The following is a 55,715-nucleotide window of genomic DNA, read 5'->3' as shown; positions in this document are numbered from 1 at the left end:
AATGTATAAGTAAAACTAATGCTTTCGCCATAATGACTTGGCGACAAGCCAGGTTTTTCTAAGATGCTTGCATGGTCTCAGCTAAATTTCGTTCACGAACAAAAGGTTACTTATACAAAAAAAGTTGCCCTAAGTCAAAAAAGTCGTTAGAATGAATCTAAGATAGCGAAGAGAGAGGAGGAACAGATGATGGGGGAAGGTTTATTGCTGGCGTTCTCATTGACTCTGATGGCAGGGCTTGCCACAGGGATCGGCAGCATCTTGGCGTTTTTTACGAAGACCACCAATACCAGGTTTCTATCATTTGCATTAGGTTTTTCAGCCGGCGTCATGATTTACGTATCGATGGTGGAGATTTTCTTCAAGGCACAGGACGCCCTAAGAAACGCCCTTGGGACGCAGGCGGGAAGCTGGGCAACAGTTGGAGCATTCTTTGGAGGCATGATTTTCATTGCCTTAATCGATAAATTTATTCCGAAGAAAACGAATCCTCATGAAGTTAAAAAAGTAGAAGATATGAATAAGAGCAATAATGGGGTAAAAGATCCTGAACTTTTGAAAATGGGAACATTCGCAGCACTGGCGATTGCGATCCATAACTTTCCTGAAGGAATAGCAACATTCACTTCGGCATTACAGGATCCAAGCCTTGGAATTGCGATCGCCGTAGCAATCGCGATCCATAACATTCCAGAAGGTATAGCGGTGTCTGTTCCAGTATATTTTGCAACAGGAGACCGTAAAAAAGCTTTCAAGCTTTCATTTTTATCCGGTCTGTCGGAACCGATTGGCGCTTTTGTAGCATATCTTATCTTAATGCCATTTCTGAATGACATCATGTTCGGGGTGATTTTTGCAGCTGTTGCCGGCATCATGGTATTCATTTCTCTTGATGAGTTGCTGCCAGCATCGAAAAAATATGATGAAGCGCACCTTTCCATATACGGGGTCATCAGCGGCATGATGATCATGGCGTTGAGCCTGTTGTTATTCATCTGATATATGTGTTTAAGGGCTGTCGAGATAGTCTTCTCGGCAGTCTATTTATTTTTTAAATTAGCTGCTGAAAAGAAAAAGTCCGATAACCGAGCATTATCGTACTGACGGATGAGAATATGAAAAGCTGACCCTTTCCTTGCCGGATTCAATTAGTGGAAGGCTTTTTTCGATTACAGGAGGGCGAGTACTGCGTAAGCCAAAAGAATTGATTGTTGCGTAAAAAAGAAGAATAATAAGTGGTATATAACGCTTTTTATAAATCGAGTAAAAACCTATGGTAAATAATACGTTAAGAAATCAGGAAAAGGTGATATTTTATGAAAGCGGTACAAGTAACAGGATATGGGGAAGTAGATAAGTTAAAGGTTGTCGACATACCGATACCTGAACCAAAAGAAAATGAAGTTCTTGTGAAAGTAAAGGCTTGTGCCATCAATAATACGGAAATCTGGATGAGAGAAGGTGCCTATGGTACTGGTGCTAAGTCTGGCTGGCGACCAGAAGGGGTGCAATTCCCACGTATACCTGGATCAGATATAACTGGAAAAATTGTTAAAGTTGGTGGTCAGGTAGATGAAGGCATGGTAGATAAAAATGTAGTTTTATTTCCTTTTACTTCTAGTGGAGAAGAGGGGAGCGAACATATCTCTGAGGATATGTCCTTTATAGGCTCGGAATACGATGGAGGTTATGCTGAATATGTGGTGTGGCCTGCTGACCTATGTTTTGATATGCCTCTTCCCACTTATTCAAAAAGTGCTGTTTTTTCAGTAAGCGGGTTAACAGCTTGGCATATGGTCAATCAAGTTCAGGTTCAACCCGGAGAGACTGTTATGGTAACAGGGGCAAATGGAGGAGTTGGATCATTAAATGTGCAAATTGCCTCTAAAGTGTTTGGTGCTAAAGTCATTGCGATAATTGGTGATTTAAATGCTGAGGAGGTAATGAAGGAATTAGGAGCCACACATGTATTATCCTATAAATCCGATAATCTTGAAGAAGAGATTTTAAAGGTGAATGGAGGACCGATCGATACCGTTTTAGACGTTGTAGGGGATGCTTTGTTTCCCACATCTCTTCACGTATTGAAAAAAGGTGGAAAGTTCTGTATCTCAGGTTCTGCTGGAGGCCAAATGACGAATCTTGATTTTAGAACATTGTATCTAAAACATATTACAATGTATGGATCCGTGTTAGGGACAAGATCAGAGTTTAAAGATATGCTTCAGGCGATATCTGAAGGGAAAATAAATCCAGTCATAGACAAAAGCTTTCCCTTAGAAAAGACCAAAGAAGCTCAATTGTATTTCAAGAATAAAGGGAAATTAGGAAAAGTCTTATTACTACCTGAAGAATAATTCCATTTGTTTAAATGTAAAAAAACGTTCAGGAGAGGTATCTTGGTTTTGAGTCTTACTGATTTAGGGGCAATTCTTCTACAGAATTGTTCTCTATTTTATTTACAAAATTCACATAATATTAAAAATAATCCAACGTTATAAATATGAGCTTCGTTATCATCAAAGGGGGAGAATGATGGATACTGCCATTGTTGGTGCAAGATTTAATGATTTTGCGATTTTAGAATGTGAAGGATCCAGTGAACTTTATAAAAGTCTGTCATTAAGTATTGCAACAGACAAAGAATTATTGAAATTATGTCTTAATGCTCGAGAAGGACAGCCTATTCCAAATTTGCTCTTCGGTGCGGTACATTATTTACTTCTCCAGGGTACTGATCACCAACTCAAAGAATACTATCCCAGTTTAGTCGATAAACCCAAGAAAAATAGCCATCTGTTCGAGGCATTTAAAGATTTCTGCCTGGAGAACGGAAAGGAAATAAAGTCTATTCTGAAAAATAAGCTTGTGCAAACAAATGAAGTCCGTCGTTGTGCTTATTTATACCCTGTATTTTGCTACATCTATCAACAAACCAATAAGCCGCTTTCTCTTATAGAAATCGGAACAAGTGCAGGTCTCCAACTACTATGGGATCATTATTCCTATTCATACGGAACAGAAAATATTTATGGCAAAAATGATTCTTTTGTTCATTTAACCTCGAATGTGCGTGAAGGAGAACTACCTCATCATTTATTATCCCTAAATCCACCTGTTAATGATCGACGCGGTTTTGACTTACATGTTAGTGACCTTACCAAAAAGGAAGATTTCTTATGGCTAAAAGCCCTTATATGGCCAGAACATAAGGACCGTCTTGTAAACTTTGAAGACTCCGTTAAGCAACTGAGGTTAAATCCTCCTCACCTCATTGAAGGGGATGGGGTGGCTCTATTAACAGAAGCAGCAGAAGAAATATCTGCTGATACAACGCTTTGCATATTCCATACTCATGTAGCTAATCAGATGCCAAATAGTCTTAAAGAAATTTTGCTGCAAAGAGTACATGAAATAGGGAAACAAAGGGACCTTTTTCACATTTACAATAATATGGAGGACAGAATGCTGCATGCAGATTCGATTTTAAACGGAAAAGCTAAGCATAGAACTATAGGGGAAACAGACGGTCATGGCCGCTGGTTTGATTGGAAATTAACCAGTGAGGTTTTGACTTAGTTGTTATCGGTATAGCTTCGGGAATAGAAAAAACGGAACTGTGGAAAGGCAGTAGTTAATATTCAACTTTAAGCTAGTTTTACTTTGTGAAAGGATTAAAGTATAAGTTAGGCTATTGTCATAAGGACTTGCCGACAAGCCAGGTTTTCTTAATAAACTGTTAAAAAACACTATCTTTAAACGATCCCCCTCATTCATTGTTTATTGACACTTGATCCAGCTTGAGGCAGGGGTGATGAATAATAAACAGACTATATGGTTTCACGATTAAGGAGAATTATATGCGAAGAATTGGAAAGTCTTTTCTAATCTATTTTTTGGGGATTTCCGTACTGACTTTAGGAATTGCTCTCACCATTCAATCCCGATTAGGCACTTCGCCTTTTGATGCATTACTCGTTGGTTTATATCGCACATTTGGATTGACTATAGGAAGTTGGGAAATAGTTGTTGGTTCAGCTATGGTTTTGCTTAATGCGGCAGCATTAAAAGCGAGACCAGAATTTTCGGCTATATTAACTTCCATTATTACAGGGATCGGGATTGATTTATGGCTATTCTTATTAGGAGACTGGTTAATACCTAATCATTTATTAGGACAAACTTTATTAGTATTGCTCGGCATTTTTCTAGGCGGAACGGGAATTGCGATTTATTTAGAATCAAACTTTGCACCTAATCCAATGGACCGGTCAATGGTTATTTTAACAGATAAAACGAATTGGTCTTTCAGTAAGTCACGGGCCATCATTAGTATAGTATTAGTAATTATTGCTTTCTTTTTCAATGGAGCCATTGGTGTTGGAACGTTGCTAAATGCATTAATCACAGGGGTTATAATCCAGTGGGTCCGTCCATATGTTCTGGCAATTCTTTATAAACGTCCTATGCAGGTAGCGAATAATATTCAATAATCAAGTTGAATAAATTCATCTAATCCTCCATGTATATCAAAAAAATACGTACCCTCCATTTAGCTGGAGGATGTTTATGATTCCAATCTCGCATTAGGAGGCTGGGACATAACTAAAACAATGGTACGGAAACGAACATTTAAAAACGTAAAAAAATGAAAGATTCGGAAGGGGAGGACAGAATGAAGCGGAATTTTTTAGATCAATTCTATACTATTGATAGAAATACAGGCGAATACATTATTGAAATTGGCCTGAATTCTTATGATGATATTTTCAATAGCTGGGATTCATCGGTTTACAACCTTCGAGATCTGGACTCGAGCCTGAAATCTTTTCTTGAAGAGTGTTCGTATGACATTGATTTACATAATGACATTGTTTTAAGGTTTCATATGCAGAATGAAAAGGGAGATCCAAAGGTTGAGAATACAGTGATAACGAGTTTGCGCAACTTTTTTAACTATCGACTGCATTTTATTAAAAAGGAAATGGACCATGACCTAAAGAAAGTAGTGGTGTATGTTGCAGTTTCTCTGGTGTTGACGTTTTTCTCTCTTTATTTACCTGAAGTATTGGATGTAGAAATCGTGTTCAAAATCATTTTACAAGCTGTTCAGTTAGGTGGATGGGTATTTTTATGGGAGGCATTTACGCTTGTCTTTTTACAAGGAAGAGCACCTCGTAAGCTAAGAAAAGAGTACAGAAGGCTGCTGCATGCACCAATTCGATTTCAATATAATGAGTAAAATGGTTAGAGGATAGAAAGTCTCTTATAATAAATAGGTTAGAAAAAGCTTTTTTCAGTAACCTCCAGGAAGCATGATGTTTTTCTGCAGGCTGCATGGAGAAACTTCTTTATATTCGTATGTATTAGATCCGTAAGAAGGTGATGGAGGTTGCATATGTTAACTGTTTAAATAGTATAAATTGGTGGTATCGTACGATAATCACTTCAAAGGAAAAAGGGAGAAATGTATGGGAGAAAAAACGGTGCTTATCACTGGGGCTTCCAATGGAATCGGCTTTTTAACGGCTGTGAAATGTGCAGAAAAAGGTTTCCGGGTCATTGCAACCATGAGAAACATCGATAAAGCACAGAAACTTGATGTACAAATAAAAGATAAAGCGGCAAGGGATAGAATAATCATCCGGCAGCTGGATGTTACAGATGAAACATCGATCGCTTCTTTTAAAACCTGGCTGTCTAAAGGAGAACGTGTAGACATCCTGATCAACAACGCCGGGATGGCAGTAGGCGGCTTTGTGGAAGAGCTGCCACTTGATGCCTATCGTCAACAATTGGAAACAAACTTTTTCGGACTCGTTGCGGTCACGCAGGCCGTGTTACCTCTTATGCGCAGGCAGGGTGCAGGTAAAATCTTGAACATTAGCAGTGTAAGTGGAGTGATTGGGTTTCCTGGTCTGTCCCCGTACGCAGCATCCAAACATGCAGTGGAAGGTTTTACGGAAAGCCTGCGGCTGGAGGTCGTGCCATTTGGTATCGATGTCGCCCTGATTGAGCCAGGTTCTTTTCAAACGGATATTTGGACCACAGGGACAACCATTCCTGAGCAGGCAGCAAGAAATAATTCTCCATATAAACGGTACATGGAACGGATGAAGGAGAAGATGGCAGCCAGTCGGCCGAATTACGAAGATCCTGTTCATATTGCCGATCAATTGGTTCGGTTTTCAGACAAAGAAAAACTGTCGGCTCTGCGTTATCCAGTTGGAAAAGGGGTCAGGACGATGCTCCTTTTTAAAAAGCTGGTCCCTTGGAAGTTGTGGGAGCGAATGGTACATAAACAGTTGAAGATTTCCAGTATGAAGGAGGAATAATAGATGGATAAAGCAACGATAATCGAAGGCGCTGAACCGCTGTATAAGCATGGGAATGAGGTTGGTATACTCGTCCTTCATGGCTTTACCGGCACAACGCAAAGTGTCCGTCCGCTAGCTGAGGTATATGATAAAGCAGGTTATTCTGTCGCAATGCCGTGTTTGGAGGGGCACGGAACCCATTTTGAAGAAATGGAAAAAAAGACTTATCAGGATTGGATTGCTTCTGCAGAGGAAGCATTGGAGTGGCTTCGGAAAAAAGATTGCAAAGTCCTGTTCATTATCGGCTTGTCGATGGGTGGGACGCTTGCCTTGCATCTTGCTGAACGTAACAGGGATGTGACGGGAATTGCGTTAATTAATGCAGCAATTGAACTTCCTGACTTTGAAAAATTGGAAGGGGACGACCAGCCTAGGTTCCTTGATGCAATTCACTCAGATATCAAGCGGCAGGGAGTGAGTGAACTGGCATATGATCAGGTTCCGTTAGTTTCTGTCCAGGAATTACTCAAGTTAATGAATGAAGTGCGGCCTGCTCTGGATAATATCCATTGCCCAGCACTGTTATTTGTTTCCGATGAAGACCACGTAGTACCACCGGATAATTCCGAATTTATTTTTGAAACGGTATTTTCCGAGCATAAGGAACTGGTACATCTGGAAAACAGTTACCATGTTGCCACTTTGGATCATGATATCGATCTGATTGTGGAGCGGACATTGGAATTTTTCCAACAATATACAGAAGTAAAAGGATAAGAAGCCCCCTATGCCTGGCAAGCTAAGAAAAGCTTCGCCAGGCATGAATGCTTTTAACTGGTATAGACGACTATATAAATAAACCGTATAATGGAGAAAGAGATAATTAGCATACAAGGTGGGAAGACAGTGATTATTAAAAATATTGAAATCATCACGGAAAACTATGAGCACGTACGCGGATCACTGCGAATAGAGAACGATACAATAGCAGAAATCAGCACTGGTGATCTTCATACTAAACAAACTATACCAGTTATTGATGGGCAAGGATTGATGGCTATTCCTGGTTTTATCGATGTCCATATCCATGGAGCGGATGGACATGACACAATGGATGCGAGCAGAAAGGCTTTGAATGGAATTGCCACTGTGCTTCCGCGTGAAGGGACGACAAGCTTTTTGCCAACCACAATGACTCAGCACCCCGATGCGATTACGGCTGCACTTGAAAATATAGCCGACTATATGAAGGAAAACCAAGCTGGAAACGGCGCAGAGGTGCTTGGGATCCACTTGGAGGGGCCATTTATTTCCCGGGAAAAAGCGGGCGCCCAGCCGGAGGAATTTATCCGTAAACCAGATATATCGCTGTTTGAGAAATGGCAAGCTGCAAGTAACAACAACATAAGGCTGGTGACGCTTGCCCCTGAAGAAACTGGGGCGCTTGCATTGATCGCTTATCTGGATAAACATGGTGTCGTAGCTTCGATCGGTCATACGAATGCCACTTATCAAGAAGCCATGGAAGCTGTAAACCATGGGGCCAAACATGTTACTCATCTGTTCAACCAAATGAGCGGGCTTCATCACCGGGAACCAGGAGTGGCAGGAGCAGCACTGATCCGCGATGAGCTGTCCCTGGAAGTGATTGCCGACAACGTGCATGTTCACCCGGAAGCGGTCCATCTCGCATATAGATCGAAGGGTGCGGGTAAGCTGATGTTGATTACCGACGCCATGCGCGCTAAGTGCCTTCCAAATGGAAGCTATGAACTGGGCGGCCAGGCGGTAGAGGTTACCGGCAATGAAGTACGCCTGCCTGATGGGACGCTTGCCGGAAGCATCCTTACACTCCAGGAGGCAGCAAAGAATATGACAGAAATAGCGGATATCTCCATCGCGGAGCTGATCAAAATGACTTCTGAAAATGCTGCCAGGCAATTAGGCATTTTCGACCGGAAAGGAAGCATTCGCATAGGCAAGGATGCGGACCTCGTCCTAATTGACAAGAACCGGGATGTCGTCATGACGATTTGCCGTGGTGAGATTGCATTTGAAAAGGAGGACTGGCAAGCATGAAGGTGAGAGTGACAGAGAATTATCAGCATATGAGTGCAACAGCAGCAGACATGATCGCCGCCCAAATTATGGATAAACCGGATGCTGTGCTTGGACTTGCTACAGGGAGCACGCCGCTTGGCACGTATAACGAATTGATTCGTGCCTACAACAAAAGCAGATTGAGCTTTTCCGGTGTACGAACCTTGAATCTGGATGAGTACGTTGGTCTTCCACAGTCCCACCCACAAAGCTACCATACGTTCATGGAAGAAAATTTGTTCAAGCGTATTGATATTAACCCCGATCAGACGTTTATTCCAAATGGTATGGCAGAAGACAGGAATAAGGAATGCCGCCGTTATGAAAACCTGATCGATGAGATCGGCCCTCCTGATTTGCAGGTACTAGGTATCGGAAGGAATGGTCATATCGGTTTCAACGAGCCAGGTACATCGTTTGCATCCACGACGCATCTAGTCAAGCTTGCTGATTCTACCCGGGAAGCAAATGCACGCTTTTTTCAAAGTAAAGAAAAAGTTCCTACACATGCGATCACGATGGGAATCACATCTATTCTAAAAAGCAAAAAAATTATCCTTCTTGCGTCAGGAGAAGAAAAGATGCCGGCCATCAAACATTTATTAACTGGGGATATCGGTGAGAAGTTTCCTGCCTCAGCCTTGTTGAATCATCCTGATGTAACACTGATTGTTGACGAGCTAGCATATCCGGCCACAGAGGAGGAAAACGATGCTGAATAAAAACTCTCCCCTGCCGATGTATTATCAGATCGAGGAAGATATAAAAAGAAGGATCAATACAGGTGAATTCAAGGCCGGTGAGGTGATTCCTTCCGAGCGCGCTCTTACGGATATGTATGATGTCAGCCGGATGACCGTACGTCAGGCCGTGAACAATTTAGTCCAGGAAGGAATTCTATATCGAGAGAAAGGGAAAGGCACTTACGTGACCGAGGAAAAAATCGAGCAGCAGTTAGCAGGGCTGACAAGCTTTTCGGAAGAAATGCGCAAACGAGGGCTCACACCCGCTACGAAAGTAGTCCGCTTTGAACAAACGAATGCAGGTACACAAGCGGCGAAAAAGTTACAGGTCAACCCTGATACTGCGGTCTTTAAGGTCAGCAGGATCCGATTAGCAGATGAGCTGCCGATGGCTTTTGAACAAGGCTACTTTCCGTGCGAACTCACCCCTGGGCTGACAGAGTCCATCGTACAGAAATCCCTCTACCAGTATGTCGAAAAGGAGCTCGGTAACAAAATTGTCCGTGCGGAACAGGAAATCGAAGCAGTTACGGCAGAAGAACAGACCGCTTCTTGGCTGGAAGTCGAACCTGGTTCTGCACTTCTTAGGTTTGAACGGGTAGCTTACCTTGCTGATGGACGGCCCCTCGAATACGTCCACACATCTTACCGCGGCGACAGGTATCGTTTCAAGACGGAAGTTTTCCGGGGAAATTAGATAGTTCACTCTTTTTTGACACCTTTCACGCCTGGGTTATCGAATATAGGAGTGAAAGGAGTGGCTGCAAGTGAAACCGCTAATCAAAAAGATGATGTTACCGAAAGGGCATCCCTGTCGTCCCGGGTATGACATGGTACCGCTGTATTTAACGATTCATACGACAGGAAATGACAAGAAAGGCGCTAATGCCTTCATGCATGGCCGCTATTTACAAAGCCTTGATGGCACCAGAAAGGTAAGCTGGCATTATACTGTCGATGAAGAGCTAATCGTCCAGCACATCCCTGACAACGAAAGTGCCTGGCATGCTGGTGATGGAAATGGACCAGGAAACAGGAGCTCGATCGGCATTGAAATTTGTGAAAATCGTGACGGCGATTTTAAGAAGGCTGTGAGCAGGGCAATTACACTTATTCGCTATCTGCAGGATTGTTATGATATTCCTTCCTACAATGTGTCTCCTCACCAGCGATGGAATGGCAAACAGTGTCCGAAGAAGCTCTTACCAAGGTGGAAGGATTTTATCCGGCATACGGAAAGGAGAGCGAGCCCCTTGGCTGGCATATTGGGAAGGCGTGTGGAATCGGTACACCACGGGCATCTGCGGTTTTACGACAAGCCTTCCTGGGAGGATAAGGACGTGGCCGGAGTCATTCCAAATGGATATGGTTTTCCGGACATTCTGGAAAAAGTCACGGTCGGAAGCGGTCACCAATACAAGGTTGCTAATAGTAAAGGGGATATTTACTATATCACCGCCAGTCCAAAGTATGTCAGAGTCATATAAATCTACTATCCTGGAGCACATGTGGTATATTAAGAATAGTTGGACAGAGAAAGGAGTTGGAGATAGACATCCGACTCCTTCCTTTGCATATCATCTGATAGGAAAGACTTTTTGGAGGAGGATATGATGAAAAAATACATAAGCACCCTGGTTTTGCTGCTTCTATTCATGCTTAGCGCATGCCAGCAGGAAAACGAGCCAACAGCAGAAGAACGGTTTGCCGACTATACAAAGCTATGGGAAGAAAAGAAATTTGAACAGATGTATGCCATGCTGGCTGAGCCTTCGAAGGAAGAGTTCGGGAAGGAAGAAGCGGTACAGCGCTTCAAGAATATTTATGATGACCTTGGAATCGAAAATGTAAAAGTATCTTTTGCTAAAAAAGAGGAAGAAGAGAAGAATCAGAATAAGAAAGAAACGACTATTCCATTTAAAGTGACCATGGATTCCATCGCAGGGGAAATATCCTTTAATTATGAAGCAAAATTACTAAAGGAAGAAAGAGAGGAAGAAGGCGCGAACTGGTATGTGGATTGGAACCAGGGTTTTATTTTTCCACAGATTAAGGATGGGCAGGGAATCGGTGTCGCGACGACAAAACCGGAAAGAGGCGAAATTTTTGACCGTAATGGCAAAGGACTCGCAATCAATGCAGAGTTCCGGGAAATTGGTGTCGTGCCCCAAGGATTCGGTGAAAAAGAAGCCGAAACGAAAAAACAGATCGCCGAGCTCCTTAACATGACCGTCGAGCAAATCGACAATGCATTAAGCGCCGGCTGGGTCAAGCCGGATTCCTATGTTCCTTTAAAGAAGATCCCTGCGAAAGAGGAAGAAAAGATCAGCAAACTGACATCGCTTCCTCCTGTGACGACCAAGGAGACTACAGGAAGGTACTACCCTTATGGAAAAGCGGCAGCCCACTTAACAGGACATATAGATAAAATTACTGCAGAAGACTTAGAGGAAATGGATGCAGAGAAATATAATGCGAATAGTATGATCGGGAGGAAAGGGCTGGAACTGGTATTTGAGAAAAAGCTTAGCGGAACGCCTGGGGCGAAAATCTATGCAAAAAATGAGAATGGAGAAAATACGCTGATAGCCCAAAAAGAAGTCGTACATGGTGAAGATGTAAACTTGACCATTGACGCCGAGCTTCAAAAAAAGCTTCACGAAAGCTATCAGAAGAAAGCCGGTACAGCTACAGCAATAAACCCGAAAACCGGTGAGGCACTGGCGCTTGTCAGTTACCCGGCCTATGACCCCAACAATTACACTTATGGATTCGACCCTGAGCTTCATAAGAAGTTACAGGAGAACACATTGCAGCCACTATTGAACAGGTTCAGTAAAACGTATGCACCGGGATCAGTCATCAAACCGGTCACTGCAGGCATTTTGTTGACGTCAGGAACCATCGATCCACAGGAAACAATGAAAATCGATGGCCTGCAATGGGCGAAGGAAGATGGTTCGTGGGGCAATTATAAAATCACTCGTGTCAGTGAATCAGAAGGTCCTGTTGATATAACGAATGCCATGATCCGGTCCGATAATATCTTTTTTGCCCGTGCAGCGATCCGTATGAAACCAGAGGAATTCAGAAACGGATTGGCGAACTTCGGTTTCAGCCAGGAAATTCCGTTTGAATATCCAATTCAAGCGTCCCAAATCTCCAATGAAGATACCTTCAGGGATGACCTTTTGGTCGCGAACACTGCCTATGGGCAGGGCGAGCTGGAAATGTCGCTGCTTCATCTGGCAATCAGCTACACCCCCCTTTTCAATGAAGGAAACCTGCTTGACCCAAGCCTGGTCAAGACAGAAGAGGCGAAGGCAGTCTGGAAAGAAAATGCGACCGATCCGCAATATAATGATTTGATCAAAAATGCCCTTCGGGAAGTTGTTGTGAACCCTAAAGGAACAGCCCGTGCAGCGGATATCGACGACGTAAAACTTTCCGGAAAAACGGGAACAGCTGAGTTGAAACGGACCCTGGATGAAAAAGGGGAAGAAAACGGCTGGTTCGTCACTTATCCAACAGACAATCCTGAGCTTCTGGTAGCCATGATGGTCGAAAATGTGGAAGAAGGAAGCAGCGAAGTCGTCGAACAGGCGGCAGGGGTATTTCAGGATATCCGTTAAAGGCTTTCCGCTTCTTGTCGCGAAAAGTTGATAAATAGAGAAACTTTTTTTATAATTGAATTGACGAAAAAAGCATAGATGTAAAAGCCTTCCAAGGGGAGCCGAATGCTGGCTGAGAGTGGGCAATGCCCTTACCCTTTGAACCTGTTAGTTAGTACTAGCGTAGGAATGGTGGCTTTTTTGATGGCAATGCAAGACGGAAAACCCGTCCATCAGGAAGCTTCCCCTTGGCATTGCTTTTTTTGTTGCCAAAAATAAGGGGAGTGAACAAACATGAGAAATAAAAAAGTATTATTCATGGTCGAAGTTGCTATTTTTGCCGCGCTTGCAACCTTGCTGGACTTCATCCCGGCGTTCAAACTGCCACAGGGAGGTTCCGTTTCTCTGGCGATGATTCCAGTTTTCCTGATCGCATTCCGCTGGGGACTGAAAGGCGGCCTGGCTGCTGGATTTCTGTACGGTGTTTTTCAAATCCTGACTGGGATGGCTATTATAGCGACACCAGTGCAAGCACTTATCGACTATGGAATTGCCTTTACGGTTCTTGGCTTTACCGGTATATTCGCCGTAGCTGTTAAACGTGCGCTGGCCAATGATAATAAGAAAAAATTTGCTTTGTACGTGGCGTTTGGTGTGCTGCTTGGCAGTGGCCTTAGGTTTTTTGCACACGTTTTAGCAGGTGTGTTCTTCTTTGCGGAGTATGCAGGCGATCAGAACGTGTGGATATATTCAATCATTTATAATGCATCTTATATGGTGCCGGCAGCGATCATTTCCATGGCTGGACTGGGTTTCCTATTTTATAAACAGCCACGCATTCTTCTGAATAACGATGAAGGAAAAACCTATAAACAGGCAAAAGCCTACTAAAATCAGAAATTTTATCATAACTAAAGAGTCCGTCCTGACGGTTAATGAGAAAACCACGAAGAAACATCAAATTCTTTGTGGTTTTTTCGTATGCACATGTTACCTGCATCCATATTAAAGGTTCCCTTCTTCCTCATTCGATGTTCATTTGCCAGACTTAATCAAAACCAAGCAATAATTTACAGTCTGCTAAAGAAGTGTAAAATGAAAGTATAGTAAAGGTTATAAGTTATTGACAAAAAGGGTAGGAGGTTTTTTCATGCGCGAATTGGTCGGTACATGCACGGTCTGCGGAAAAGAAATTTATTGTGAAGATGGTTTTTTGAATGGGGAGCATCTGGATAATGAATTATACTGTTTCGATTGCGCTGCCGAAAAGGAATAAATACCCATGTTTAAAGTCCTTCGCATTAGTGTAAATATTGTTATATTGCACAAACGGAGGAAGGAACATGGGTAAAAAGAAAATATCAAACAAAACACCGCTTCATAAAAAGAAACGAATCTGGACAATTGCTGTTCTATTTATCATCATTACAGTCATGACCGCTTATCACACTTCCTGGAAAGCACTTCCGGAAGGTATATCGTATCAAGGAGATGTTCATCAAGTCAGTGATATCGGTTTTTACCACGATTTGACTTATACAAATAAACAGGGAAAAACGGTCCACGAAAGAGAAATCTTCCAGGAGTACTATCGCTTGATTAGCGAGGCGGATGAATTCATTGTCGCTGATATGTTCCTGTTTAACGGATATACGGATGGGAAACGTGAATTTCCTCCTATATCCTGGAAGTTAGTCGATGCCATCATCGATCAAAAGAAAAAGCATCCTGATTTGAAAGCAGTGTTTATCACCGATCAAATCAATACGGCTTATAATTCTTACCAAGCCGGCACTATTGAACGACTTCGGGCTAATGGTGTCGATGTTGTGATAACAAGTTTGCAGGAGCTTCGCGATTCGAATCCCCTATATTCCTCGCTGTGGCGCACCTTTGTCCAATGGTTCGGCCAAAAAGGGAATGGCTGGATTCCAAACCCGTTGGCCGCTGAGGCTCCTGAAGTAACACTCCGTTCTTATTTGAAAATGCTGAATATCAAAGCCAATCACCGAAAATTATTGGTTACAGAGGACGCTGCCATGGTGGCAACAGCTAATCCTCATGATGCTAGTGGTTTTCATGAAAATGTCGCATTCAAATTAACTGGGGCCATCCAGAAGGATATTTTGGAAGCGGAAAAAGCAGTCATCGATTATTCTACAGAGGACGAGATCGCTTATCCCAATCTAGATAACTATGACTTTGAAAATAATAAAGGCAAGTTGACTGCGCAATTTCTGACAGAAGGAAAGATTTACAAGGCAATTCTATCTGATCTGGAAAATGTGAAAGCTGATGATACCATTTGGATGGGAATGTATTACTTAGCTGACCGAAAAATTTTAGAGAGAATCAAGGAAGCAGCTAAAAGTGGAACCACCGTCAATATCGTCCTTGATCCTAATAAAACGGCATTCGGAACCAAAAAAACCGGGCTGCCGAATCTCCCTGTTGCGGCTGAATTAGTGGAGTTCGGAAGTGAAAATATCACTATCCGCTGGTATGACGTAAACAAGGAGCAGTTTCATACGAAGCTATTATTCATTGATAAAGCGCAGAAAAAAGATATCATCATCGGAGGCTCGGCCAACTACACACGCCGGAATCTGGCAAACCTTAATCTGGAGGCTGATGTACGAATCACAGGAAGTAAGGAAGAGAAGGTCATCAAGGAAGTCAGGGGCTATTTTGAGCGTATCTGGAATAACCGGGACGGTAAGTATACGGTGAACTACGAAGAATACGAGAGTGAACTGGACTTTTTGTTATACCTCACGTACAGATTACAGAAAATATTATGGTTTACAACTTATTAACATGGAAGAAACTGCCTGGGCCATCGGCTGCTTTTAGATACTATAGAAGCTTCTAAAAAATGGGCTGTCCCACAAGTCTTTAATAGACTGATTGGGGCAGTCTTTTCTGTATTGTTGATACCGGAACAGTGGGGCAGGGAAACGTTTCCCTGCCCAAATTGACAATCAACCATGCAAAACTCTTCTTTTTACATATTAGAAAAACTTGGCTTGTCGCCGAGTCCTGCTGGCGAAAGCCTTAGTTTTACTTATACTTTAATCCTTTAACAAAGGTTAATCTTTCTTAAAGTACGAAAAAACCACGAAGAAAAGTCAACTTCTTCGTGGTTTTCCTTTCAAAGAGACCTTTTTGGGACAGCCTCTTTCCAAATAGTAATTTATGCAAGCAGCTGCTCGACGTTTTGAGTTTCTGTTACAATCAGCAGCACTTTTCCTTCGTCCATATCTTCTTCATATTCGTCGGCTTCACCTTCAGAAAATCCCATTTCCTGCAGCTTGGTACGGAGTTCGTCGCCTTTTTTGTTGAACATATTACCGACTGCGCTCTTAAAATCCTGTTCAGAGAAACCTATCGTATTGGCGTGGGCATTTCCTGCCAGACGATCCGTCCGATCGTCATCATGGGAAAGTAAGTAGACGTTGTCGCCGTCAACTCCTTCGTCTTTCAGTTTTTTCACATCATCAATCAGTTTTTCATCATTGGTATATTCTTTAATAAATGGTTTCAAGCTTACACACTCCTTTTAAGAATTCTCTAATCCTTTACCCGATATACGGACGGGAAAACCTTACAATGTGTTGACTACTTAACGCGATTAGCATATCATCTAATTAGATGTATATCTAATTAATTGCTGAGGAGGTACGCACATGCAGTTAGACAAACTTGTCCATTTTCATAAAGCGTTGGGAGATGCGACAAGAATCCGAATCATCATTTTACTGAAAAATGGCCCACTGCACGGCCTGGCGATTGCTGACCGCCTGGGACTCCGGCCACCAACGATTACCCACCATATCAGTAAATTAAGGGATACAGGGATGGTGTATGCAAGAAGAGAGAAAAATACCATTTATTTTCATTTGGACGAACGGAAGCTATCGTTTATGGCTTCTGCGATTATGCGTTTAGGGGAGGTAAGTGAAATGACGGAGAAAGAATTCAGTCTTACTGAAAAGGAAAAACAGACGATCGTCAATAATTTTGTGGCAAAAGACGGGAAATTGAAACAAATTCCGAGTCAATTAAAGAAAAAGCTGGTCATCCTGGCTTATTTTGTCCGAAATTTTGAAATCGGGAAGGTATATGACGAAAAAGAAGTGAATGAATATATTAAGTCGTTTCATGAAGATTATGCGACCATTCGCCGCGAGTGGATCATGCAGCAATTCATGTACAGGGAAAATAACCGCTATGAATTGAATCCTGTCGAAATGTGGCCAGTCACTTTTAATGAATGACCTGTTGAACTGGTAAGGAAAAAATCTAGCAATATATGTTTGAATCATCTGATAATAGGAAAGAAGTCTATATAATAAAGCTTTTTAGTAGAAAAGAGGGGGGAAAGATGGAAAGAGGTACAGAAAAACGTAAAGTGATGCGCTATCAGGGGCATTTGTTTACGTATGAGGATGATGATGTCGCTGAAGAGTTTCCGCTTACCATCGTTGTCAATGGTGAAGAAATCGCGACGATGGTATGCAGTCCCATTGATATGAGGGAACTTGTCGTTGGCTTTTTAGCGACGGAAGGCATCATTTTCAAATACGAAGACATCCATTCCATCACCATGGATGAGGAGTGTGGCTTTGCCTATGTGGAGCTGCACAGGAATTTACCGGACGCGAGAAATACGGATAAAAGGTGGCTTGGATCCTGCTGCGGGAAAAGTCGGGCTTTTTATTTTCAAAGCGATGCCAAAACCGCCAGGACAGTGACCAGCACCCACAAAATCGCCGTGAAGGAATGTCTGGATTTGATGGAGGAATTCCAGTCAACAGCGGATATGTTTCATCAGACAGGTGGGGTGCACCAGGCTGCGTTAGCGACCGCGCAGGGTGTACAGCTTTCGTATGCCGATATTGGAAGGCATAACGCCCTTGATAAAATTTACGGAAAAATTTTAATAGATAAAATTTCATTGAAGGATAAGCTGATCATTTTCAGTGGAAGAATTTCTTCTGAAGTCTTACTTAAAGTATCAAAAATGAATATAGGCATTCTATTGTCTAAATCTGCTCCTACCAATCTGGCATTGGATTTGGCGGAGGACTTGAATATTACTGCTATCGGATTTATCCGTAACGGCAGGATGAATGTCTATACGCATGAATCAAGAGTGCATTCGCAAGATTTGCATAAACGAGAATCTTAGAAGAAGGAGGAATTCATTTTGCTAGAGCGCCAACATACAGTAGTGACCATAAACGGACAGGAATATTTAGCTGACCCTGGTCAGAACTTACTGGACTTAATCAATACAACCGGTGAAAATGTCCCGCAGATTTGTTATAACGAATCCTTGGGACCGTTGGAAACGTGTGATACTTGTGTCGTTCAGGTAGACGGGGAATTGAAGCGGGCTTGTGGGATGAAGGTGGAGCCGGGCATGAGCGTGATGACCAATCGACCCGAAGTACATATGGCCCAGAAGGACGCGCTCGATTCCATTTTGGAAAAACATGAGCTTTACTGCACCGTCTGTGATTACAATAATGGTGATTGCGAAATCCATAATGCTGTGGCTGATTTTGGTCTCGAGCACCAGTCCCGGGAATTCAAGCCATCGACGTACGAAGTCGACCGCAGCGGATCCTTTTACCGATATGACCCGAACCAGTGTATTTTGTGCGGGCGCTGTGTGGAAGCGTGTCAGGATGTGGTGGTCAATGAAACGCTGACCATCGACTGGGATCGAAAAGAGCCGCGCGTTATCTGGGATAATGATGTCGGCATTGACCAATCTTCCTGTGTCAATTGCGGTCTTTGTGTCACTGCCTGCCCGTGTAACGCCTTACTGGAAAAAGGCATGGAGGGAGAAGCAGGCTATATGACGGATCAGGAGCCAGGTTTGCTCCGCTCCATGATTGACCTGACGAAAAAAGCCGAAGCAGGGTATGGGCCGTTATTCGCGGTTTCTGATACTGAAGCAAAATTACGGGAGGACCGAATCAAGAAGACGAAAACCGTTTGTACGTATTGCGGGGTCGGCTGCAGCTTTGATGTCTGGACGAAGGATCGTCAGGTGCTGAAAGTGGAGCCTCACGCCCAATCGCCGGCAAATGGAATCGCTACTTGTGTCAAAGGCAGGTTCGGCTGGGATTACGTCAACAGTGATAAGCGCCTGACCAGACCATTGATCCGCCGCGGAGAATCCTTTGAAGAAGTAGAATGGGACGAAGCGATTGCTTATGTCGCAAAACGTTTTACGGAAATCAAAGATGAACACGGTCCGGAAGCGCTTGGATTTATCGCCTCTTCCAAAGCGACTAACGAAGAGTCCTATCTGATGCAGAAATTTTCCCGTCAGGTGATCGGTACGAATAACGTGGACAATTGCTCCAGGTATTGCCAGTCTCCTGCTACGAAAGGGCTGTTCCGAACCGTTGGTCATGGAGGGGATTCCGGTTCCATCGAAGATATCGCAAAAGCGGATATGGTGATTACGATTGGCTCCAACACCGCAGAGTCCCACCCTGTTCTCGCCTCCAGAATAAAACGTGCTCATAAATTGAACGGGCAGAAGCTATATGTGTTTGATTTGCGCAAGCACGAAATGGCAGAACGTGCGGATAAATTTTTCCAGCCAAAATCAGGGACAGACCTCGTCTGGCTTTCCGCTGTGACTAAATATATCCTGGATCAAGGATGGGAAAATAAAGAGTTTCTCGATGAGTGGGTCAATGGCCTGGAAGAATATAAGAAGTGCCTTGATAAGTTCACATTAGAATATGCCGAAGAAATGACCGGTATCCCGCAGCAAGATTTGAAAGACCTGGCGAAAGAAATTGTAAGCAAGGATAAAGTGGCGATCTGCTGGGCAATGGGTGTGACACAGCATTCCCTTGGAAGCGATACGAGTACTACAATTTCCAATCTGCTGCTTGTAACAGGGAACTATCGCCGTCCTGGCACTGGGGCGTACCCGCTCCGCGGGCACAATAACGTGCAGGGCTGCAGTGATTTCGGAAGTATGCCTAACTTCATGCCAGGCTATGAATCCCCGCACGAGGAAGAAGTGCGCGAGCGTTATGAAAAAGCCTGGGACTGCAAAATGCCGGAAGATGACGGCATGGACAACCATGAACAGATCAAAGCCATGCATGAAGGGAAGTTAAAATCCTTTTATGTAAAAGGGGAAGACACGAGCATTGTTGATGCGAATATCAACTATGTCACCTCTGCCTTTGAAAAATTGGAATTCATGGTAGTCCAGGACTTGTTCCTGACCAAAACGGCAGAATACGCGGATGTCGTATTCCCTGCAGTTGCAAGTCTTGAAAAAGATGGAACCTTCGTGAATACCGAACGCAGAATCCAGCGCCTGTACAAGGCAATGGAACCATTGGAAGGTACGAAACCGGACTGGGAAATCATTACACTACTGGCGAAAGAATTAGGTTTCGACTGGGGCTACACCCATCCACAGGAAATCATGGCCGAAGCAGCAAGCCTGTCACCACTCTTCGCCGGCGTCACGTATGAACGCCTCGAGGGGTACAATTCCCTGCAATGGCCAGTGCATGAGGATGGCAGCGATGAGCCGCTGCTTTATCAGGAAGGTTTTCCATTTGATGATGGGAAAGCACGCTTATTCCCGATTGATTTTGAAAAACAATACGACGTGACCGAAGAATACGACCTTCATATCAATAATGGCCGTCTCCTCGAGCATTTCCATGAAGGCAACATGACTTACGAGGTACCTGGCATTGTAAGGAAGACACCGAATGCCTTTGTAGAAGTTTCACCAGAACTCGCCGAGGAACGCGGATTGAAGGAAGGAGCAGAAATTAAGCTGATCTCTGATGCTGGTGAAGCTACCGGTATTGTCACCATTACCGATCGCGTAAAAGGAAAAGAGTTGTTCATCCCAATGAGCGCAAATGGAAAATCCGCCGTCAACTTCCTGACTGATAACAGCGTGGACAAGGATACAGATACACCAGCCTATAAAGAGATAGCTGCGCGCATGGAAATTGTCAGGAAGAAGGGAGAAAAATCTCCTATCCCACCGAACAACCACAGGCGTGGTAACCGCCAGCCACAGGTTAGTGTCAAGGTGGAAGAGAAGTGGCAGCGGGATGATTACGAATTTCCAGGAACGAAGGTGAAGCATAATGGCTAAATCGTTAACAACCGTAAAGAGGATGGAAGTACCCAAGGAAGTCCAGGTTGAAAAAGATGTCGAAGAAGTAAAGGAAGCCATTTCCGAAAACAAAGAAGCGATTTTGAAGGGAATCAAGCTTCTGCGGGCACTCGATGACGCCGATACCCTTCAGGCTTTGACAGCGCTGACCAATCATCGGAAAGACGCCATGGGCTATCTTGTTAAAGAACTGAATAAGCCTCAATACGCAAAACTTCTTGAAAACCTGTCAGGATTTGCATTTCTGCTCGGAGACATTGACGTCGATGCTGTCCGTGATATGACCGGCCGGATCAATCGAGGGCTGGAAGCAGCAGAACAGGAAGATGTTTCTCAGGAAAAAACAAGTTATCTAGACCTGGCAAAAGCACTGAAAGATCCGGATATTAATCGCAGTGTAACGATGATGCTGCAATTCTTTAAAGGTATGGGGAAAGAATCATAAAAAGAAACCCACGGTTTACGAACCGTGGGATTTTTTTAACGATTATGGACAATACCGCTTACCAGGTTGGAATAGCGCGCGCGTTTTCATGGTCGGAGCACGCGTGTAAGCAGATCTGGTACGCGTTTTTGTAATCGGAGCACGCGTGTAAGCAGGTCTGGTACGCGTTTTTGTAATCGGAGCACGCGTGTAAACAGGTCTGGTACGCGTTTTTGTAATCGGAGCACGCGTGTAAGCAGATCTGGTACGCGTTTTTGTAATCGGAACACGCGTGTAAGCAGATCTGGTACGCGTTTTTGTAATCGGAGCACGCGTGTAAGCAGATCTGGTACGCGTTTTGGTATTCGGAGCACGCGTGTACTCAACTCTGGCACGCTTTTTGACGTCTTAAACACGCGTACACCAAAGTTGTATCCAGAACATGTAAAAAGACTCCTCTCCATCTAGCCGTGATAAGCTAGAAGAAGGGGAGTCTTTTTGCTGTTTATATGACAAGGAAAAACCAGATGATCATAATCAGTTGAATGACAACTTTGGCAACAGAACCGCTTAAAAAGCCGATCAGGGAGCCGATGCTAGCCCGAAACGCTTCTTTTGTCGTCCGCTTTTGAACCATTTCTGTAATCAACACGGCAATGAACGGAAGAATAATGATACCGAATGGCGGAATGATGAACGAGCCGATGATGACGGCTATCCCGGCAATTCGCTCTCCCCATTTACTGCCGCCGTACCGTTTTACGAAGTAACTGTTTGCAATAATATCGGAAACGATGAGCACGATGGTGAGCAGTGCCATGGCTATCCAGAAGAATGCGGACAGATCTGCGCCTTCGATAAAGAAGAAATACAACAGAAATCCTACCCACAGGACGAGCGGGGAAGGGATTACCGGAAAAACAATTCCAACAAAGCTAAGCACGAATAATGCGATAATTATAACCCAAATAGCTATTTCCATAAAAAAACAAAACCTCCAATTAATCAAGCATATGTTTCATTGTAGCTTAATCTGGATGTCGCGGATAGAAAAATGAAATTTTTTCAAGGAAAAGATCTGGGTTCCATGTTCCTCCTGAAATAGAAGCACGCTATGGTATATATGCACCTGACTATTTCATTTATAATAATAATCAGGAATGAACTTTTAGAAGATTCTCTTCATAAGGGAGGTGCTTAGGATAAATATCAAAGGAATAAATCATTTACTCTTCTCGGTATCCGATTTGGATCATTCTATCGCCTTCTATCAAGATGTGTTTGGGGCAAGGCTGCTAATAAAAGGGAAGACTACTGCCTACTTTGATTTAAATGGAATCTGGCTTGCATTAAATGAGGAAGCTGATATTCCCAGGAATGAAATCTCTCATTCTTATACCCATATCGCTTTTTCGATTGACGAAACAGAGATTACCAGTGTGTATAAAAAAATGGAAAGTCTGAATGTTAATATTCTTTCCGGTCGCTCAAGAGACGAACGTGATAAGAAATCTATCTATTTCACTGATCCGGATGGACATAAATTCGAGCTGCATACGGGGACACTACAGGAGCGAATCAATTATTATATGGAAGACAAGCCTCATATGGAATTTTTCGAATGAATACTTAAATGCTGTCCCTGGAGCTTTTAGAAGGAAATTCTACTCTGTGGAAACAACATCGATATGGAGGAATTTTTAAAAGGTGCACTGTCCCTTCAAGGAGTATTAAGGACGCAAAGTTAGTAATAAAAAAGGTCAGGTGTGAAAATCATGGTTGTAGTTCGGCGAATTGAACCAGAAATGACATATCCACTCAGACATCGTATCCTGCGCCCGCACCAGGATTATAAAGCGTGTATCTACAAAACAGATAAAGACGACTTTACTTTCCATATTGGAGCATTTATGCAGGGTAAATTAATAAGCATCGCTTCTTTTTATTTAGAAAATCATACCGATTTCTCAGCTAATAAACAATATCGGTTAAGGGCAATGGCAACAATACCGGAATTTCGTAATAAAGGTGCAGGAAGCCGTGTGATACGATTCGCTGAAAATATAATAATAGACCAGGGTGTTAATCTCTTATGGTGTAAAGGCAGAACCAGTGTCCAGGAATATTACAAGAAGCTTGGCTTCCGTACGCATGGCAACGTTTTTGATTACCCGCCGATAGGACCGCATATTGTTATGTTTAAAAAACTGGTATAAGAAAAGGAGAATCATAGGATGACAACTTTAAATCAATCACCGATTGTTCAGACAGATATGCTTATCCGAAGACCAGTCGGAGAGGTTTTTGAAGCTTTTATCAACCCTGAGATAACCTCAAAATTCTGGTTTACTAGAAGCAGTGGACAACTAGAAGCCGGGAAGACTGTTGAATGGGAGTGGGAAATGTACAGTGTATCTGCCACTGTAGAGGTGAAAGAGGTCGAGAAGAATAAGCGAATCCTTCTTGAATGGGGGGAGGCTGACAATCGTACCACAGTGGAGTGGGTGTTTACCTCCCGAGGAGATAAGGAAACATTTGTCTCTATTATAAATAAAGGATTTAAAGGTGATGAGGAAAGTTTAGTTGACCAGGCAATCGACGCTATGGGGGGATTTACGATGGTATTATGCGCTTTGAAGGCCCTTCTGGAGCATGGAGTGATGCTAAATGTAGTGGAAGACAAGGCCCCTGATTCCAATGTGAAGGATTGGCAAGGACGTTAAAGGTGGCGCGAACTTTTTATGGTATAAGATAAAAACAGGTATGGAAATGGAGGGGATTGTATAAAGTCGTTATTTTTAAGTATATCCCTGATTGTTATGTTTGCTGCTGGAGGCAACGTGTTTGTAGGAGATGCTTTAACGGTATGGTATGCAGGATTAAATAAACCTTGGTACCTGGTACCCCTGTGGTTCTTTATTATGGTTGGTATTCTTTATTACCTGATGAGTGGAGTTATTTTATATAGACAGCTCCGTAGCTTTAAAGAATCGAAGTTTCGTAAAATTGCGCTTGGTCTGATATTGGTGATGCTGGCAGGAAATGAAATGTGGAATTATTTATTTTTTGGATTGGAAAGCATTTTCTTAGGTTTTATAAGTTTAATTCCTTTTTCAATAGTCGTGGGCTTATTAGCATTTGTCTTGAGAAAAGTCGATCGATTATCATATAGAATCCTTTTACCGTACCTTTTTTGGCTGGGGTATGACTTGCTATGGGCATATGGTTTGTATATGCGGAACATGTAATTGGTTCTTGTAGATGAAAATAAGAGGAGCTCGAAGCCCCTCCATTAGTTTTGATTTATAATTTCGTGATTTTTAGTGATAGTGACTCCAAGTGACCGTGCTTCAAGCCTGTTTAGCAATTCCTTTTCATTTGGGTGAATCGTAATGACATCATCCTGAATCAAATGCGGGAGAAAGCTGTATTCCAGCTTCCCGGACTCAAGGATCTTAACTTCCAAAAGCCCGGTCTGCGCTTCTTCTCCATGAACAAAATCAGGGAATAACAAGTTACCAAGCGAATAAGCGATCAATTTCCCCTCGTAATATTCAAAACCTTGCAGCACATGAGGATGGCTTCCGATAATGGCATCTGCTCCAGCATCGATCATCTCATGGGCGTAAGTCTGCTCTGTTTCGTTGAACATCGTATCACCCATTTCTCCCCAGTGGATTTGGACAAAAACATAATCATGCATGGTTTCAGCTTTTCTGATGATTTCTGTCATTCGGTCGAGCTGATAGCCGCTTGCAATGCCAGGCCTGTTTTCAAGTGCATACCATTCCACTTTTGGCAGTACCTTTGAAAAACTCAGGAAAGCAATCTTTTTTCCGTTAAAAGTTTTTGTAAAGGAGCTGTAGGCTTCTTTTTTATTCTTCCCGGCACCGATTGTAGCTAAGCCGGCTTTTTCGACATAGCTGATTGTATCAAGCAAGCCCTGGGTTCCGTAATCAAGCGTATGGTTGTTTCCGAGGGCGAGGCCGTCAATGCCCACACTTTTCAAGGCATCCATCGCTTCAGGTTTAGTCCGGTAATTGTAGATTTTTTCTTCCTTGATGCCCCGCTCTGTGACCGAAGTCTCTAAATTCACGAATGTAAAATCATCGTTTTGGAAATGCTCCTTCACATATTGGAAAGGATAATCAAATCCTTCTTGCTCTGTTGTATGTATCAAAGAATTCGCGAACATGACATCACCCGCAAATGTAAGTTCCACCACATCTTTATTATTAACAGGGGCTTTATTATTTGTTACCCCTTGATTTTTGGATGATGGTGAATCAATTTTCTTGCTGTTTTTTACCATGGAAGCAGCCTGGACAGCTTCCTGCTTAGCACCCGTGCTTGCTTCTTGCTGGCTGCTGTCTGCCGAACACCCGGTAATAAATACAGCTGCAATGCTGAATAAAATAAGTTTGTACAATGCCATTCTCCTTTTACGATGCAAATATGTTTGGAAAAATGCTTATTACTAATAAAAGGAAATAGTAACAAATTAGACCAATTAATAAAGTCTAAGTCATATTAGTATAATTTAAAGAACATAACAACAAAAAATATCTAAATAAGTAAAAGGAATAAAAAAATAGTAAATATTGCTTAAGGAGAATGTAATGTATCAAGCTTTGCAACACATGAATTTTTAGTTGCTGTGCCTTCAATCCATGATAATACTGCTCAAAGAGAGTTCCGGGGAATACTTGCGAAGTTAAAAGTCGAGCAGCATTTTCGGAAGGCGAAAGGGTGAGCGAAACATTTATTTTACGAAAAGTAAAAAGCAGGGAACTAGCGTGGCTCCCTGCTTCGTTTCTATTTCAAATTAAGCTGTTGCCGATCCGGAGGTGCCATAAAGCCAGGTCCGACCGGGTCTTGGATATGCTTTAATAGTATTTCATCTATTTCGTGCATAGTCTTGTCATCGATGTGAAAATCCAAGCCATCAATCGGATCTAATTGCTCGGGCTTTCGGGCGCCCATTAAAGCAATACTTGCGCCTGGCTGCTGAATCACCCATTTCAGTGCCAGGTGGATGACGCGTTTACTGAAACGATCCTGGGCAAGTTCGTCGAGTTCCTTTACAGCCTTTAAATATTGACCGTAACGAGGCTGTTGGAATTTGGGATCGAGCTTGCGTAGATCATCTCCGTTGAATTCCCAATCAGCTGTCATTTTCCCAGAAAGCAGTCCTCGGCATAAAGAACCGTAAGTAAGAGAAGAGAGCTCATGTTTCTGCACATAAGGCAGCAGATCCTTTTCAATCTCTCGCTCGAACAAATTATAAGGGGGCTGTATGGTGTGAAGCGGTGCTGCTTCCCGAAAGATATCCATCTCTTCCGGTGTGAAATTGCTTACGCCGATTGCGCGGATTTTTCCTTGCTTTAAAAGGTAATCCATTGTTTCTGCTGTTTCATAAATGGGAACCTGTGGATCTGGCCAGTGAATTTGAAGAATATCAATGTAATCAGTCTGCATGCGTCTTAGGGAATTATCGATATCCTCCTGGATTTTTTTCCTGCTGCCGTTACGGAAAGGTTCATCATCTATCCAGTCGATTCCTGTCTTCGTCGCAAGCAGGATATCATCTCTTTTACCGTGTTCTTTCATTGCTTTTCCGATGATTTCCTCAGCTTTCCCGAATCCGTAAACAGGCGCGGTATCGATCAGGTTTATGCCTTTATCAAATGCGGTATGAATGGTACGGATTGATTCCTTTTCATCCGTACCACCCCACATCCAGCCTCCAATAGCCCATGTGCCAAGACCGATGCGGCTTGCGTTAATATCAATATTATCAAGTTGGATTTGTTCCATTGATTCACCTCCAAAATAATTCCACATTAAACTTGTTCCCGCTATTTCCGGCAAGTAATCGTCAGCTGATAAAGGGAAGCAAAAAGTCGCCGATTTTAAAATGAAGGAATTAAATGTTGCTTTTATTCCAGCAAAAAAACCTGCCTTGATATGGCAGGCCTTTATTTCTCGATAGCTTTTTTGATTTTTTTAACTGTTTTCGCCAAATCGTCATGGATGACATGGTCGAACAAATAATCCTTTACGGTTGGTTCCCCGTTTATCAATACGCTTTCCACGCCTTTTTGATAACAAGCGTATTCCGGCAGCAGATTAAACGGGGTAACGAACAGGGAAGTGCCCATAACAAGCAGCAGGTCAGCCCTGTCGATGATTGCCTCCGCTTCGTCATGGGCAGAAATCATATCTCCAAACAGCACAACATCTGGCTTCAGGATACCTCCGCACCCATGTTTGCTGCAGTGTGGAATTTCATGGCCCATTACATAATCCAAATCGTAGCTGTTCCCGCAAGACGTGCACGTTGCAGTATTCAGCGTTCCGTGATATTCAAGAACTCTGCTGCTCCCGGCAAGTGTGTGGAGGCCATCGACGTTTTGGGTAATCACTGCCATGTCCTTTCCTTTATCCTCAAGTTCCCTGAAAAAGGAATGTACTGCATTGGGCTGGTAGTTTTTCAACAGCTTCAACCGGAAAATCGCTTTGTATTTTTTCCAGAAATCCTCAGGATCGTGGTAGAAATAATTGCTGGACATGTAATATTCCCGCGAGTGGTCTTCTGTCCATAACCCTTCACTCGAACGGAAATCAGGGATACCGCTTGCAGTAGAAACTCCTGCGCCTGTAAGAACAGCGATCGAGTCCGCTTTTAGGACTGCTCGGGCAATTTGTTCGATAGATTCCATAAATTTCCCTCCCTGCATCAGGTAGCTGACAGATTACTTTTTATTAAAGCCTTTATTCCTGACATGATCGGTGACATCCATACGGATCGTATTCTGAAAACGACGTTTCATCTGGTCAGTCCATGTATCCTGACGGCTGTTTTCAGACCGACGGGCATAATATTCCTGAATTTGATCATCAAATTTATCGAGCACATCTCTGTCCAATTTATATTCGTTCTCCATATAAACAGCATCAAGCGGGAGTCTAGGTTTCTTTTCTGATTTATGGGCAGGATGACCGATTGCCATGCCAAACAGCGGAATGACGTGGCGAGGCAGATTCAACAGCTCATCCACCCGGGCTATTTGATTGCGGATACTTCCGATATAACAAATGCCAAGCCCCATAGACTCTGCAGCGACAGCAGCATTCTGGGCAGCAAGGGAAGCATCGATCGCTGAGACGAGGAAATGCTCACTATTTTCAAGGTTATCGAGCATGTTCTCATATTCTTCCTGGGTAGCTTTTTCTGTGACACGATGGAAATCTGCACAGAAAATCAGAAAGTGCCCGTTTTCTTTTACATAGCTTTGGCCGGTAATCTCACTGAGTTCAGCTTTTTTCTTTTCATCCGTAATGCCAAAGATGGTGTAGGCCATCATATAGCTGGACGTCGCTGCCTGCTGGGCGCTTTGTATGATGGTCTCAATTTCTTCCCTGGTCAATTTTTCAGAAGTGAATTTTCGGATGGAGCGGTGGTTCTGCAACAATTCAATTATAGGGTTCATTATCCATATCTCCTTTAAAATCAATGCTTCAATACATAATATTACCCTACCATATTAGGGACTTTCCATTGAAATAAGAGGCTTGTACATGAAAAAACTAAAGCACCTTGTTCACCCCCGACCAGCTTAAGCCTTGCGTCGTCGTGACGCTTTTTGTCACAGAGAGGTCTGGCTTAAGACATCGAGGGGAGAGGCGCTAGAACTGGATGCGACAGAAGCTAAAAGCACCTCAGCCTTCCATTTTTAATCTCGTTGAAATTAAAAAAGCGCCCATTAGGATGGACGCTTTTGTTTATTACAAGTTTTTCGGGTGATCCGTTTCGTGCTGGGCACCTCGTTCCAGGTAATCCTGTTCCAGGGTTTCTTTGTCCTTTCTGTTCATCGTCGCATCATCCATATCTTTATTGCTTCTTTTCTCTACATATAACGCGATGGCGATGAGGATGGCAAGGGGAACTAAAAAATATAACCAAATCATATCCAACCCTCCTTGCTTTAGTTTGGTATTCAAATTCCCGCTTTATTCAATGGATAATCCTTTGTGACAAAAGAGAGGGAGATGGAAGGGGGTTTAGTGACAAAGACGTGTTCTTTGTTATCCGTCTGTAAACAAGGGTGGGTCAATTTGCCTATGTGTTTTATACCGAATGAGTGATATAATAAACCTTCACCATTTTACTAAATTCTTTGGACTCCAAGACAGGGCATCCTCAATCGGGATGCCCTGTTTTTATTTGCATTGCTGGAAAAGTAATGTTTTTCATGGCAATGACCGATCCGGAGATGAATATATTAGAAAACCGATATAAAGCCTTTATATTGCCGAAAATGTTTCCCCTGAATAACAAACGAATATTATATGCTGCTAATGTATTGCTCTTCATTTAATTACTCCTACTGATTCAGTTATAGGTTAAAACTCTACCTTAACCCTCCTGCTTTTCTTCAGAAAAGTTTTGTGAAAGATTATTAACATCGTGTAACTCCACTTTAGCCGTAGAAAATTCATTATTGCTGATAACAAGCGTGTAAGTGGAAAAAATCCATATCATTGAAAGCGCTTTTTGCTATAATAAGAGTAACTAAAAAGGAGCGTGATGTTTTATGAGCAAATTTCACACAATCAGCAGTCTTGTCAACTTAGTTTTTGGAGAGCATACAGGAGGATATAATAGCTGAATACCTCCTGATGAATTGGAGGAATTTTATTGGAAAATTGGACATGGAACAGCCTGGGCTTGCAGGATTTTTTTGCAAACCAGACAGCCGTAGACGAAATTTACGGTCGGGTGATCAAGGCAGGGAGCGGGCATTATTTGATTCAGACTCCTGAAAAACTGTATGACGGGCAAGTATCTGGAAAGTTTCACTTCCATTCGGCAGACCCCCGGGATTATCCTTGCGTCGGTGACTGGGTAATATTCACACCACTTACAGGAGAAGACAAGGCAGTTATTAACCGAATTCTCGATCGGAAAACGATTCTTATGAGACATGCCGCAGGTGATAATACGAAAGAACAGCTGATGGCTGCCAATGTTGATGTTGTGTTTCTTGTCAACGCACTTGATAAGGATTTCAATTTAAGACGGATGGAACGCTATTTGATGCAAGTTTATGAAAGCGGTGCAAAACCTGTTTTTATCCTTACTAAAGCTGACTTGGCTGAAGAAGTACAGGATAAAGTGAAACTGGTGGAAGCGATAGCGCCAGGGGTAGCCGTATATGCCATCGATTCACTCAGTGGTAGCGGAGTGGATGAAATCAAAAAAGAATTGATAGAAGGACAAACGATTTCCCTGATAGGTTCATCCGGAGCAGGAAAATCAACTCTGATCAATCTTCTTACCGGAAGAGAGCTGCAAAAAACACAGGAAGTCAGGGCGTCCGATCAGAAAGGGAAACATACGACTACCCATCGGGAAATGTTTTTGTTGCCCGAGGGACCAGCTATCATTGATACACCGGGAATGCGTGAATTGCAGCTGTGGGGAGATTCCGATACAGTCGATATGGCTTTTTCTGATATTGATGCTTTAAGCGAAAACTGTAAATTCAGGGACTGTAAGCATGGCAGTGAGCCAGGTTGTGCAGTAAACGAAGCGATTGAAAAAGGGGTACTTACCTCAGAGCGGCTGAAAAATTACCGGAAGATGCTTCGGGAAGTTGAGCGGCTGGACTTAAAAGAAAAATATGGAGCTCATAAAACAAACCGTATGTTGTATGGGCCAAAAGGAATCAGATGAATAACAATAAGACGGGCTGGGGATTATTCCCAGCCCGTCTTATGTTGACTTTTTACAGGAAACCCGGCTAAGCTTCCCATTCCTCCCGTAAAATACCCATGCGGATCGAATCATAATGCTTTCCTTCATAAATCCGGCATTTACGCATTCTGCCTTCAAGCTTCATACCTAATTTTTCCGCAACACGCATCATCCGTTGATTTCTTGACCACGTTGTCAGTCCGACTCTTGCCAGGGGAAGCTGTTGGAATAAATGCGTAATCCATAAGGATAGTGCTTCTGTGCCGTAGCCACCGCTCCAATATTCCGGACGATAGATACCGATGCCTACTTCCAACCATAAAGACGGTTTATGTTCCCAATAGTAACTGACGGTTCCAATGATTACATCGTCCACTTCAATAATCAGGCGAGAGTCCGGTTCATTCTCCGGAAGGCGTTCTATTCTCGCCCGCTCATAACTGCGATAGCTTTCCAGCGTATGGGGTTCTAACGGGTAATAGGGGGCATCCCATTTTTTCCATTCTGGTTCCTGTTCCCCATAAATAAGCTTCCATAAATATGGATGGTCTTCTTCCTTGATACTCCGTAAAATCACTTTTTCCCCGGGTATATAGGTCATCCTGTTCAGTTTTATCACAGTCATCCCCCTTAATATGGTGGTCCTTACTAATATGGTATCACAAAAGGAACTCTAATTACCGGTTGGAGAAGGGGAGTAGTATGTTTTTTGCAGACCGGCTTTGGGTAATATAAAAGAAGTCTTACATAACTAGCGCTCAAAGTAAGGAAGGATAATTATGTACAGGGTCACCGCAGTGACAAAAGCAAATGAAATACTTACAGATATCCCGCTCGAGCAGCTGCAAGCCCACGAAATCCAATGGTATTGGGTGGATTTTGAAAATCCAGATGAAAATGAAATTGATCTGTTGGACAGTTATTTCCAGTTCCATCCGCTTGCAATCGAGGACTGTATCCATGACCTGCAGCGGCCAAAGCTCGATTATTATGAAGATCACACCTTTTTTGTCATCCACTCGATTGATGCAAATACTCTTCACAAGCTGGAAATAGACATTTTTCTCGGTGAGGACTTTATTGTCACCTTTCACAAACAGCAAATGCGTTCGATGGAGCACGTAAGACAACTTCTGAAGCGGAGCAAGGAGCTTAATGCATGGGAAGAATATTACGTCCTTCATCAAATACTGGATTCTGTTGTTGATAACTATTTTCCAATCGTGTATGAAATTGAAGACCATATCAATGAAATTGAGGACAACACACAGAATTTATCGATGGACAGACTGCTTGAGCAATTATTCGACCGCCGGAGCGAACTGCTCCTGATGCGGCAAACCGTCCATCCAATGCGTGATCTGCTGTATCGTATTCTCAATTCTCACCATTTAGATGGAGTGAAGGAGCAGAAAGAGTATTTCGCAGATATTCATGACCATTTGATAAAAGTGGCCGAAATCATTGCCTCTAACCGGGAAATGACCCAGGACATCCGCGACAGTTATATGTCGTTGAATTCACACGAAACGAACCGGACAATGCAGATATTGACAGTCATCTCCGTTATTTTCATGCCTTTAACATTCATTGTCGGCGTGTACGGAATGAATTTTAACTATATGCCCGAACTCGATGAACGTTACGCATATTTCGTAGTTTGGACTGTGATGGTAATTATAGCAGTGTCCATGTTTTTCTGGTTCAAGCGAAAAGGCTGGTTCGATTGATACGTGGCTGTTAGCTGGCAAAAAAAGATATTATGGAACACCTCAAAAACTATAGTAAGACCAGGCTGTCGAGAAAGTCTCGGCAGCTTTTTTATGCTCGTTTCCTCGCACCCTTATTTTTCATCTTGGAGGTCAGCCATTTTTCACTTTATGAAAGTTCAACTTTGTTAAAGGATTAAAGTATAAGAAAAACCAGGGCATTCGCTATAAGAACTTGGCGACAAGCCAAGTTTTTCTAATGGGCGGCCCCCGGCTATCTATAGATGGAGTAACCATTCAGACCAAAGACTGAAGCCTAATCACTCCTATGACTGTTATGGAAAACATGGATTCTTCCTATAATGAAAACATGATAAACAAACGGAGGGAACAAGGATGCTTCGACTTAGAAAATGGCTCGGTCAGCTTAAGGAAAATCCACATCGGAACGCATGGCTTGAAATGCAAAAAAGGTATTACTAAAACCAACGAATCGAGGGTGAATATTCATGGACTTTAACGAATTCGAACAGGCAAAAGAAGTGGAATCCAGACGTCCCAGATAGTAAATAGTGATGGATGCCCATGGCGAAAAGGCCATGGGTATTTTTTTACCTTAAGAAAATTTAAATTTGTTAAAGGATTAAAGTATAAGTAAAACGAAGGCTTTCGCCATAAGGACTTGGCGAAAAGCCAAATTTTTCTAAGGTTCTTCTCCACTTAGGTTAGTATCATTCAGATACCCTGTCGCATAAAATTTCTTAGGGGGGAAAGCCATGAATAGCTGGTTCTATATTGTCATTCTCATCATAATGGTCTTATTCGTCAGTATGTCCATCTCCTTAAGAAAAGCGAACGCTGAAAAGCAGAGCCATGATCTTTCCATGGCAGCAGTGATGCTCGCTTCTCTTTATATAAGCACACTTGTCTACCTGCTTCAGTCTTCTTTGCTATTGAGTGTGCTGGCAGGTCTCATAACTGCTGCTTTGATCAGTGTATTGGTAGGTTTCCGGGATGATCTCCAGTGGCCGGCGATCGTCCATGGGTTGATGGCATCCTTGATGGCAGTCATGATCGTGCCTATGCTTGGGGTGGAGGAAACGGCTCAATTTATGGACGTTTTATCACTCATAACTTTTCTCTGGGTGCTTGGCTGGATATTCTATACGCAGCCGAAACGTAGTCCTTACTATAAAAGGCTGTTTCTATATGCTTTTCTGGTTACATTATTTTATCAATTTCTGACGTATATAACCTGGCCGATGTAAATAAAGGGAAATAGAAAACCCACGGAATATATTTTTCCGTGGGTCTATCATTATTTTTTTAAGATGTCGTGGTCTACATAACGTTTTCCTTCCAATTCACTGATGATATTGATGGCAATGCTTGCGCCATGACCTGCTGTGATGATCGTATGGACACTTACTCCGGCAACGGTTCCGGCAGCCCAGATACTCTTCTTATCTGTACGGCCGTTCTCATCTGTTTCAATCACTTTTGCAACGCGTGGTTCGCTTCCTTCTTTCGTCTTCAGACCGATTTCTTCCGCGAGTTTGACGGACATGCCTGTAGCAAACAGCACGTGTTTTGCCTCAAAGCTGCCATTTTCCGTCTGTAAAACAAAATGATCGCCAGCTTCCTCGATGCTTGTCACTTCCTCGTCCTTTAACTCAGCACCGAAATCGACAGCTTGCTGTTGTCCTTTTTTCAAGAGTTCTGGCCCTTCGATTTCTTTTACACCATAATGATTTTCAACCCATGCCTTTGCCGTGATGCTTTTGCCGTGATCGAACAACAGAGTGCTTTTACCTGCTTTTGCTGCGAATATTCCCGCGCTTGCTCCTGCAGGTCCAGCTCCAATGATCGCAATATCGTACATCAACATCTCTCCTTTATAAAAAATAACTCACTAACAATTATACCCAATCGAGGTACTTAAAGAAAATTATCACGCTTATGAGATTTATAGATTGCAATCTATCAGAAAAAGGAGTACGATTTATTTCGCAAAGCGAAATAGTTAAAGGGGGCGATGTGATGGAAACGGAAGAAAAACAGCTCGAGATCCCGAATCCGAAGGGACTGCTCGCTTCATTGTGTATGGTATTGATGTTTTCCGTCATGAATGGAACGATGTTTAATATCGCTATTCCTGATATAGCGGCGACCTATCAATTGATGCCCTCTGAGGTGAGCTGGGTAATGACCGGCTATATCATGGTATATTCAGTCGGAGCTTTGATGTATGGAAAGCTCGCAGACTATTATCCTTATAAAACGCTCATCACGTTTGGCATGACAATTTTCACATTAGGGTCTTTGTTCGGCTTTTTCGCCCAAAATTATGCAATGGTACTAGTTGCAAGAGTCATTCAGGCGCTCGGCGGATCAATGATTCCTGCGTTAGTTTTCCTGGCACCGATGCGTTATTTTCCGAAAACGAGGGGGAAAGTACTCGGGATCATCTCATCTGTGATGGCTTTCGCCTCCGGAGTCGGTCCAATAGCGGGAGGCTTCATTGCTGGCTTTCTCGATTGGCGTTATCTGTTTCTATCCTCTGCATTGATTATCGTCACACTTCCATTTCTCAGGCATAATCTGCCGCAAGAAACAAAAAGAGAAGGGTATATTGATTATCCAGGTGCCGTATTCATCGCTGGTGTTATTGCAACGCTCCTTCTCGGAATAACCCTCGGTAAACCTTGGCTATTTCTTGTGACAGGTCTGTTTTTGGTTCTTAATTTCTATCGGATGAAAATGGTCGAAAAGCCATTCATTCCACCACACCTTTTCAAAGATAGAAAATATCGGACAACCATCATTACAAGCTTTCTCGGCATTACATGCTTGTTCGGAATGATGTTCATGCTGCCGATCATGCTTCGTGATGTTTATGGGCTAAGCACGATGGCGATTGGATTTGTCCTGTTTCCCGGTGCTCTAAGTGCTGCGATTATCGGCCAGAAAGGCGGATCCCTGGTCGATACAAAAGGGAATGTATTTGTTTTGTATTTGGCGATGGTTTTGCTAGCCGCAGGGTTCTTTTTATTATCAGGTGTCATCGGTACCAGCGTCATCCTATTGAGTGCTGCAGTCATTGTTGCCTATATGAGTTTCCCGCTGGTACAGGCCTCGACAGCGGATATATTGGCAAATCTTCTGGATAACAGCGAGACAGGCGTGGGAATGGGTGTTTTCAATTTGATGAACTTTGTTTCCGGTGCGTTGAGCGGGGCAGTCATCGGTAAGATTCTCGATGTCTATCATCCTGTCCATCCGGTGAATCCAATCGCTTATGAAGGTGAGACATCGGTGTACAGCAATGTTTTTCTCGGTTTCAGCATCATCATTTTGCTCTCTTTTATCCAGTTTCATATATTCTACAAAAAAAGAAGACAAAAAAAGCAGCTTGCCAATCAAATGTATGGATAAAAATAGCGAAACCCGCTCTAATTGATTAGAGCGGGTTTCGCCAGGTAAAGATGGAGAAAAGGATGATTTATATGATAATCCTCCAAAAGAGGAATTATCTTTTTATAATAACGGACCTACAACATAATTAATTAAAAACCATAAAATTCCGAAAAAGATAATCAAATAAGTAATATACTTGATTGCTGCGACCCCAACTTTGCTGGAGTCCGATTTCTTCTCTTTTCTCTCCACTTCGACTTCACGATTGTCTGCCATGTACGCCACCTCCTCCTTTAGACTACGATAGAAATATTATCTTCGTGGGAAGCGGTATATTTAATCCTCTGAGCCGATTGTTCAACTCGCTTGTTCCAGATATGTTCAAGCTTTTGATAGGCGTACTCGACATTTTCTCCGTCTATGATCATTTTCATAGGTTTGGTTGTATCAGCTAATAGAAAAAAGGATAATAGCTTCGGAAGGTTGCTGGAATCAGCAATCAGATGATCTTGATTTAAATAGACCTCGTAATCATTTTTAGAAACAAATTTATTAATAGCGATAATTTCAGAAGTAGTTAATGATTGGTTAAGCTGTATGTGATAAGATGTCAATTCCCTCAAATTCATCACCTCAAAAGTAAGTAGTTGTTGATAAAAAAATACCCCGGCCTCATCTCTATGAAACCTAATTCCTGCTAATTAGTCCAATGTGCCTATGTGAGAGGGTTTCTCTATCCAGGTGATTTATTCCCACACCATCTTTTTTAAAAAGCATAGAATGAAACAAGCAGTCTGCCGGATCATTTTCCTTAAGGGAATTGGTTATTCCTGGTATGAAGGAGGAGGGGGTTTCGGTTGCTGTGATTTGGGCAAAATGGTATATTAGGTGTTAAAAAATCAACGGAGGGAAGCATATGTCAAAGGTAAAATTAGTAGATATATTCAAGCATCGAGTGACACAGAAATATTTACAGCGTTCTGGTGTCAATCATGCTGTTACAGTCGCATATAATGCATTTGACCTTGCCGTTGAGCAGAACGTGGATGTCAATTTAGCAGTCAAGGCGGCATTGCTGCATGATATGGGACATTATGAATGGTACAGGGATGGAAAGTGGGATTATGACGAATATCGTCGTCATGACATCCATGCCATTAAAGGAGCAGAACGTGCGCATAAACTGTTGATCAGGTTGGGAGAAGACCGACTGGCAGCTAAAGAAGTCTCCTTAGCTATTCTGCTTCACACGGACAGTTACCTGCCTTTTGACTTAAAAGGTAAGCGGACAGCGCTCCAGCGAGTTGTTACTGAAGCAGATAATATGGATGAACAGCCGAAAGGTCTTCATCATTATAAAGAAATGGAAAAATCAGAAGCAATTAAACTATTGCGAAAGCTTGATAAAAAAATAGCAGCATTGGATTCAATTGACGAGGATGAAAAAATCAGCAGTTAAGCTACGTAAACACAGGTAAAAAAGCCTGTATATTAATAGCTTAAGAAATTTCTCAAGGGTATTTTATCCTGAAATTCCAAAAAATGCTTTACATTCTGTTCACAATTGGATATACTTTGCTTTGAAAGTAAAATAATTCAGAAAGCGAGGTCGAATAAATATGAAATACGCAATGACTAAAGCCTATCAACTAAATAGCTATAACGATTCGACCTGTGCTTGTGCTGCCAACTAGAGAGTTAATATTCTGACATTTTTCATATTGCGCATATAAACCACAGGTCAATCATAGGATTGATTTGTGGTTTTTTTAATGATTACTTCCATAGCACCACTCGTGTACCCATTAAAGGGAGAGGTATGCCTGTAGGAAGTGAGGAAAAAACCACAGTCAAACACACTGTGGTTTTTTTTCATGCCTGTGAATTTACACAGCCCGTCACGGCGAGGCTTGTCTTAAGCTGGTCGGGGGGTGAACAAGGCGCTTGCGCTTTTGATCATCCAGCTCCAGCGCCTACCCCCTCGAGGTCTTAAGACAATCCTCTCTGTGACACAGCCCGTCACGGCGAGGCTTGTCTTAAGCTGGTCGGGGGTGAACAAGGCGCTTGCGCTTTTGATTTAGGCGGCTGTCTATTTTGTTCGTGTTTAAGAGGATCGTCGTATCCTTTTTGCAAATACATCATACGTTAAGGAGGTGAGCTCATGACGCTGCAGTTTTTTATTTTTACCATCCATATCAGCAGACGCGAAAAGTCAATATCGAATAAAAATCGGAAATACATTCGGACACCAGAGGAAGAGTGGTTCGACCGGAAAATGATGTATCTGTCAAGAATGTAAAAAATGTAAGAAAGGATGAGAGCAGAATGATAATCATTTCTCAGGCAGCGTGGAGAATCACAAAAGAACATTGGATTTGAAACCTTCGTGGGAAGGGGGGAGTTTACATGAAACTGAACATGTTGTTTTTTATTATGACCATTGAAAAGCGGTCACAGAAAGAGCGTAATCAACAATCAAGGAAGTATCGTAAGATAAAACAGCTTATCAATGAATCGAAATGGAAACACCATCAATTATAAATAAGAAAGGATGAGGATCAATGATGATAAAAGCGATGATTGTCGAATGGATGACCGTGGAGAAAGATACCGATTAGCAATGCTCCAAGCAGGAAGGAGGAAGAAAATTGAGACTGAACCTGCTTATTTTTACCATTCATATTGAAAAGCTATCAAGGGAAGAACGTCATAAACAGGCGATGAAGCATAAAGCGATCCAAAAGCGTCTGGAAGAAGTAAAGTTGAAACATATAAATCTTTGATTTTAATAAAAGTATAAGGAAAGGAATGATGGGCAATGTTGAAAATGACAAAATTATTGGCTTGGTTAAATATGGAGAAAGATAGCGCTTAGCGGAATTTTTGGAGCGAAGGAGGATTCTGGGATGAAACTGAATGTACTGTTATTTCATATATCTATCGAAAAACAATCAGAAGAAGTACGCACAAAGCAGTCATTAAAATATCAACAAGTAAAAAAACATATTGAAAGTATACGTTTGAAGCATTCCCAGCTTTAATCGTATAGAATTTGGTGGATTTCATTTATCGCCTCATTCATGGAAAAACACCTTTAAGGAAATTAATTTTCTTAAAGGTGTTTTTTCTTTTTCTCAGAGGAGCAACTTTATATTGATCAATGAGGTTATTTAAATGTGAAAATCTTGAGAAAGCAACCGTGCTTTGCAATAATTGGTCTGTAAGCAAAGCCGACAGTTTATAAAAAGCTGCGATAACATCAATCGGAAATGAATAGGTGATACTTATGAAATTAAAAGGAGTGATTATGGTCTTATTGGGTGCTGCGAGTTTTGGGTTCACACCTATATTCGTAAAAAGCGCTTTTCATTCTGGATATTCACTTGGACAGATTAATATCACTCAAATGCTCATTGCGCTTGTTTTATTAGGGATAATGTACTTAGCGAAAGGGTTACATATAAGGGAATTGACCAAAAGTAATCTTGTCAAGATCATAGCAACAGGTACTACAGTAGGGTTGACGAGCATCTTTTATTACGGTGCCATGCAGTATTTATCAGCTTCCCTGGCAATCATTCTGTTATTTCAATTCGTTTGGATTGGAATGATATATGAATGGATTTTCCATAAAATTCGACCTTCAGGCATAAATATCGTCTCCATGGTAGTAACATTAACAGGGGTTTTGTTTGCATCTAATATTATGGAAGAAAAAATTGTTGATCTTCCTGCCCTAGGGCTCCTGCTTGGGCTGTTAGCTGGTGTAACTTATGCGGGTTTCATATTTTTTAGTGGTCAGGTAGCGGTAACAACCCATCCGATCGTGCGCAGCTTTTGGATGGTATCCGGCTCGTTGGTCCTTGTGCTGATCGTATTCTCGAGAGATGTTCAAACTCTGTTTCCATTTGAACTTTCTCTCTGGTTGTTCGGTGCAAGTCTTGCCCTGGTGGGGGCGGTCATTCCACCATTGTTCTTTGCAATCGGTGCTCCGTTAATCTCGGGGAGACTTGCCAATGTATTAAGTTCGGTTGAATTACCCGTAGCCATCGTATCTGCTATGCTCATTCTTTCTGAATCGGTCACCTTTTTGCAGTGGTTTGGGATTATGTTGATTGTGGCAGCTATCATCATTAATGAGCTGGGAGCCACCGTAATACGCCGCAGTAAAGAATACTAAGTATGTTTCTTCCTGAAAATTAAGATTATTGGCAGCAGAAAAAGACCGGAATCTCCCACGATAGGAAGTTCCGGTCTTTATTTTTTGTGGCTATCTTAAAAAAAGCTCGGTATATCACTTTCAGCTGTGGGATAAGCCCATAAAACCCGTTTCAGGTCGCTTTTAGTCAAGCCATGCTCAATAGCAAGAGTGAACACGTTGACCAGGTGATCCGCTTTACTGGAGATAAAATGCGCGCCGAGAATTTCCTCTGTATATGGTTTAAGTATCAATTTTACGTAAGCGCCAGGTTCCTTTGTCCGTTTGTAAGTGAAGTATTCCGTAATGGATTTTGATGAAGTTTCATAAGGGATTTCCTGGTCCTTTGCCTGCCGCTGGGTCAGACCAACCGATGCCAGCTTCGGATAGGTGAACACGACAGATGGGACAGCTTTACGGAACGGCTCCTGGTTTTTTCCGTGAAGCATATGATCAAGGAGCCGTCCGGCTTCTTCTCCTGCAGTGGGTGTGAGTGCAGGCAGGCCGCTATCGGAACAATCTCCTGCAGCATAAATATGGGGCTGGGAAACGGACTGATGGTTGTCGTTGACACGAACCCCTTTTTTTGAATATTCAATTCCTGCCTCATCAAGCCTTAGTCCTTCCAGGTTAGGAGATCTTCCGGCGCCATGCACGACCATATCTGCTTTCAGTTCGTGGCTATGGTTGAATTTTTTCACATCTATCTTGTAGCCGTTGTCCAATTTTGTTATCTTAGTCACTTCCGTATCGTTATGGATATCGACACCCAGATCTTTAGTGTGCTCAGCAAGCTTGTTGGCCATTTCGTAATCATATCCTTCCAGCACATATCTGCCCCGATGGACAATGATCACTTTTTTACCGAGTCTTGCTGCAAGATGAGCGAATTCGAAGCTGATATACCCTCCGCCTACAAACAAGATCCGATCAGGAAGTTGATATAATTCGAAAAATTGGTCACTTGTTACTAAATGCTCTGCCCCTTCAATAGGAAGGTCAGCGGGTTTGGCACCAGTGGCAATAACGAAATGTCTTGCAGTAATATTTTCTTCTCCAATCTGGAGTGTATGTGGATCAGTGAAAGAAGCTTGTCCATGAAACGTGTGGATGCCTTGATCTCTGAATTTCTTCTCGGTCGCTTCCGGGATGGGGTCAGTAAATGATTTGGTAAATTCCTTCAGATCCGTCCAGCTAAGCATCAAATTTCCATTGATCCCCTGGCCTCTCACTCTTTTGGCATCGTCATAAATAGCACTGATTCCTGTCATGACTTTTTTTGGATCACAGCCACGCTGCGGACAGGTACCGCCAAAGGACCGTTCGTCTACGATGGCTACTTCCAGGCCTTCCTTCTGTGCTTTTGTTGCTACCGTACTTCCGGCTACTCCTGTTCCAATCACTATCAAATCATATGTAGTATTCACTTCTTTTTTGCCTCCTTACATGTATCTTTCCTTCATCATACCCTATCAGCATACTTGAAAAACAGTCATACCGTCCTTAGAACAGCTCGCATTCACTCAGCTTCCTGTGAATGTGTCCTTTGAACTATAAAATTGTTAAATAGCTTATTAGTAAAAATTTTAAACTTAATATGCAAAAAAGTTCACGGATTTGACCCGTATTGGACGTGTCGAACCGTGTATGTTTGTTATAATTCTTGTAGAAGATAGAAAACTTTTACATTAAATAATGACCGATTCTTAAAAACAAATGCAGAAAGGAAGTTGATCGTTGAAATTTGACCGGAAACCAATACCAGTAACCGAAGCAGTCGATAAGGTAATGTCCTGTAAGTACCCAGGCGGGGTAGAGGAGATATCGATTGATGACTGCGAGGAGCGAATATTGGCAGAGAACCTCACAGCATCTCATCCCATTCCTCCCTTTGATAAGTCCCCTTACGATGGATTTGCTTTCAGGTCTCAAGATACGCGGGAGGCTGGAACCGATAATCCTGTCACCTTCCGAGTGATTGAGCAGGTCGGTGCTGGCCATCAGGCAAGTCGGGCTGTCAAAGAGGGGGAAGCGGTCCGGTTGATGACCGGAGCGGAAATCCCTGAAGGTGCCGACTGTGTCGCGATGTTTGAAGTTTGTCAGACTGAAGAGCGTGATGGGGGCGAATGGATGACGATCAAGCGACAGATGAAAGAAGACCAGAATATCATCAAGAAAAGTTCGGAAACTTCCCAAGGTGAAGTCCTGGTTGAAAAAGGAACACCTATCAATCCGGGTGTTAAGGCGTTACTTGCTACTTTCGGCTATCCAACAGTGAAAGTTGGTAAGAAACCGATTATCGGACTGTTTGCAACCGGTACTGAACTCTTGGAAGTCGAGGAAGAGCTGCAGCCGGGTAAAATCCGCAATTCGAATGCTTATATGATTGCGGCCCAGATTAAGCGCGCCGGAGGCATCGTCCGATATTATGGAAAATTGGAAGATGACTTTGATACATGTTATCAGGCAGTCTCAAGTGCCCTGGAAGAAGTCGATGCCTTGATTACTACAGGTGGCGTTTCGGTTGGGGACTTTGACCTTATGCCAGAGATATATGAGAAACTGCAGGCAGAAGTCCTGTTTAATAAAATAGCAATGCGGCCAGGAAGCGTGACAACGGTTGCTGAAAAAGAAGGCAAGCTTTTATTTGGACTATCCGGAAACCCTTCTGCTTGCTATGTCGGCTTTGAATTGTTCGCTTTTCCGATCATTCGCGGATTTTCCGGAGCTGCACACCCTTTCCATAAGAAAATTGATGCCACACTCGGAGCTGATTTTCCTAAACCAAACCCGTTCACCCGGTTTGTTAGAGGTTTTGTCCATTATGGGGATGGGAACGTGTATGTTAGTCCTGCCGGAATGGATAAATCGGCTGTCGTAACCTCTCTTGCTGCGTCAGATGCACTGATCATGCTTCCGGGAGGAACAAGAGGGTTTGAAAAAGGTGACCCGGTCACAGCAATATTGCTTGAAGATCCAAAAGGTCAGGCATTGTTTTAATCGCTCTCTGTGGAGAGTCAAGGAGTTGGTTTTAAATGACAGAAACACAATATATCAAAGATCAGTATAAGCGTCCGATGAAGGATTTACGGATTTCCGTTATCGACCAATGTAATTTCCGCTGTACTTACTGCATGCCGGCAGAGATTTTCGGAGAAGATTATCGTTTTCTTCCATTCAACGAATTATTGAGCTTTGATGAAATTGTCCGCCTGGCAGAAATTTTTGCGAAGCTTGGAACGGAAAAGATTCGAATTACTGGCGGCGAGCCGCTCATGAGGAAAAACCTTGATCAGCTGATCGCCCGCCTTTACGAGATAGATGGTATCAACGATATTGCGATTACAACCAATGGTGTATTTTTAGTGAAACAGGCAAAAAAATTGAAAGCAGCCGGCTTAGATCGTGTTAATTTGAGCCTGGACGCAATTGAAGACGAAGTTTTCAAGGAAATTAACGGCCGAAACGTAAATACAAAGCCGGTATTGAAAGGTATCGAAGCTGCTCTTGATGCCGGTCTTAAAGTGAAGATTAATATGGTTGTCAAAAAAGGAATGAATGACAGTCAGATCCTTCCAATGGCGCGGCATTTCAAAGGGACAGGCGTCATTTTGCGGTTCATTGAGTTCATGGATGTCGGGAACCATAACGGCTGGAACATGGATACCGTCATTTCCAAACAGGAGATTATTGATAGGATTCATGCAGAAATGCCGCTTGAGCCTGCTGACCATAACTATTACGGAGAAGTTGCTGACCGGTTCCGTTACCTGGATGGCGAAGGTGAAATCGGCGTCATTTCTTCCGTGACAGAGTCCTTTTGCAGCAGCTGTACCAGAATCAGGCTGTCAGCCGACGGGAAATTGTATACATGTTTATTTGCCACTTCTGGCTTTGATATTAAAACACACCTGCGCCAGCATGCCAGTGACCATGAACTGACACTGGAACTGATTAAGCTGTGGAGCGGTAGAAAGGACCGTTACTCCGATGAACGGGCAGAGGGTAAGCCGCTGAAGAAAGAAAAAATTGAAATGTCCTATATCGGTGGCTAGTAACGAGCTTTCGAAAAAGACTGTGTGACAGCAAAAAGCCAGGAAGAAATTGATTTTTCTTCCTGGTTTTTATAATCAAATACGTTTTGGGAGCAGTTCCGTTTACTTTTGCCGAAAGAGCAACTCTCCTCTATAATGAACCTATATACATAAGTCGGGAGTGAATGGCATGAAAACGTTCAAACTCGTTTCCTTGGATCTCGTCGAAGAAAAAAAGGAGGACATTACTCAGCGAAGGATAAAACTGATTGATGGCCTGATCATTAATAGGGAAGATGATAAAGGAAGATGGGTAGTAGAAGCATATGTGGATAAAAGTTATCAGGAATTTTTTGAGAATTACATGAACAATGAGGATGACCTTCTTATCCAGGTTAAAATCACCAAACAGAGTAATCAGCCGGCAACACTGATGGTCAAAACAATTGACACCAATCTGATCGGCGATAATATGAATGTCATTTTCATGGGAACGATTGTAGACAGAAGGCAGGATCAAATAGAAAAAACATTGAAGCTTCTGATTGAAGAAGGCTACCAGGGAGATGAGCTTCTGGAAGAATTCAAGAAAAGAGGCAGTTCCTCAGAAAAATGATTTCCGTAAATAAGCTGTCCATCCAGATGACTGACTGGATGGCGGCTTTTTATGTTGTCCCGCAAAACGCTTACCTTTTGTCACATCCAGCTTCAGCGCCTACCACTGATCCTCAATGTGGGAAAAAACGTCAATCCGTTCCCCGGCATAACTATGTCGGCGCTTCTTAAGCTTTTGCTATTTCCTCACTTTTTTTAAACAAGAATGGGATATCAGCGTTTACACTGCTATAATGGATGAAGGTCTATTTGGGAAAAATATGTCGAGTTCTCCCTAAATCTCGTATAAAACCAGGTAATTTGCCGTAAGAAGGAGAAAAAAACATGTATATGAGAAACCGAAGCTTAAGATGGGTGGATAAATTATCCCCGTTTAAGTTGATTGCTCTTTTTTATCTGGGGGCAGTCACGATAGCATCGATTCTGCTGGGACTTCCAGTTGCTCACCAGGCGGGAGTGGATCTTTCATTTATAAATATATTATTCACGGCAGTCAGCGCTGTCAGTGTTACAGGTTTGTCTGTCATTAACATATCAGATACATTCAGTACGACAGGAATTATATTATTAGCCTTTGTTCTCCAGCTGGGCGGGATTGGTGTCATGAGTCTTGGTACAGCTGTATGGCTCCTTCTTGGAAAAAAAATCGGCTTGAAGGAACGCCGGCTTATCATGACTGATCAAAACCAGACTTCCTTCCAGGGGGTAGTCAAACTGATCCGTGAAATCATTCTGGTCGTTTTGCTCATCGAATTTATCGGTTTTCTTGTATTAGGTACGTACTTTCTCCAGTACTTCCCTGCGGGAGAAGCATATCTGCAAGGTTTCTTCGGGGCAATCAGTGCGATGACTAACGGCGGGTTCGACATTACAGGTCAGTCTCTTATCCCTTATAAGGATGATTATTTCGTCCAGTTTATCAATATGCTATTAATCATCGCCGGGGCGATTGGATTCCCGGTATTGATTGAAGTAAAAGAATATTTATTCGCGCCTTCCTATGAAAACAGGGTCAAACGTTTTTCTCTATTTGCTAAATTGACGAGCTTTACCTTCTTTGCTCTTGTTATTTTAGGGATGGTCTTCATTTTTATTTTTGAAATCAATAATTTTTTCGCAGACAAGTCATGGCATGAAATATTCTTCTACGCGCTATTCCAGTCGGTGACGACAAGAAGTGGCGGGCTTGCCACTATGGATGTCACTCAGCTTACCGAACAGACGCGGTTATTCATGTCATCTTTAATGTTCATTGGTGCTTCTCCCAGCAGTGTTGGGGGTGGGATTCGGACGACCACATTCGCACTAGTGGTGATTTTCGTACTCACTTATGCAAGAGGCCAGAACCATATCAGAATTTTTGGAAGACAAATTCATGACGATGACCTTATCAAAGCGGTGGTTGTGACTATAATGGCTGTAATGACCTGCTTTTCTGCTGTGTTGATATTGACCATTACAGAGCCCTTCACATTGAACCAGTTGTTATTTGAAGTCACTTCTGCTTTCGGCACAGTCGGTTTGTCGACAGGGATAACCTCAGATCTGTCTACGATAGGCAAATTGATCATCATGATATTGATGTTCATTGGAAGAATCGGTATCCTTACATTTCTATTTACATTGAAAAAAGAAAAGAAAAAGACAGGTAACTACGAATACCCTAAAGAACGAATTATCATTGGTTGAGAGGGATAAAAACCACGCAAATCAAAAAAAGCGCACTCCGTTAAAGAGTAGCGCTTTTTTTTGGTGGCCCACAATCAATATTAGCAGTAGAATGCAGCACCTACGATGATGAGCAAAATAAACAACACGACGATCAAGGCGAAGTTATTGCCATAAGCGCCTCCTCGGTATCTACATCCACCGTAGCCGTAAGGACTATATCCGTACATACAAGCTCACCTCCTCGGTCGGTACATTACACTATATGCGACCGGGGGTTTCGTGTATGGTCATTCACCCAGATGGAAAAGTTTTAATCCGTCCTATAAGCACTGTCATGGGTTGGGTGGCTGAAATTTTTTCTTTTGGCAACATAATTTTCTTCCATTAATTTTCGATTGAAGGATGTATTCCAGCCGATATCGTTCGTCTCGTGAACCCATTCCGGTCCTGCCATCACAGCTGGATCAATTTCTTCACTCCAATGATTCAACGGCGAATTCATGGAATCGTAATAGCTGTCACCGATCGTCACTCCATAAGGATTGACAAAAGTACTTTGCCGCTTATTTCCATCCATTACGGGAGCATTGATCTGATGAGGGAATGAGTCGAGTTCATTGGTTTGATAATCATCATTTTGTCTCTGCATGATGCATTCCTCCTTACCCATAGCATTTCCAGGTGGTTACGATTTATGAATAAGCAGCATGCATCCCTTGTAAGAATTGAACATGGTTAGCACCCGGAGGATACACAGCGATCATCAGAGAAGGAGTAGGTTCCACGTCACCTGTACTTAAATACGTTTCGATTTGGAATGGCAGGTGTTCGAGCATGGTATGCTTAAACAGGTCTTTTTTAGTAAAGTCAAACGTGCTGAAATCCATTCCATCCCATAATTCATTGTAAATCGTTTTCTTTCTGTCGAGCGAAAATGCCTCACGATTCCAGCCTTTACGTGGTTTCTGCTTGAAATTCTGGTAGTAATCGAGATGCATGAAACCTTCTGTCATGGCAGCATGTTCCGGCTTAACCTCCAATATGTACTGATGGAGGCGGCGGAACAGATCAGTGAGCTGATGACCAATTTTATTCCATTGCTGCTCATGCCAGTAACTTCCGAAGTCTTGGAAAAAGTCGAACGGAGAATCAAAAACATGTTCCATCAGGTATTCGATAGTATGGTCCATGAAATGCTTGTTCCAGAACTTTTCCAATATATCTTCCACTTGTTTGATCCGTGTCACTTCTTCAAAGGACAGAACATTGTTCTCCAGCATTTCGTAAGGGGCATGGTCCATGTATTTATACCCCCATTTATCGGCTTCGATCCGAAGCCCGGTTCCGCGCAGCATTTTCAAAAAGCCGAGCTGAAGCTCTTCCGGACGGAGGGCAAATACATCGTTAAAGGTTTTGCGGAAGGACTGATAATCCTCTTCCGGCAGGCCGGCGATCAAATCAAGATGCTGAATGACCTTTCCGCCGTCCTTCACCATAGTCACCGTTCTTGTCAGCTTATTGAAATTCTGCCGGCGTTTGATCAGTTTATTCGTATGGTCATTCGTTGACTGGACACCTACTTCAAAGCGGAATAAACCTTCCGGGGCATGTTCATTGATGAATTCCAACACTTCCGGCCGCATAATGTCTGCGGTAATCTCGAATTGGAAAACTGTTCCCGGCCGATGATTTTTAATAATGAAATCAAACATTTCGAGCGCGTACTTCCGGTTAATATTAAAAGTACGATCCAAAAATTTGATGGTTTTTGCCCCGTGATCCATCAGGAATGTCAATTCTTCCTTCATTCTAACGATATCAAAGTAACGGACACCGAATTCGATGCTTGACAGGCAGAATTGACAGGTAAACGGGCATCCTCTGCTTGTCTCGACGTAGCTGATGCGCTGGGATAAGTAAGGCAAGTCTTCTTCAAACCGGAACGGGGATGGAATCTCATCTAACGAAATTTTTGGAGCAGGGACCGTTTGCATCACTTTACCATTCTTACGATACATCAAACCCGGGATATCATTCAGGTTCGTGTTATTTTCAATGGCACCAAGAAGCTTTTGAAATGTAGCTTCCCCTTCGCCCTGAACGATGATATCAACATCGGGAAGGCGATCCATCCAGTAATTACTGTCATAGCTCACCTCAGGGCCGCCAAGGACAATCAATGTATCAGGCAGCGTTTTTTTTAAGATGGAGATGACAGGAATGGTTTCTTCAATGTTCCATATATAACAGCTGAAACCGATCACATCTGGTTTTTCAGCATAGATGGCAGAGGCTATATCAATTGGTGGTTCATGAATAGTGAATTCCTTGATGTCCAGGTCATATTTTGGGCGTGCATAGGCTTTCAAATAACGCAAAGCAAGACTGGTGTGAATGTATTTAGCATTCAGGGTCGATACAATCGTCTTCATCTGGTCACTCCTATATGTAAGCTTTTCTAAATTTTAACATAGCTGCCAATTCATTATACCAGAATTCATAGCTCTTTCCGCAGCATGATCATATCGCGGCATGGAATGCCATTTTCATATAATAGTTCGGGGTAATGATCGGTGAAAAAGTCTTTCTTTATATATTTCATCTCAAAACCACAGGATTGGTATAAATATAACTGGCTGATGCTGGAATTTCCAGTACCTATCCATACCAAACGACAGCCACATTGTTTAAGTAAGGTAAAGGAATGATTAAGTAAAACTCTTCCGTATCCTTTTCCTTGTTCCTCTTCGCGGATGGCAATGTTCACAATTTCTGCTTCATGGTCTTTTATCGCCTTCCAAACCAGTACCCCGACCAACGTGTTATTAAGATAAAAGCCATATAGTTTTCCCATACTTAAATACTTCTTTACCATTTCCCGGGAAGGATCAGCCAGTAAAAGAAGCTTCCATACTTCCTCACTTGGCGTATGTATTTCTTTCAGTTCCATTTATGCACCTGCTTTCTAAGCTTATAGGTATGAAAGTTGAAATTGAAGTAATATATTTGGTAAGAGGAGGATGATGCATGTGATTATCCATAAGCCGGTAACATATCAAGAAGGAAGTCTGCTGTTTAACGCCGGGAAAGAAAAACTCTTACTAAACAAAAGTACAATTGTCCCGGGAGAATTTGCAGTTATAACGAAAAGTACCGTTTACAGGGGAAGAATACTTACACCCGTAAAAAATAGACTGACCATTTATTATGGGGAGGAGAATAAGCCGGCTTGGAAAGAAATTAATTTGTCTATCCCGCCTGATGGGGAAGCATCCTTCCAGATTTTGAACACGTTTGATGATAGAAAAATCTTCGTGAAAGCCCGCTATGGAGATGCCTATCCTGCACTGGAAGCTGGAGCTGCAACAGAGCCCATCAATCTTTTTGTGCCAATGGATGTTGTCATTGATGCTGACGATGGCGAAAAAATCAACATGACCTTGCATTATGTTTCCCAGCCAAACCAGGCAGGCATCTTACTTGTCGCAGAAACAGTAAGTTATTTCCTGATGATCACGTACCATCGAACCACAATTTAATACTCATAGCGATGACCGCAAGCACCAAAATAACCCGGATAAAGCCCTCTCCTTTTTTCATAGCTGTCTGGGCACCGATATATGCACCAAGGCTCATGCCAAGTGCAAGCGAAATACCATATCCCCAGGCAACCTGGTCATGGATGATAAAAACGATCAGCGAAGCGACCGTATAAACAGCAACAATCAGCAATTTTAAACTGTTGATATGCACCAGATTATGACTGGTCATAATACTGAGGGCTGCAATAATCACAAAACCAACCCCCGCTTGAATGAAACCGCCATACAATCCCACGAGAAAGAATGCTGCAAGCAGGATACATTGATGAAGAAATTTCGGGAGTTGTTTTTTCTTAGTCAAGTATTGATGTGGTTTAAAAAGGATAATGACCAGTACGACTAACATGACAATCGATAAGGTTTTGTTGAAGCTTTCCTCTGAGATATCAACTGCAAGGTTTGCTCCAATTATAGAGCCAATAACAGCAGGGATGGCGAGGTAAAGCCCTTGTTTCCAGTGGAAAATACCTTTCGCACGGAAAGACTGGATGGCCGTCAAGTTTTGTGCCATGATTGCGATCCGGTTCGTTCCGTTTGCCACAGGGGAGGGGAGTCCAATAAAAATGAGCATAGGAAGGGTGAGGAGTGATCCGCCACCCGCCATTACGTTGATGAACCCTGCAGCTAATCCTACAGCAAATACATAAATCAGTGATAACAGTTCCATAAGTGACCCTTTCTTCCTTAAAAAAGTATGGTGTTATTATAGCAAATTTAACGAAGCTGCGACCATGATGACGGTTACCCGGGATGTTCTGTCATCCATCCTCTGTGGTAAAATAGGAATCTAAAAAGAAAACATAGGAAAGGAAGTTAACATATGAAAAAATTTGTTCCAAGTATTCCTTCCATATTTTTTCTACTCATCATTTTTGTTATCAGTGTGGAGGAATATTACCCTGATATGGTACTTAAGAACATATCAACGGGGTTCTTCTTCTTTGGCTCTTTGACGATAGCGGTGGCTTTAACTTTTATTATAAGAAGGAAACATGGGGGGATGGAAAGAGGAGAGAAACTGCCTAACAGGGTGTTCATACTGCCCCTTGTTGTTTTCTATACTATTCTTAATGTAATGAATATCAATAAGGAAACGCCGTTTTCTTTTGATACTCTTATGTATTGGTTTCTCGTCGCTATAACCATTTATTTAGCTGTAAAAAAATTTCGTTCAGTCGTACTTTAAGTGATTTGAATAAGAATAAAAAAGGAACCCTCCACTTCTTCGGAAGGTTCCATATTCGTAGACTTTCACTAAGCGATGGCTGTTTCTGTGCGTTCTTCCTTAGGATTCATTTTTTTACCGGTAGTGTGGCGAAGGAATGGAAGCACCCAGCGGTCGAGACCAAATCTGGCAGCGTTATAGCCAGCTGCAGCAATCAGGACACCGATCAGTACCATTTGTGGGTTTGTGCTTGTTGTGCCACTGAATAAGAAGGCAAAGTTCATGGCGAGTCCCATAAGTACTGCGAAATTAGTAAAGACTCCTAAGATGAGAGCTGCACCGACAAGAATTTCTCCCCACATTACCATAAACGTGAACAGTTCAGCATTCGGAAGAGCAACACCTTCCAGGAAAGCTGCCCACCAGCCTTGTACAGCTGGATGATCACCAGCAGCTTTGCCAATCGCCCCCTGGATAAATCCTCCAGCATCAAAGCCGCCAGCTAATTTTCCAAGCCCGGCAGTCAGCCAAGTATAACCAAGATAAACGCGTAAGACAGTCAGCAGTGCAGCAACCACATTGTTTTCCCTTAAGAAAGTATTAATCATAAGTTCCATCTCCCTTTTTAATATGCTCACTATTTCACAAGATGTTGTAAAAGTAACCCCGCTGGTTCGGATAAACCTGAGATCATCTTCTACACTTACATCATATCACTTTTTTATAGAAGAGGAACGACATTGCTCACTATTTCACAATTTAGCAACAAAGTTATGGCTTTCTTGTGAACGACTAATGACATCATGTTATGGGTAGGAGTAAAAAGGGAACGATGGATATAATAAGCTGGAAAATAGGCTGTCAGATAAGTCACGTAAACCGGTTAGTGCCGCCTTTTTATCCCTTAAGAAGAATAAATAGTATTTTTTTAATTTTAGTATAGGCGAATAACTGGCATCTTTGCTAAAATAATAATGATGAGGAGGTGGAAGGCATGTGGGACGTGACCTTTTTTCTTATATCATTTTTGATCATTCTTTTAAATATCGGCTATTGTATCTTTGATAACGGATAAGGACAATAGGAATGGCAGCGGTTAAATGCTGTCATCTATCCATGTAGGGATTACTCTACATACCAAAGAGAGGGGCTTCCCTCTCTTTTTTGTCTTCTGTTAAATGAAACATACTGCATCCAAGATATGCATCATTGAGGCCGTAGGAAGATTCACTTTGATACGCGTTACATAGGAGGCTGGCCGTGGGTGCACAAGACCACTCCCCCAAACAATTGAAGGTTTTAAAGGCAGTTGTGAAATGTCCCTTTCACAGCTGCTTTTTTTTACTGTCAGGAAATTATATAAATGGATGGTTGGAAATAACCATTTTGGGATCCTCTCTGTGACAAAGAACGTCACGGCGAGGCTTGGCTTAAGCTTGTCGGGGGTGGACAGGCGCTTGCGCTTTTGTTTCATCCAGCTCCAGCGCCTACCCCCTCGAGGTCTTAAGCCGATCCTCTCTGTGACAAAGAACGTCACGGCGAAGCTTGTCTTAAGCTTGTCGGGGGTGAACAGGCGCTTGCGCTTTTGTTTCATCCAGCTCCAGCGCCTACCCCCTCGAGGTCTTAAGCCGATCCTCTCTGTGACAAAGAACGTCACGGCGAGGCTTGGCTTAAGCTTGTCGGGGGTGGACAGGCGCTTGCGCTTTTGTTTAATCCCATGACACCTTTCTTTTGCTTTGATCGATTATAGGAGTGAAAGGAGGTGATCGACATGGCAGTAACAAGCGTAAGAGTAGATTCGACATTGCAGATGGTGCTTGAAACCGGGCTTGATCAAGATGGTAACGGTATTTACAAAGTGAAGAGCTTCCACAATGTCAAAACGGATGCAACAGATGATCAGCTATTCACGGTAGCAAACGCGTTAAAACCGCTTCAGTCTTATGCCCTTCAGCGTATTGAACGCAGGGACAGCAGCAATCTTCTGAACGCCTAGTCCGTAACAAAGTAAATTAGAAAGGAGGGGTAGTATGAAAAAGTTAGAATTGAAATTTCTCAACCAGGATGGGAAGGTTGTAACTATTGCACTGGATGCACCGGTTGAACCAGTAGACGCTGCGTTGGTAAATACAGCGATGGATACAATCATCACACAAAATTGCTTCATTTCTTCCGGCGGAGATTTGGTCGCTAAGAAAGAAGCACGTATCGTTGAACGGAACGTGCAGGAAATCCAGCTATAACCCATGATGAGGTTGTCCTTTGGGCAGCCTCTTTCTCTATATTCAGTCAGAAAGGAGGAAGAATAAATGGAAGCATGGATGCCATATGTGACAGAGCTCGGTTTTCCTATTGCGGTGACTTTTTATTTGCTGCACCGGATTGAAGGGAAGCTGGATGTGATGATCAATGCATTGCATCATCTACCGGAGAAGTGGGGATCCTGATATAACTGAAAAAAACAGCTGTGAAATATTGCTCACAGCTGTTTTTTCTGTCTTTATTATTACCTTGTCAGTCCCCATTCATTAAAGGGGTAGACCACTAACTCTGTCCTTCCGATAATCTCGCTTTCTTTGATAAAACCAAGTCCATTACGACTATCTTTACTTATCGAGCGGTTATCCCCCATAACGAAATAGTGATCTTCAGGTACTTTGATTGGACCATAATCATATGTGCTTTGTTTGGCAGTCTTTTCGAGATAAGACTGGTCTTTTTGTTTACCGTTGATATATAATTTATGATCGCGGATTTCGACGACATCTCCCGGCATGCCGATTACACGCTTTACATAACTTCTAACCGGCCGGTTGATGATGACGATATCTCCATAAGAAGGTTCATCCACGTAATAAATAATCTTGTTGAACATGACGCGCTCGCCATTCTCTAAGGTCGGGTCCATACTGACACCTTCTACAATGGAAGTTGAGAAAAAGAATGTTCTCAGGATGAATGCAAGCAGCACTGCTATGATAATTGCCTTGATCCATTCCATCCATTCTTTTTTAGTTTCTTCTGTCAAAATGATCTTCCCTTCTGAAGTACGTAATATGAAGAAATTGTACAAGGCCCATAACCCATACATCCCCATTTTAACATAAAAAAAGATGGAAAAGTCATCATTCACTTGTCTGGCAAACACTATTTTTGACGAATCATGTCTAGTTTTTACGATACAGTTTACAAAGTTGTTAGTACAAGTCATAATTTAAAAAGTGGAAAAAAGTAGATTCATGGAGGTTAGGTTTCAATGGAAGTTTATAACAAAGATATGGACTTGGAAGGTTTAGAAGAACAAATCAATTTTATGCAGAGAAGAATGTTTTCCATTGCAGACGAATATGGAAGGGAAAGCCGTAATACCATCAAAGAGAGTCAGCAGCTTGATCAATTGATTATTCAGTATATGAAACAAAAAATTAATATTAGCTAGTTGCAACTGGTTACATGTCAATTCCCTTATGCTATGGTAAAATAGGAGTAGTATGAGGGGATTGGAGGTAACCTGTTGAAAAAAGCAGAAAATGCTGATCAATTACTCGGTCGAATAGAAAACTTACGGAAAAAGATGACGACGGTTGCCTTACTGGAAGGGTTTACAAGCCCAGAGTCGGTTCGAATCAGTCAGGAATTGGATGAATTGTTAAATATGTATGATATACAGGTAAAAAAATATAAAAAATTATGAATGCGCTGTCCTGATGGAAACAATAGGGCAGCTTTTCTATATTTCATCAAAGGGGAGATGATCACAAATGAAAATAGGTTTCGTAGGTGTGGGAGTGATGGGGAACGGTATGGTAAACCGGCTGCTAGCTGCCGGATACGATGTGAAAATCCATACGAGGACGAAAACAAAAGCAAATCCCTTGCTCGAGGCTGGAGCAAAATGGGCGGACAGCCTTAACCAATTGACCGACGATAGGGATGCTGTCATTACGATTGTGGGGTATCCCGATGATGTGGAAGAAGTGTATTTCGGTGATACCGGTTTACTTACCAGTGTAAAGCCTGGTACATACCTCATTGACATGACCACTTCCACTCCAACCCTTGCCAAACGTATTGCAGATGCAGGGAGTGAAAAAGGAGCATTTGTGCTGGATGCTCCTGTATCAGGCGGTGATATAGGTGCAAGGGAAGGAAAACTCTCTATCA

67 protein-coding genes and 1 riboswitch (1 of these 68 cut by a window edge) are annotated in these 55,715 nt (G+C 42.5%); of the genes, 45 read left to right on the top strand and 22 right to left on the bottom strand.

Features of this window, described 5'->3' with window-relative positions; all coding sequences use genetic code 11:
* Positions 1-189 precede the first annotated feature (189 nt).
* From zupT to JOC33_RS09510, 15 genes are all read left to right on the top strand, one after another.
* Complete coding sequence (zupT, locus tag JOC33_RS09575; RefSeq protein WP_205092490.1) at positions 190-999, top strand: zinc transporter ZupT; 810 nt, start codon at positions 190-192, stop codon at positions 997-999.
* A gap of 317 nt (positions 1,000-1,316) precedes the next feature.
* On the top strand, positions 1,317-2,357 hold the full coding sequence (locus tag JOC33_RS09570) for a zinc-binding dehydrogenase (RefSeq protein ID WP_205092259.1): 1,041 nt from the start codon (positions 1,317-1,319) through the stop codon (positions 2,355-2,357).
* A 175-nt stretch (positions 2,358-2,532) separates the two neighbouring features.
* Positions 2,533-3,579, top strand: a complete 1,047-nt coding sequence (locus JOC33_RS09565; protein WP_420825706.1) for a DUF2332 domain-containing protein — start codon at positions 2,533-2,535, stop codon at positions 3,577-3,579.
* A 281-nt stretch (positions 3,580-3,860) separates the two neighbouring features.
* The gene (locus JOC33_RS09560) at positions 3,861-4,493 is read left to right on the top strand and encodes a YczE/YyaS/YitT family protein (protein ID WP_205092258.1); all 633 of its coding nucleotides are present in this window, start codon (positions 3,861-3,863) and stop codon (positions 4,491-4,493) included.
* Between the two features lie 182 nt (positions 4,494-4,675).
* Positions 4,676-5,242: a hypothetical protein gene (locus JOC33_RS09555; protein ID WP_205092257.1), complete on the top strand. Its 567-nt coding sequence runs from the start codon at positions 4,676-4,678 to the stop codon at positions 5,240-5,242.
* Positions 5,243-5,471: 229 nt separating this feature from the next.
* Positions 5,472-6,335 (top strand): SDR family oxidoreductase, encoded by an 864-nt coding sequence (locus JOC33_RS09550; protein ID WP_205092256.1) that lies wholly within the window; start codon positions 5,472-5,474, stop codon positions 6,333-6,335.
* 3 nt (positions 6,336-6,338) lie between these two features.
* Entirely contained in the window at positions 6,339-7,094 is a 756-nt protein-coding gene (locus JOC33_RS09545) for an alpha/beta hydrolase (protein ID WP_205092255.1), read from the top strand.
* Positions 7,095-7,184: 90 nt separating this feature from the next.
* Positions 7,185-8,396, top strand: coding sequence for an N-acetylglucosamine-6-phosphate deacetylase (gene nagA, locus JOC33_RS09540; RefSeq protein ID WP_205092254.1), 1,212 nt, complete (start codon positions 7,185-7,187; stop codon positions 8,394-8,396).
* On the top strand, positions 8,393-9,139 hold the full coding sequence (gene nagB / locus JOC33_RS09535) for a glucosamine-6-phosphate deaminase (RefSeq protein ID WP_205092253.1): 747 nt from the start codon (positions 8,393-8,395) through the stop codon (positions 9,137-9,139). The genes nagA and nagB overlap by 4 nt, the downstream gene beginning before the upstream one ends.
* Entirely contained in the window at positions 9,129-9,857 is a 729-nt protein-coding gene (locus JOC33_RS09530) for a GntR family transcriptional regulator (RefSeq protein ID WP_205092252.1), read from the top strand. Before nagB ends, JOC33_RS09530 begins: the two co-directional genes overlap by 11 nt.
* Positions 9,858-9,927: 70 nt before the next feature.
* Positions 9,928-10,647 carry a peptidoglycan recognition protein family protein gene (locus JOC33_RS09525; RefSeq protein ID WP_338054494.1) on the top strand — a complete coding sequence of 240 codons (720 nt, stop codon included), beginning with the start codon at positions 9,928-9,930 and terminating at the stop codon, positions 10,645-10,647.
* A gap of 123 nt (positions 10,648-10,770) precedes the next feature.
* Positions 10,771-12,792 (top strand): penicillin-binding transpeptidase domain-containing protein, encoded by a 2,022-nt coding sequence (locus tag JOC33_RS09520; RefSeq protein WP_239534070.1) that lies wholly within the window; start codon positions 10,771-10,773, stop codon positions 12,790-12,792.
* Positions 12,793-12,876: 84 nt separating this feature from the next.
* Positions 12,877-12,978: riboswitch (TPP riboswitch) on the top strand.
* An 87-nt stretch (positions 12,979-13,065) separates the two neighbouring features.
* Positions 13,066-13,662 carry an energy-coupled thiamine transporter ThiT gene (gene thiT, locus JOC33_RS09515; protein ID WP_205092251.1) on the top strand — a complete coding sequence of 199 codons (597 nt, stop codon included), beginning with the start codon at positions 13,066-13,068 and terminating at the stop codon, positions 13,660-13,662.
* Between the two features lie 259 nt (positions 13,663-13,921).
* The gene (locus JOC33_RS20550) at positions 13,922-14,047 is read left to right on the top strand and encodes a hypothetical protein (RefSeq protein ID WP_275576984.1); all 126 of its coding nucleotides are present in this window, start codon (positions 13,922-13,924) and stop codon (positions 14,045-14,047) included.
* Positions 14,048-14,114: 67 nt separating this feature from the next.
* Positions 14,115-15,587 carry a phospholipase D family protein gene (locus JOC33_RS09510; RefSeq protein ID WP_205092250.1) on the top strand — a complete coding sequence of 491 codons (1,473 nt, stop codon included), beginning with the start codon at positions 14,115-14,117 and terminating at the stop codon, positions 15,585-15,587.
* 377 nt (positions 15,588-15,964) lie between these two features.
* On the opposite strand, the gene JOC33_RS09505 is transcribed toward JOC33_RS09510, so the two are convergent.
* On the bottom strand, positions 15,965-16,315 hold the full coding sequence (locus tag JOC33_RS09505; protein WP_205092249.1) for a YflT domain-containing protein: 351 nt from the start codon (positions 16,313-16,315) through the stop codon (positions 15,965-15,967).
* Positions 16,316-16,457: 142 nt separating this feature from the next.
* On the opposite strand from JOC33_RS09505, the gene JOC33_RS09500 reads away from it, so the two are divergent.
* The 4 genes from JOC33_RS09500 (at position 16,458) to JOC33_RS09485 (ending at position 21,401) form a co-directional block, all read left to right on the top strand.
* On the top strand, positions 16,458-17,048 hold the full coding sequence (locus JOC33_RS09500) for a DUF2087 domain-containing protein (protein ID WP_205092248.1): 591 nt from the start codon (positions 16,458-16,460) through the stop codon (positions 17,046-17,048).
* Between the two features lie 107 nt (positions 17,049-17,155).
* The gene (gene fdhD / locus JOC33_RS09495; RefSeq protein ID WP_205092247.1) at positions 17,156-17,962 is read left to right on the top strand and encodes a formate dehydrogenase accessory sulfurtransferase FdhD; all 807 of its coding nucleotides are present in this window, start codon (positions 17,156-17,158) and stop codon (positions 17,960-17,962) included.
* An 18-nt stretch (positions 17,963-17,980) separates the two neighbouring features.
* A complete protein-coding gene (gene fdhF, locus JOC33_RS09490; protein ID WP_205092246.1) occupies positions 17,981-20,935 on the top strand; it encodes a formate dehydrogenase subunit alpha in 2,955 nt (984 codons plus the stop codon).
* Entirely contained in the window at positions 20,928-21,401 is a 474-nt protein-coding gene (locus tag JOC33_RS09485; protein ID WP_205092245.1) for a helical membrane plugin domain-containing protein, read from the top strand. The genes fdhF and JOC33_RS09485 overlap by 8 nt, the downstream gene beginning before the upstream one ends.
* A gap of 86 nt (positions 21,402-21,487) precedes the next feature.
* On the opposite strand, the gene JOC33_RS09480 is transcribed toward JOC33_RS09485, so the two are convergent.
* Positions 21,488-21,775 (bottom strand): hypothetical protein, encoded by a 288-nt coding sequence (locus JOC33_RS09480; protein WP_205092244.1) that lies wholly within the window; start codon positions 21,773-21,775, stop codon positions 21,488-21,490.
* Positions 21,776-21,885: 110 nt separating this feature from the next.
* Positions 21,886-22,362 carry a DUF456 domain-containing protein gene (locus tag JOC33_RS09475; protein WP_205092243.1) on the bottom strand — a complete coding sequence of 159 codons (477 nt, stop codon included), beginning with the start codon at positions 22,360-22,362 and terminating at the stop codon, positions 21,886-21,888.
* Between the two features lie 220 nt (positions 22,363-22,582).
* Here JOC33_RS09475 and fosM point away from each other — a divergent pair, with 220 nt between their 5' ends.
* The 4 genes from fosM (at position 22,583) to JOC33_RS09455 (ending at position 24,628) form a co-directional block, all read left to right on the top strand.
* On the top strand, positions 22,583-23,005 hold the full coding sequence (fosM, locus tag JOC33_RS09470) for a FosM family fosfomycin resistance protein (protein WP_205092486.1): 423 nt from the start codon (positions 22,583-22,585) through the stop codon (positions 23,003-23,005).
* A gap of 150 nt (positions 23,006-23,155) precedes the next feature.
* Positions 23,156-23,596, top strand: coding sequence for a GNAT family N-acetyltransferase (locus tag JOC33_RS09465; RefSeq protein ID WP_205092242.1), 441 nt, complete (start codon positions 23,156-23,158; stop codon positions 23,594-23,596).
* An 18-nt stretch (positions 23,597-23,614) separates the two neighbouring features.
* Positions 23,615-24,103, top strand: coding sequence for an SRPBCC family protein (locus tag JOC33_RS09460; protein WP_205092241.1), 489 nt, complete (start codon positions 23,615-23,617; stop codon positions 24,101-24,103).
* 96 nt (positions 24,104-24,199) lie between these two features.
* Positions 24,200-24,628: a TspO/MBR family protein gene (locus tag JOC33_RS09455; RefSeq protein ID WP_239534069.1), complete on the top strand. Its 429-nt coding sequence runs from the start codon at positions 24,200-24,202 to the stop codon at positions 24,626-24,628.
* Positions 24,629-24,672: 44 nt separating this feature from the next.
* On the opposite strand, the gene JOC33_RS09450 is transcribed toward JOC33_RS09455, so the two are convergent.
* The 6 genes from JOC33_RS09450 to JOC33_RS09425 all read right to left on the bottom strand — a co-directional run bounded on the left by JOC33_RS09450 (position 24,673) and on the right by JOC33_RS09425 (position 29,757).
* Complete coding sequence (locus JOC33_RS09450; protein WP_205092239.1) at positions 24,673-25,809, bottom strand: CapA family protein; 1,137 nt, start codon at positions 25,807-25,809, stop codon at positions 24,673-24,675.
* Positions 25,810-26,195: 386 nt separating this feature from the next.
* Positions 26,196-27,197, bottom strand: a complete 1,002-nt coding sequence (locus tag JOC33_RS09445) for an aldo/keto reductase (RefSeq protein WP_205092238.1) — start codon at positions 27,195-27,197, stop codon at positions 26,196-26,198.
* A 161-nt stretch (positions 27,198-27,358) separates the two neighbouring features.
* On the bottom strand, positions 27,359-28,102 hold the full coding sequence (locus JOC33_RS09440; protein ID WP_205092237.1) for an NAD-dependent protein deacylase: 744 nt from the start codon (positions 28,100-28,102) through the stop codon (positions 27,359-27,361).
* Positions 28,103-28,135: 33 nt separating this feature from the next.
* Positions 28,136-28,873 (bottom strand): oxygen-insensitive NADPH nitroreductase, encoded by a 738-nt coding sequence (nfsA, locus tag JOC33_RS09435; protein ID WP_205092236.1) that lies wholly within the window; start codon positions 28,871-28,873, stop codon positions 28,136-28,138.
* A gap of 295 nt (positions 28,874-29,168) precedes the next feature.
* Positions 29,169-29,351, bottom strand: coding sequence for a hypothetical protein (locus JOC33_RS09430; RefSeq protein WP_205092235.1), 183 nt, complete (start codon positions 29,349-29,351; stop codon positions 29,169-29,171).
* Between the two features lie 232 nt (positions 29,352-29,583).
* Positions 29,584-29,757 (bottom strand): hypothetical protein, encoded by a 174-nt coding sequence (locus JOC33_RS09425; protein WP_205092234.1) that lies wholly within the window; start codon positions 29,755-29,757, stop codon positions 29,584-29,586.
* Between the two features lie 324 nt (positions 29,758-30,081).
* On the opposite strand from JOC33_RS09425, the gene rsgA reads away from it, so the two are divergent.
* Complete coding sequence (rsgA, locus tag JOC33_RS09420) at positions 30,082-31,119, top strand: ribosome small subunit-dependent GTPase A (protein WP_205092233.1); 1,038 nt, start codon at positions 30,082-30,084, stop codon at positions 31,117-31,119.
* Positions 31,120-31,186: 67 nt separating this feature from the next.
* Here the strand turns inward: rsgA and JOC33_RS09415 are convergent, their stop codons facing one another.
* Positions 31,187-31,741 (bottom strand): GNAT family N-acetyltransferase, encoded by a 555-nt coding sequence (locus tag JOC33_RS09415; RefSeq protein ID WP_205092485.1) that lies wholly within the window; start codon positions 31,739-31,741, stop codon positions 31,187-31,189.
* 178 nt (positions 31,742-31,919) lie between these two features.
* Here JOC33_RS09415 and corA point away from each other — a divergent pair, with 178 nt between their 5' ends.
* Positions 31,920-32,870: a magnesium/cobalt transporter CorA gene (gene corA / locus JOC33_RS09410; RefSeq protein ID WP_205092232.1), complete on the top strand. Its 951-nt coding sequence runs from the start codon at positions 31,920-31,922 to the stop codon at positions 32,868-32,870.
* A 755-nt stretch (positions 32,871-33,625) separates the two neighbouring features.
* Entirely contained in the window at positions 33,626-34,117 is a 492-nt protein-coding gene (locus JOC33_RS09405) for a hypothetical protein (RefSeq protein WP_205092231.1), read from the top strand.
* A 50-nt stretch (positions 34,118-34,167) separates the two neighbouring features.
* Here JOC33_RS09405 and JOC33_RS09400 read toward each other — a convergent pair whose 3' ends face one another.
* A complete protein-coding gene (locus JOC33_RS09400; protein WP_205092230.1) occupies positions 34,168-34,731 on the bottom strand; it encodes an FAD-dependent oxidoreductase in 564 nt (187 codons plus the stop codon).
* Positions 34,732-34,889: 158 nt separating this feature from the next.
* On the opposite strand from JOC33_RS09400, the gene JOC33_RS09395 reads away from it, so the two are divergent.
* Positions 34,890-36,284 (top strand): MFS transporter, encoded by a 1,395-nt coding sequence (locus JOC33_RS09395; RefSeq protein ID WP_205092229.1) that lies wholly within the window; start codon positions 34,890-34,892, stop codon positions 36,282-36,284.
* A gap of 102 nt (positions 36,285-36,386) precedes the next feature.
* Here the strand turns inward: JOC33_RS09395 and JOC33_RS09390 are convergent, their stop codons facing one another.
* Together JOC33_RS09390 and JOC33_RS09385 are read right to left on the bottom strand one after the other, a co-directional pair.
* Entirely contained in the window at positions 36,387-36,542 is a 156-nt protein-coding gene (locus JOC33_RS09390) for a hypothetical protein (protein ID WP_205092228.1), read from the bottom strand.
* Positions 36,543-36,559: 17 nt separating this feature from the next.
* Entirely contained in the window at positions 36,560-36,889 is a 330-nt protein-coding gene (locus JOC33_RS09385) for a hypothetical protein (RefSeq protein WP_205092227.1), read from the bottom strand.
* A gap of 293 nt (positions 36,890-37,182) precedes the next feature.
* Here JOC33_RS09385 and JOC33_RS09380 point away from each other — a divergent pair, with 293 nt between their 5' ends.
* From JOC33_RS09380 to JOC33_RS09370, 6 genes are all read left to right on the top strand, one after another.
* On the top strand, positions 37,183-37,725 hold the full coding sequence (locus JOC33_RS09380) for an HD domain-containing protein (protein ID WP_205092226.1): 543 nt from the start codon (positions 37,183-37,185) through the stop codon (positions 37,723-37,725).
* Between the two features lie 702 nt (positions 37,726-38,427).
* Positions 38,428-38,565, top strand: a complete 138-nt coding sequence (locus JOC33_RS09375; RefSeq protein WP_205092225.1) for a YrzI family small protein — start codon at positions 38,428-38,430, stop codon at positions 38,563-38,565.
* Between the two features lie 107 nt (positions 38,566-38,672).
* Positions 38,673-38,807, top strand: a complete 135-nt coding sequence (locus JOC33_RS20545) for a hypothetical protein (RefSeq protein ID WP_275576983.1) — start codon at positions 38,673-38,675, stop codon at positions 38,805-38,807.
* A gap of 107 nt (positions 38,808-38,914) precedes the next feature.
* The gene (locus JOC33_RS20540) at positions 38,915-39,049 is read left to right on the top strand and encodes a hypothetical protein (protein ID WP_275576982.1); all 135 of its coding nucleotides are present in this window, start codon (positions 38,915-38,917) and stop codon (positions 39,047-39,049) included.
* A gap of 123 nt (positions 39,050-39,172) precedes the next feature.
* A complete protein-coding gene (locus tag JOC33_RS20535) occupies positions 39,173-39,307 on the top strand; it encodes a hypothetical protein (protein ID WP_275576981.1) in 135 nt (44 codons plus the stop codon).
* A gap of 245 nt (positions 39,308-39,552) precedes the next feature.
* On the top strand, positions 39,553-40,446 hold the full coding sequence (locus tag JOC33_RS09370; protein WP_205092224.1) for an EamA family transporter: 894 nt from the start codon (positions 39,553-39,555) through the stop codon (positions 40,444-40,446).
* A 95-nt stretch (positions 40,447-40,541) separates the two neighbouring features.
* Here the strand turns inward: JOC33_RS09370 and JOC33_RS09365 are convergent, their stop codons facing one another.
* Complete coding sequence (locus tag JOC33_RS09365; protein WP_205092223.1) at positions 40,542-41,891, bottom strand: FAD-dependent oxidoreductase; 1,350 nt, start codon at positions 41,889-41,891, stop codon at positions 40,542-40,544.
* A 310-nt stretch (positions 41,892-42,201) separates the two neighbouring features.
* Between JOC33_RS09365 and JOC33_RS09360 the strand changes: the two genes are divergently transcribed.
* From JOC33_RS09360 to JOC33_RS09345, 4 genes are all read left to right on the top strand, one after another.
* Positions 42,202-43,464, top strand: coding sequence for a molybdopterin molybdotransferase MoeA (locus JOC33_RS09360; RefSeq protein WP_205092222.1), 1,263 nt, complete (start codon positions 42,202-42,204; stop codon positions 43,462-43,464).
* A gap of 35 nt (positions 43,465-43,499) precedes the next feature.
* Positions 43,500-44,519 carry a GTP 3',8-cyclase MoaA gene (gene moaA / locus JOC33_RS09355; protein ID WP_205092221.1) on the top strand — a complete coding sequence of 340 codons (1,020 nt, stop codon included), beginning with the start codon at positions 43,500-43,502 and terminating at the stop codon, positions 44,517-44,519.
* A 169-nt stretch (positions 44,520-44,688) separates the two neighbouring features.
* The gene (locus tag JOC33_RS09350) at positions 44,689-45,114 is read left to right on the top strand and encodes a YwpF-like family protein (RefSeq protein ID WP_205092220.1); all 426 of its coding nucleotides are present in this window, start codon (positions 44,689-44,691) and stop codon (positions 45,112-45,114) included.
* Between the two features lie 323 nt (positions 45,115-45,437).
* Entirely contained in the window at positions 45,438-46,802 is a 1,365-nt protein-coding gene (locus JOC33_RS09345) for a TrkH family potassium uptake protein (protein WP_275576980.1), read from the top strand.
* A gap of 80 nt (positions 46,803-46,882) precedes the next feature.
* Here the strand turns inward: JOC33_RS09345 and JOC33_RS09340 are convergent, their stop codons facing one another.
* The 4 genes from JOC33_RS09340 to JOC33_RS09325 all read right to left on the bottom strand — a co-directional run bounded on the left by JOC33_RS09340 (position 46,883) and on the right by JOC33_RS09325 (position 49,734).
* Positions 46,883-47,011, bottom strand: a complete 129-nt coding sequence (locus JOC33_RS09340; RefSeq protein ID WP_205092219.1) for a YjcZ family sporulation protein — start codon at positions 47,009-47,011, stop codon at positions 46,883-46,885.
* Between the two features lie 83 nt (positions 47,012-47,094).
* The gene (locus JOC33_RS09335; protein WP_205092218.1) at positions 47,095-47,433 is read right to left on the bottom strand and encodes a DUF3905 domain-containing protein; all 339 of its coding nucleotides are present in this window, start codon (positions 47,431-47,433) and stop codon (positions 47,095-47,097) included.
* Positions 47,434-47,476: 43 nt separating this feature from the next.
* Positions 47,477-49,216, bottom strand: coding sequence for a B12-binding domain-containing radical SAM protein (locus tag JOC33_RS09330; protein ID WP_205092217.1), 1,740 nt, complete (start codon positions 49,214-49,216; stop codon positions 47,477-47,479).
* 65 nt (positions 49,217-49,281) lie between these two features.
* A complete protein-coding gene (locus JOC33_RS09325; protein WP_205092216.1) occupies positions 49,282-49,734 on the bottom strand; it encodes a GNAT family N-acetyltransferase in 453 nt (150 codons plus the stop codon).
* A gap of 70 nt (positions 49,735-49,804) precedes the next feature.
* On the opposite strand from JOC33_RS09325, the gene JOC33_RS09320 reads away from it, so the two are divergent.
* Positions 49,805-50,323 carry a hypothetical protein gene (locus JOC33_RS09320; protein ID WP_205092215.1) on the top strand — a complete coding sequence of 173 codons (519 nt, stop codon included), beginning with the start codon at positions 49,805-49,807 and terminating at the stop codon, positions 50,321-50,323.
* Here the strand turns inward: JOC33_RS09320 and JOC33_RS09315 are convergent.
* A complete protein-coding gene (locus JOC33_RS09315; protein ID WP_205092214.1) occupies positions 50,298-51,053 on the bottom strand; it encodes a sulfite exporter TauE/SafE family protein in 756 nt (251 codons plus the stop codon). The two genes, JOC33_RS09320 and JOC33_RS09315, sit on opposite strands and share 26 nt — an antisense overlap.
* A 153-nt stretch (positions 51,054-51,206) precedes the next feature.
* Here JOC33_RS09315 and JOC33_RS09310 point away from each other — a divergent pair, with 153 nt between their 5' ends.
* Positions 51,207-51,572, top strand: a complete 366-nt coding sequence (locus JOC33_RS09310) for a hypothetical protein (protein WP_205092213.1) — start codon at positions 51,207-51,209, stop codon at positions 51,570-51,572.
* Positions 51,573-51,640: 68 nt separating this feature from the next.
* Here JOC33_RS09310 and JOC33_RS09305 read toward each other — a convergent pair whose 3' ends face one another.
* Both JOC33_RS09305 and JOC33_RS09300 read right to left on the bottom strand, forming a co-directional pair.
* Positions 51,641-52,159, bottom strand: coding sequence for a DoxX family protein (locus JOC33_RS09305; RefSeq protein ID WP_205092212.1), 519 nt, complete (start codon positions 52,157-52,159; stop codon positions 51,641-51,643).
* 566 nt (positions 52,160-52,725) lie between these two features.
* Entirely contained in the window at positions 52,726-53,145 is a 420-nt protein-coding gene (locus JOC33_RS09300; RefSeq protein WP_205092211.1) for a hypothetical protein, read from the bottom strand.
* A gap of 177 nt (positions 53,146-53,322) precedes the next feature.
* On the opposite strand from JOC33_RS09300, the gene JOC33_RS09295 reads away from it, so the two are divergent.
* The 3 genes from JOC33_RS09295 (at position 53,323) to JOC33_RS09285 (ending at position 53,998) form a co-directional block, all read left to right on the top strand.
* Positions 53,323-53,547, top strand: a complete 225-nt coding sequence (locus JOC33_RS09295) for a DUF1659 domain-containing protein (protein ID WP_205092210.1) — start codon at positions 53,323-53,325, stop codon at positions 53,545-53,547.
* A 34-nt stretch (positions 53,548-53,581) separates the two neighbouring features.
* Positions 53,582-53,794, top strand: coding sequence for a DUF2922 domain-containing protein (locus JOC33_RS09290; RefSeq protein WP_205092209.1), 213 nt, complete (start codon positions 53,582-53,584; stop codon positions 53,792-53,794).
* Between the two features lie 66 nt (positions 53,795-53,860).
* Positions 53,861-53,998, top strand: coding sequence for a YvrJ family protein (locus JOC33_RS09285; protein ID WP_205092208.1), 138 nt, complete (start codon positions 53,861-53,863; stop codon positions 53,996-53,998).
* 59 nt (positions 53,999-54,057) lie between these two features.
* Here the strand turns inward: JOC33_RS09285 and lepB are convergent, their stop codons facing one another.
* Entirely contained in the window at positions 54,058-54,579 is a 522-nt protein-coding gene (gene lepB, locus JOC33_RS09280) for a signal peptidase I (protein WP_205092207.1), read from the bottom strand.
* 228 nt (positions 54,580-54,807) lie between these two features.
* On the opposite strand from lepB, the gene JOC33_RS09275 reads away from it, so the two are divergent.
* The 3 genes from JOC33_RS09275 to JOC33_RS09265 all read left to right on the top strand — a co-directional run.
* Positions 54,808-54,990 carry an aspartyl-phosphate phosphatase Spo0E family protein gene (locus tag JOC33_RS09275; protein ID WP_205092206.1) on the top strand — a complete coding sequence of 61 codons (183 nt, stop codon included), beginning with the start codon at positions 54,808-54,810 and terminating at the stop codon, positions 54,988-54,990.
* A 75-nt stretch (positions 54,991-55,065) separates the two neighbouring features.
* Positions 55,066-55,245, top strand: coding sequence for an aspartyl-phosphate phosphatase Spo0E family protein (locus JOC33_RS09270; RefSeq protein ID WP_205092205.1), 180 nt, complete (start codon positions 55,066-55,068; stop codon positions 55,243-55,245).
* Between the two features lie 67 nt (positions 55,246-55,312).
* A protein-coding gene (locus JOC33_RS09265) for an NAD(P)-dependent oxidoreductase (protein ID WP_205092204.1) crosses the window boundary here: on the top strand, positions 55,313-55,715 show its 5' end (the start). The gene runs 455 nt beyond the window's last position; 403 of the gene's 858 nt are visible here — the first part of the coding sequence; its start codon is at positions 55,313-55,315; its stop codon lies off the right edge, out of view.

This window comes from Thalassobacillus pellis (assembly GCF_016908295.1).
Lineage (GTDB): Bacteria > Bacillota > Bacilli > Bacillales > Halobacillaceae > Thalassobacillus > Thalassobacillus pellis.
This window is presented reverse-complemented; position numbering and strand designations above follow the sequence as displayed.

What these genes read in the sequence shown, in the direction of transcription:
- JOC33_RS09300 (WP_205092211.1), bottom strand. Translation starts at nt 53,145, where the DNA reads ATGAAACAAAAGCGCAAGCGCCTGTTCACCCCCGACAAGCTTAAGACA.
- JOC33_RS09565 (WP_420825706.1), top strand. Translation starts at nt 2,533, where the DNA reads ATGATGGATACTGCCATTGTTGGTGCAAGATTTAATGATTTTGCGATT.
- JOC33_RS09380 (WP_205092226.1), top strand. Translation starts at nt 37,183, where the DNA reads ATGTCAAAGGTAAAATTAGTAGATATATTCAAGCATCGAGTGACACAG.
- JOC33_RS09555 (WP_205092257.1), top strand. Translation starts at nt 4,676, where the DNA reads ATGAAGCGGAATTTTTTAGATCAATTCTATACTATTGATAGAAATACA.
- JOC33_RS09440 (WP_205092237.1), bottom strand. Translation starts at nt 28,102, where the DNA reads ATGGAATCTATCGAACAAATTGCCCGAGCAGTCCTAAAAGCGGACTCG.
- JOC33_RS09530 (WP_205092252.1), top strand. Translation starts at nt 9,129, where the DNA reads ATGCTGAATAAAAACTCTCCCCTGCCGATGTATTATCAGATCGAGGAA.
- nagB (WP_205092253.1), top strand. Translation starts at nt 8,393, where the DNA reads ATGAAGGTGAGAGTGACAGAGAATTATCAGCATATGAGTGCAACAGCA.
- JOC33_RS09275 (WP_205092206.1), top strand. Translation starts at nt 54,808, where the DNA reads ATGGAAGTTTATAACAAAGATATGGACTTGGAAGGTTTAGAAGAACAA.
- JOC33_RS09400 (WP_205092230.1), bottom strand. Translation starts at nt 34,731, where the DNA reads ATGTACGATATTGCGATCATTGGAGCTGGACCTGCAGGAGCAAGCGCG.
- JOC33_RS09330 (WP_205092217.1), bottom strand. Translation starts at nt 49,216, where the DNA reads ATGAAGACGATTGTATCGACCCTGAATGCTAAATACATTCACACCAGT.
- JOC33_RS09455 (WP_239534069.1), top strand. Translation starts at nt 24,200, where the DNA reads ATGTTTGCTGCTGGAGGCAACGTGTTTGTAGGAGATGCTTTAACGGTA.
- zupT (WP_205092490.1), top strand. Translation starts at nt 190, where the DNA reads ATGGGGGAAGGTTTATTGCTGGCGTTCTCATTGACTCTGATGGCAGGG.
- JOC33_RS09310 (WP_205092213.1), top strand. Translation starts at nt 51,207, where the DNA reads ATGAAAAAATTTGTTCCAAGTATTCCTTCCATATTTTTTCTACTCATC.
- JOC33_RS20550 (WP_275576984.1), top strand. Translation starts at nt 13,922, where the DNA reads ATGCGCGAATTGGTCGGTACATGCACGGTCTGCGGAAAAGAAATTTAT.
- JOC33_RS09345 (WP_275576980.1), top strand. Translation starts at nt 45,438, where the DNA reads ATGTATATGAGAAACCGAAGCTTAAGATGGGTGGATAAATTATCCCCG.
- JOC33_RS09430 (WP_205092235.1), bottom strand. Translation starts at nt 29,351, where the DNA reads ATGATTTGGTTATATTTTTTAGTTCCCCTTGCCATCCTCATCGCCATC.
- JOC33_RS09570 (WP_205092259.1), top strand. Translation starts at nt 1,317, where the DNA reads ATGAAAGCGGTACAAGTAACAGGATATGGGGAAGTAGATAAGTTAAAG.
- JOC33_RS09460 (WP_205092241.1), top strand. Translation starts at nt 23,615, where the DNA reads ATGACAACTTTAAATCAATCACCGATTGTTCAGACAGATATGCTTATC.
- JOC33_RS09475 (WP_205092243.1), bottom strand. Translation starts at nt 22,362, where the DNA reads ATGGAAATAGCTATTTGGGTTATAATTATCGCATTATTCGTGCTTAGC.
- corA (WP_205092232.1), top strand. Translation starts at nt 31,920, where the DNA reads ATGTACAGGGTCACCGCAGTGACAAAAGCAAATGAAATACTTACAGAT.
- JOC33_RS09320 (WP_205092215.1), top strand. Translation starts at nt 49,805, where the DNA reads ATGATGCATGTGATTATCCATAAGCCGGTAACATATCAAGAAGGAAGT.
- JOC33_RS09285 (WP_205092208.1), top strand. Translation starts at nt 53,861, where the DNA reads ATGGAAGCATGGATGCCATATGTGACAGAGCTCGGTTTTCCTATTGCG.
- JOC33_RS09425 (WP_205092234.1), bottom strand. Translation starts at nt 29,757, where the DNA reads ATGAAGAGCAATACATTAGCAGCATATAATATTCGTTTGTTATTCAGG.
- JOC33_RS09485 (WP_205092245.1), top strand. Translation starts at nt 20,928, where the DNA reads ATGGCTAAATCGTTAACAACCGTAAAGAGGATGGAAGTACCCAAGGAA.
- moaA (WP_205092221.1), top strand. Translation starts at nt 43,500, where the DNA reads ATGACAGAAACACAATATATCAAAGATCAGTATAAGCGTCCGATGAAG.
- JOC33_RS20545 (WP_275576983.1), top strand. Translation starts at nt 38,673, where the DNA reads ATGAAACTGAACATGTTGTTTTTTATTATGACCATTGAAAAGCGGTCA.
- JOC33_RS09405 (WP_205092231.1), top strand. Translation starts at nt 33,626, where the DNA reads ATGAATAGCTGGTTCTATATTGTCATTCTCATCATAATGGTCTTATTC.
- JOC33_RS09315 (WP_205092214.1), bottom strand. Translation starts at nt 51,053, where the DNA reads ATGGAACTGTTATCACTGATTTATGTATTTGCTGTAGGATTAGCTGCA.
- JOC33_RS09465 (WP_205092242.1), top strand. Translation starts at nt 23,156, where the DNA reads ATGGTTGTAGTTCGGCGAATTGAACCAGAAATGACATATCCACTCAGA.
- nfsA (WP_205092236.1), bottom strand. Translation starts at nt 28,873, where the DNA reads ATGAACCCTATAATTGAATTGTTGCAGAACCACCGCTCCATCCGAAAA.
- JOC33_RS09520 (WP_239534070.1), top strand. Translation starts at nt 10,771, where the DNA reads ATGATGAAAAAATACATAAGCACCCTGGTTTTGCTGCTTCTATTCATG.
- JOC33_RS09335 (WP_205092218.1), bottom strand. Translation starts at nt 47,433, where the DNA reads ATGCAGAGACAAAATGATGATTATCAAACCAATGAACTCGACTCATTC.
- JOC33_RS09395 (WP_205092229.1), top strand. Translation starts at nt 34,890, where the DNA reads ATGGAAACGGAAGAAAAACAGCTCGAGATCCCGAATCCGAAGGGACTG.
- JOC33_RS09500 (WP_205092248.1), top strand. Translation starts at nt 16,458, where the DNA reads ATGCAGTTAGACAAACTTGTCCATTTTCATAAAGCGTTGGGAGATGCG.
- JOC33_RS09510 (WP_205092250.1), top strand. Translation starts at nt 14,115, where the DNA reads ATGGGTAAAAAGAAAATATCAAACAAAACACCGCTTCATAAAAAGAAA.
- JOC33_RS09545 (WP_205092255.1), top strand. Translation starts at nt 6,339, where the DNA reads ATGGATAAAGCAACGATAATCGAAGGCGCTGAACCGCTGTATAAGCAT.
- JOC33_RS09340 (WP_205092219.1), bottom strand. Translation starts at nt 47,011, where the DNA reads ATGTACGGATATAGTCCTTACGGCTACGGTGGATGTAGATACCGAGGA.
- fdhD (WP_205092247.1), top strand. Translation starts at nt 17,156, where the DNA reads ATGGAAAGAGGTACAGAAAAACGTAAAGTGATGCGCTATCAGGGGCAT.
- JOC33_RS20535 (WP_275576981.1), top strand. Translation starts at nt 39,173, where the DNA reads ATGAAACTGAATGTACTGTTATTTCATATATCTATCGAAAAACAATCA.
- JOC33_RS09295 (WP_205092210.1), top strand. Translation starts at nt 53,323, where the DNA reads ATGGCAGTAACAAGCGTAAGAGTAGATTCGACATTGCAGATGGTGCTT.
- JOC33_RS09370 (WP_205092224.1), top strand. Translation starts at nt 39,553, where the DNA reads ATGAAATTAAAAGGAGTGATTATGGTCTTATTGGGTGCTGCGAGTTTT.
- JOC33_RS09350 (WP_205092220.1), top strand. Translation starts at nt 44,689, where the DNA reads ATGAAAACGTTCAAACTCGTTTCCTTGGATCTCGTCGAAGAAAAAAAG.
- JOC33_RS09290 (WP_205092209.1), top strand. Translation starts at nt 53,582, where the DNA reads ATGAAAAAGTTAGAATTGAAATTTCTCAACCAGGATGGGAAGGTTGTA.
- JOC33_RS09375 (WP_205092225.1), top strand. Translation starts at nt 38,428, where the DNA reads ATGACGCTGCAGTTTTTTATTTTTACCATCCATATCAGCAGACGCGAA.
- JOC33_RS09415 (WP_205092485.1), bottom strand. Translation starts at nt 31,741, where the DNA reads ATGACCTATATACCCGGGGAAAAAGTGATTTTACGGAGTATCAAGGAA.
- JOC33_RS09325 (WP_205092216.1), bottom strand. Translation starts at nt 49,734, where the DNA reads ATGGAACTGAAAGAAATACATACGCCAAGTGAGGAAGTATGGAAGCTT.
- JOC33_RS09560 (WP_205092258.1), top strand. Translation starts at nt 3,861, where the DNA reads ATGCGAAGAATTGGAAAGTCTTTTCTAATCTATTTTTTGGGGATTTCC.
- JOC33_RS09305 (WP_205092212.1), bottom strand. Translation starts at nt 52,159, where the DNA reads ATGATTAATACTTTCTTAAGGGAAAACAATGTGGTTGCTGCACTGCTG.
- JOC33_RS09390 (WP_205092228.1), bottom strand. Translation starts at nt 36,542, where the DNA reads ATGGCAGACAATCGTGAAGTCGAAGTGGAGAGAAAAGAGAAGAAATCG.
- JOC33_RS09550 (WP_205092256.1), top strand. Translation starts at nt 5,472, where the DNA reads ATGGGAGAAAAAACGGTGCTTATCACTGGGGCTTCCAATGGAATCGGC.
- thiT (WP_205092251.1), top strand. Translation starts at nt 13,066, where the DNA reads ATGAGAAATAAAAAAGTATTATTCATGGTCGAAGTTGCTATTTTTGCC.
- JOC33_RS09445 (WP_205092238.1), bottom strand. Translation starts at nt 27,197, where the DNA reads ATGGAACAAATCCAACTTGATAATATTGATATTAACGCAAGCCGCATC.
- nagA (WP_205092254.1), top strand. Translation starts at nt 7,185, where the DNA reads ATGGAGAAAGAGATAATTAGCATACAAGGTGGGAAGACAGTGATTATT.